59 protein-coding genes (2 of these 59 running past the window's edge) are annotated in these 55,071 nt (G+C 64.9%); 32 read left to right on the forward strand and 27 right to left on the reverse strand.

The window, feature by feature from the left end:
- A protein-coding gene (locus GGD65_RS20475; protein ID WP_183236444.1) for a primosomal protein N' crosses the window boundary here: on the reverse strand, positions 1-482 show its beginning. It extends 1,729 nt beyond the left edge of the window; only the first 482 of its 2,211 coding nucleotides appear in the window; it begins with the start codon at positions 480-482; its stop codon lies off the left edge, out of view.
- Positions 483-592: 110 nt separating this feature from the next.
- On the opposite strand from GGD65_RS20475, the gene GGD65_RS20480 reads away from it, so the two are divergent.
- Together GGD65_RS20480 and GGD65_RS20485 are read left to right on the forward strand one after the other, a co-directional pair.
- A complete protein-coding gene (locus GGD65_RS20480) occupies positions 593-1,558 on the forward strand; it encodes a tyrosine recombinase XerC (RefSeq protein WP_097669016.1) in 966 nt (321 codons plus the stop codon).
- 97 nt (positions 1,559-1,655) lie between these two features.
- A complete protein-coding gene (locus tag GGD65_RS20485) occupies positions 1,656-2,243 on the forward strand; it encodes a DUF4337 domain-containing protein (RefSeq protein ID WP_018318863.1) in 588 nt (195 codons plus the stop codon).
- Positions 2,244-2,423: 180 nt separating this feature from the next.
- Here the strand turns inward: GGD65_RS20485 and GGD65_RS20490 are convergent, their stop codons facing one another.
- From GGD65_RS20490 to zapE, 10 genes are all read right to left on the reverse strand, one after another.
- Positions 2,424-2,954 (reverse strand): hypothetical protein, encoded by a 531-nt coding sequence (locus tag GGD65_RS20490; RefSeq protein ID WP_179732294.1) that lies wholly within the window; start codon positions 2,952-2,954, stop codon positions 2,424-2,426.
- A gap of 34 nt (positions 2,955-2,988) precedes the next feature.
- Complete coding sequence (gene lpdA / locus GGD65_RS20495) at positions 2,989-4,389, reverse strand: dihydrolipoyl dehydrogenase (RefSeq protein ID WP_183236445.1); 1,401 nt, start codon at positions 4,387-4,389, stop codon at positions 2,989-2,991.
- Positions 4,390-4,446: 57 nt separating this feature from the next.
- The gene (locus GGD65_RS20500) at positions 4,447-5,196 is read right to left on the reverse strand and encodes an SDR family oxidoreductase (RefSeq protein ID WP_183236446.1); all 750 of its coding nucleotides are present in this window, start codon (positions 5,194-5,196) and stop codon (positions 4,447-4,449) included.
- Between the two features lie 64 nt (positions 5,197-5,260).
- Positions 5,261-6,508: a 2-oxoglutarate dehydrogenase complex dihydrolipoyllysine-residue succinyltransferase gene (gene odhB, locus GGD65_RS20505; RefSeq protein ID WP_183236447.1), complete on the reverse strand. Its 1,248-nt coding sequence runs from the start codon at positions 6,506-6,508 to the stop codon at positions 5,261-5,263.
- Between the two features lie 177 nt (positions 6,509-6,685).
- Positions 6,686-9,655 carry a 2-oxoglutarate dehydrogenase E1 component gene (locus tag GGD65_RS20510; protein WP_018318869.1) on the reverse strand — a complete coding sequence of 990 codons (2,970 nt, stop codon included), beginning with the start codon at positions 9,653-9,655 and terminating at the stop codon, positions 6,686-6,688.
- 137 nt (positions 9,656-9,792) lie between these two features.
- Positions 9,793-10,677 carry a succinate--CoA ligase subunit alpha gene (gene sucD, locus GGD65_RS20515; RefSeq protein ID WP_018318870.1) on the reverse strand — a complete coding sequence of 295 codons (885 nt, stop codon included), beginning with the start codon at positions 10,675-10,677 and terminating at the stop codon, positions 9,793-9,795.
- A 36-nt stretch (positions 10,678-10,713) separates the two neighbouring features.
- Entirely contained in the window at positions 10,714-11,193 is a 480-nt protein-coding gene (locus GGD65_RS20520; protein WP_018318871.1) for a DUF1579 family protein, read from the reverse strand.
- A 4-nt stretch (positions 11,194-11,197) separates the two neighbouring features.
- Positions 11,198-12,394, reverse strand: a complete 1,197-nt coding sequence (sucC, locus tag GGD65_RS20525; protein WP_183236448.1) for an ADP-forming succinate--CoA ligase subunit beta — start codon at positions 12,392-12,394, stop codon at positions 11,198-11,200.
- A 208-nt stretch (positions 12,395-12,602) separates the two neighbouring features.
- A complete protein-coding gene (gene mdh / locus GGD65_RS20530; protein WP_008145224.1) occupies positions 12,603-13,571 on the reverse strand; it encodes a malate dehydrogenase in 969 nt (322 codons plus the stop codon).
- Positions 13,572-13,820: 249 nt separating this feature from the next.
- Positions 13,821-15,005 carry a cell division protein ZapE gene (gene zapE / locus GGD65_RS20535; protein WP_018318873.1) on the reverse strand — a complete coding sequence of 395 codons (1,185 nt, stop codon included), beginning with the start codon at positions 15,003-15,005 and terminating at the stop codon, positions 13,821-13,823.
- Between the two features lie 159 nt (positions 15,006-15,164).
- On the opposite strand from zapE, the gene GGD65_RS20540 reads away from it, so the two are divergent.
- Positions 15,165-15,419 carry a type II toxin-antitoxin system VapB family antitoxin gene (locus GGD65_RS20540; RefSeq protein ID WP_018318874.1) on the forward strand — a complete coding sequence of 85 codons (255 nt, stop codon included), beginning with the start codon at positions 15,165-15,167 and terminating at the stop codon, positions 15,417-15,419.
- Complete coding sequence (locus tag GGD65_RS20545) at positions 15,419-15,823, forward strand: type II toxin-antitoxin system VapC family toxin (RefSeq protein ID WP_183232752.1); 405 nt, start codon at positions 15,419-15,421, stop codon at positions 15,821-15,823. The genes GGD65_RS20540 and GGD65_RS20545 overlap by 1 nt, the downstream gene beginning before the upstream one ends.
- A 19-nt stretch (positions 15,824-15,842) precedes the next feature.
- On the opposite strand, the gene thpR is transcribed toward GGD65_RS20545, so the two are convergent.
- Positions 15,843-16,379, reverse strand: coding sequence for an RNA 2',3'-cyclic phosphodiesterase (gene thpR / locus GGD65_RS20550; protein ID WP_026202086.1), 537 nt, complete (start codon positions 16,377-16,379; stop codon positions 15,843-15,845).
- A gap of 174 nt (positions 16,380-16,553) precedes the next feature.
- Positions 16,554-17,198, reverse strand: coding sequence for an arylesterase (locus GGD65_RS20555; protein ID WP_026202087.1), 645 nt, complete (start codon positions 17,196-17,198; stop codon positions 16,554-16,556).
- 55 nt (positions 17,199-17,253) lie between these two features.
- Here GGD65_RS20555 and GGD65_RS20560 point away from each other — a divergent pair, with 55 nt between their 5' ends.
- From GGD65_RS20560 to GGD65_RS20575, 4 genes are all read left to right on the forward strand, one after another.
- The gene (locus tag GGD65_RS20560; protein ID WP_018318878.1) at positions 17,254-17,973 is read left to right on the forward strand and encodes an ABC transporter ATP-binding protein; all 720 of its coding nucleotides are present in this window, start codon (positions 17,254-17,256) and stop codon (positions 17,971-17,973) included.
- Entirely contained in the window at positions 17,970-20,540 is a 2,571-nt protein-coding gene (locus GGD65_RS20565) for an ABC transporter permease (protein WP_183236449.1), read from the forward strand. Before GGD65_RS20560 ends, GGD65_RS20565 begins: the two co-directional genes overlap by 4 nt.
- Positions 20,541-20,821: 281 nt before the next feature.
- Positions 20,822-21,613: a Bax inhibitor-1/YccA family protein gene (locus tag GGD65_RS20570; RefSeq protein WP_018318880.1), complete on the forward strand. Its 792-nt coding sequence runs from the start codon at positions 20,822-20,824 to the stop codon at positions 21,611-21,613.
- Between the two features lie 328 nt (positions 21,614-21,941).
- Positions 21,942-22,472: a GNAT family N-acetyltransferase gene (locus GGD65_RS20575; RefSeq protein WP_018318881.1), complete on the forward strand. Its 531-nt coding sequence runs from the start codon at positions 21,942-21,944 to the stop codon at positions 22,470-22,472.
- 209 nt (positions 22,473-22,681) lie between these two features.
- Here the strand turns inward: GGD65_RS20575 and GGD65_RS20580 are convergent, their stop codons facing one another.
- The 3 genes from GGD65_RS20580 to acnA all read right to left on the reverse strand — a co-directional run bounded on the left by GGD65_RS20580 (position 22,682) and on the right by acnA (position 27,396).
- Positions 22,682-23,050: a DUF2794 domain-containing protein gene (locus GGD65_RS20580; RefSeq protein ID WP_018318882.1), complete on the reverse strand. Its 369-nt coding sequence runs from the start codon at positions 23,048-23,050 to the stop codon at positions 22,682-22,684.
- Between the two features lie 614 nt (positions 23,051-23,664).
- The gene (locus GGD65_RS20585) at positions 23,665-24,441 is read right to left on the reverse strand and encodes a thioredoxin family protein (RefSeq protein WP_179732308.1); all 777 of its coding nucleotides are present in this window, start codon (positions 24,439-24,441) and stop codon (positions 23,665-23,667) included.
- A gap of 234 nt (positions 24,442-24,675) precedes the next feature.
- Complete coding sequence (acnA, locus tag GGD65_RS20590) at positions 24,676-27,396, reverse strand: aconitate hydratase AcnA (RefSeq protein ID WP_183236450.1); 2,721 nt, start codon at positions 27,394-27,396, stop codon at positions 24,676-24,678.
- 238 nt (positions 27,397-27,634) lie between these two features.
- Between acnA and ccmA the strand changes: the two genes are divergently transcribed.
- The 5 genes from ccmA (at position 27,635) to GGD65_RS20615 (ending at position 30,874) form a co-directional block, all read left to right on the forward strand.
- On the forward strand, positions 27,635-28,237 hold the full coding sequence (gene ccmA / locus GGD65_RS20595; protein ID WP_026202088.1) for a heme ABC exporter ATP-binding protein CcmA: 603 nt from the start codon (positions 27,635-27,637) through the stop codon (positions 28,235-28,237).
- A 310-nt stretch (positions 28,238-28,547) separates the two neighbouring features.
- A complete protein-coding gene (gene ccmB / locus GGD65_RS20600) occupies positions 28,548-29,216 on the forward strand; it encodes a heme exporter protein CcmB (protein ID WP_179732312.1) in 669 nt (222 codons plus the stop codon).
- 91 nt (positions 29,217-29,307) lie between these two features.
- Complete coding sequence (locus tag GGD65_RS20605; protein ID WP_183236451.1) at positions 29,308-30,102, forward strand: heme ABC transporter permease; 795 nt, start codon at positions 29,308-29,310, stop codon at positions 30,100-30,102.
- On the forward strand, positions 30,099-30,281 hold the full coding sequence (ccmD, locus tag GGD65_RS20610; protein WP_018318888.1) for a heme exporter protein CcmD: 183 nt from the start codon (positions 30,099-30,101) through the stop codon (positions 30,279-30,281). The genes GGD65_RS20605 and ccmD overlap by 4 nt, the downstream gene beginning before the upstream one ends.
- Positions 30,278-30,874 carry a DsbE family thiol:disulfide interchange protein gene (locus tag GGD65_RS20615; protein ID WP_018318889.1) on the forward strand — a complete coding sequence of 199 codons (597 nt, stop codon included), beginning with the start codon at positions 30,278-30,280 and terminating at the stop codon, positions 30,872-30,874. The genes ccmD and GGD65_RS20615 overlap by 4 nt, the downstream gene beginning before the upstream one ends.
- Positions 30,875-31,030: 156 nt before the next feature.
- Here the strand turns inward: GGD65_RS20615 and GGD65_RS20620 are convergent, their stop codons facing one another.
- The gene (locus GGD65_RS20620) at positions 31,031-31,633 is read right to left on the reverse strand and encodes a septation protein A (protein ID WP_018318890.1); all 603 of its coding nucleotides are present in this window, start codon (positions 31,631-31,633) and stop codon (positions 31,031-31,033) included.
- A 3-nt stretch (positions 31,634-31,636) separates the two neighbouring features.
- Positions 31,637-32,584: a signal recognition particle-docking protein FtsY gene (gene ftsY, locus GGD65_RS20625; protein WP_018318891.1), complete on the reverse strand. Its 948-nt coding sequence runs from the start codon at positions 32,582-32,584 to the stop codon at positions 31,637-31,639.
- Positions 32,585-32,644: 60 nt separating this feature from the next.
- Here ftsY and GGD65_RS20630 point away from each other — a divergent pair, with 60 nt between their 5' ends.
- Entirely contained in the window at positions 32,645-33,346 is a 702-nt protein-coding gene (locus tag GGD65_RS20630; RefSeq protein WP_183236452.1) for an RluA family pseudouridine synthase, read from the forward strand.
- A 273-nt stretch (positions 33,347-33,619) separates the two neighbouring features.
- Positions 33,620-34,729 carry a DUF2336 domain-containing protein gene (locus GGD65_RS20635; RefSeq protein ID WP_183236453.1) on the forward strand — a complete coding sequence of 370 codons (1,110 nt, stop codon included), beginning with the start codon at positions 33,620-33,622 and terminating at the stop codon, positions 34,727-34,729.
- A 205-nt stretch (positions 34,730-34,934) separates the two neighbouring features.
- On the opposite strand, the gene mtaB is transcribed toward GGD65_RS20635, so the two are convergent.
- Together mtaB and dapF are read right to left on the reverse strand one after the other, a co-directional pair.
- Positions 34,935-36,188: a tRNA (N(6)-L-threonylcarbamoyladenosine(37)-C(2))-methylthiotransferase MtaB gene (gene mtaB / locus GGD65_RS20640; protein WP_183236454.1), complete on the reverse strand. Its 1,254-nt coding sequence runs from the start codon at positions 36,186-36,188 to the stop codon at positions 34,935-34,937.
- Positions 36,188-37,063 (reverse strand): diaminopimelate epimerase, encoded by an 876-nt coding sequence (gene dapF / locus GGD65_RS20645; protein ID WP_179732320.1) that lies wholly within the window; start codon positions 37,061-37,063, stop codon positions 36,188-36,190. The genes mtaB and dapF overlap by 1 nt, the downstream gene beginning before the upstream one ends.
- On the opposite strand from dapF, the gene GGD65_RS20650 reads away from it, so the two are divergent.
- From GGD65_RS20650 to GGD65_RS20660, 3 genes are read left to right on the forward strand one after another with little or no spacing between them, the layout of a single operon-like run.
- Positions 37,062-37,304, forward strand: coding sequence for a hypothetical protein (locus tag GGD65_RS20650; protein ID WP_179732322.1), 243 nt, complete (start codon positions 37,062-37,064; stop codon positions 37,302-37,304). The genes dapF and GGD65_RS20650 overlap by 2 nt on opposite strands.
- A gap of 2 nt (positions 37,305-37,306) precedes the next feature.
- Entirely contained in the window at positions 37,307-38,086 is a 780-nt protein-coding gene (locus GGD65_RS20655) for a GyrI-like domain-containing protein (protein WP_183236455.1), read from the forward strand.
- Between the two features lie 5 nt (positions 38,087-38,091).
- Positions 38,092-38,808: an SIMPL domain-containing protein gene (locus tag GGD65_RS20660; RefSeq protein ID WP_183236456.1), complete on the forward strand. Its 717-nt coding sequence runs from the start codon at positions 38,092-38,094 to the stop codon at positions 38,806-38,808.
- 213 nt (positions 38,809-39,021) lie between these two features.
- Here GGD65_RS20660 and GGD65_RS20665 read toward each other — a convergent pair whose 3' ends face one another.
- The gene (locus tag GGD65_RS20665) at positions 39,022-39,432 is read right to left on the reverse strand and encodes a hypothetical protein (protein WP_312017727.1); all 411 of its coding nucleotides are present in this window, start codon (positions 39,430-39,432) and stop codon (positions 39,022-39,024) included.
- A gap of 176 nt (positions 39,433-39,608) precedes the next feature.
- The gene (locus tag GGD65_RS20670) at positions 39,609-40,673 is read right to left on the reverse strand and encodes an MBL fold metallo-hydrolase (RefSeq protein WP_183236457.1); all 1,065 of its coding nucleotides are present in this window, start codon (positions 40,671-40,673) and stop codon (positions 39,609-39,611) included.
- Between the two features lie 456 nt (positions 40,674-41,129).
- Between GGD65_RS20670 and ffh the strand changes: the two genes are divergently transcribed.
- From ffh to GGD65_RS20705, 7 genes are all read left to right on the forward strand, one after another.
- On the forward strand, positions 41,130-42,677 hold the full coding sequence (gene ffh / locus GGD65_RS20675; protein ID WP_183236458.1) for a signal recognition particle protein: 1,548 nt from the start codon (positions 41,130-41,132) through the stop codon (positions 42,675-42,677).
- Between the two features lie 86 nt (positions 42,678-42,763).
- Positions 42,764-43,096, forward strand: coding sequence for a 30S ribosomal protein S16 (gene rpsP, locus GGD65_RS20680; RefSeq protein WP_008133080.1), 333 nt, complete (start codon positions 42,764-42,766; stop codon positions 43,094-43,096).
- Between the two features lie 9 nt (positions 43,097-43,105).
- A complete protein-coding gene (rimM, locus tag GGD65_RS20685) occupies positions 43,106-43,651 on the forward strand; it encodes a ribosome maturation factor RimM (protein WP_183236459.1) in 546 nt (181 codons plus the stop codon).
- Between the two features lie 33 nt (positions 43,652-43,684).
- Positions 43,685-44,440, forward strand: a complete 756-nt coding sequence (trmD, locus tag GGD65_RS20690) for a tRNA (guanosine(37)-N1)-methyltransferase TrmD (protein WP_183236582.1) — start codon at positions 43,685-43,687, stop codon at positions 44,438-44,440.
- Between the two features lie 110 nt (positions 44,441-44,550).
- Positions 44,551-44,931 carry a 50S ribosomal protein L19 gene (rplS, locus tag GGD65_RS20695; protein ID WP_018318903.1) on the forward strand — a complete coding sequence of 127 codons (381 nt, stop codon included), beginning with the start codon at positions 44,551-44,553 and terminating at the stop codon, positions 44,929-44,931.
- Between the two features lie 445 nt (positions 44,932-45,376).
- Positions 45,377-46,783, forward strand: a complete 1,407-nt coding sequence (gene leuC / locus GGD65_RS20700) for a 3-isopropylmalate dehydratase large subunit (RefSeq protein ID WP_183236460.1) — start codon at positions 45,377-45,379, stop codon at positions 46,781-46,783.
- Between the two features lie 94 nt (positions 46,784-46,877).
- The gene (locus GGD65_RS20705) at positions 46,878-47,087 is read left to right on the forward strand and encodes a hypothetical protein (protein ID WP_018318906.1); all 210 of its coding nucleotides are present in this window, start codon (positions 46,878-46,880) and stop codon (positions 47,085-47,087) included.
- 53 nt (positions 47,088-47,140) lie between these two features.
- On the opposite strand, the gene GGD65_RS20710 is transcribed toward GGD65_RS20705, so the two are convergent.
- A complete protein-coding gene (locus GGD65_RS20710; RefSeq protein WP_183236461.1) occupies positions 47,141-47,680 on the reverse strand; it encodes a hypothetical protein in 540 nt (179 codons plus the stop codon).
- A 178-nt stretch (positions 47,681-47,858) separates the two neighbouring features.
- Here GGD65_RS20710 and GGD65_RS20715 point away from each other — a divergent pair, with 178 nt between their 5' ends.
- A complete protein-coding gene (locus GGD65_RS20715) occupies positions 47,859-48,158 on the forward strand; it encodes a DUF1330 domain-containing protein (protein ID WP_018318908.1) in 300 nt (99 codons plus the stop codon).
- A gap of 4 nt (positions 48,159-48,162) precedes the next feature.
- Here the strand turns inward: GGD65_RS20715 and GGD65_RS20720 are convergent, their stop codons facing one another.
- Together GGD65_RS20720 and GGD65_RS20725 are read right to left on the reverse strand one after the other, a co-directional pair.
- The gene (locus GGD65_RS20720) at positions 48,163-48,423 is read right to left on the reverse strand and encodes a hypothetical protein (RefSeq protein WP_026202094.1); all 261 of its coding nucleotides are present in this window, start codon (positions 48,421-48,423) and stop codon (positions 48,163-48,165) included.
- Positions 48,424-48,440: 17 nt separating this feature from the next.
- The gene (locus tag GGD65_RS20725; protein ID WP_177237400.1) at positions 48,441-48,716 is read right to left on the reverse strand and encodes a hypothetical protein; all 276 of its coding nucleotides are present in this window, start codon (positions 48,714-48,716) and stop codon (positions 48,441-48,443) included.
- 252 nt (positions 48,717-48,968) lie between these two features.
- On the opposite strand from GGD65_RS20725, the gene GGD65_RS20730 reads away from it, so the two are divergent.
- The 5 genes from GGD65_RS20730 to GGD65_RS20750 all read left to right on the forward strand — a co-directional run bounded on the left by GGD65_RS20730 (position 48,969) and on the right by GGD65_RS20750 (position 52,868).
- Positions 48,969-49,367 (forward strand): metallopeptidase family protein, encoded by a 399-nt coding sequence (locus GGD65_RS20730; RefSeq protein ID WP_018318911.1) that lies wholly within the window; start codon positions 48,969-48,971, stop codon positions 49,365-49,367.
- A gap of 202 nt (positions 49,368-49,569) precedes the next feature.
- Entirely contained in the window at positions 49,570-50,175 is a 606-nt protein-coding gene (gene leuD, locus GGD65_RS20735; protein WP_018318912.1) for a 3-isopropylmalate dehydratase small subunit, read from the forward strand.
- A gap of 78 nt (positions 50,176-50,253) precedes the next feature.
- Positions 50,254-51,039, forward strand: coding sequence for a hypothetical protein (locus GGD65_RS20740; protein ID WP_183236462.1), 786 nt, complete (start codon positions 50,254-50,256; stop codon positions 51,037-51,039).
- Between the two features lie 223 nt (positions 51,040-51,262).
- Positions 51,263-51,682, forward strand: a complete 420-nt coding sequence (locus tag GGD65_RS20745; protein ID WP_091965007.1) for a hypothetical protein — start codon at positions 51,263-51,265, stop codon at positions 51,680-51,682.
- A 397-nt stretch (positions 51,683-52,079) separates the two neighbouring features.
- On the forward strand, positions 52,080-52,868 hold the full coding sequence (locus tag GGD65_RS20750; protein WP_183236463.1) for a Crp/Fnr family transcriptional regulator: 789 nt from the start codon (positions 52,080-52,082) through the stop codon (positions 52,866-52,868).
- Between the two features lie 4 nt (positions 52,869-52,872).
- Here GGD65_RS20750 and GGD65_RS20755 read toward each other — a convergent pair whose 3' ends face one another.
- Positions 52,873-53,754, reverse strand: coding sequence for a CoA ester lyase (locus GGD65_RS20755; RefSeq protein WP_183236464.1), 882 nt, complete (start codon positions 53,752-53,754; stop codon positions 52,873-52,875).
- A gap of 111 nt (positions 53,755-53,865) precedes the next feature.
- Here GGD65_RS20755 and GGD65_RS20760 point away from each other — a divergent pair, with 111 nt between their 5' ends.
- Complete coding sequence (locus GGD65_RS20760) at positions 53,866-54,510, forward strand: carbonic anhydrase (RefSeq protein WP_018318917.1); 645 nt, start codon at positions 53,866-53,868, stop codon at positions 54,508-54,510.
- Between the two features lie 117 nt (positions 54,511-54,627).
- On the opposite strand, the gene GGD65_RS20765 is transcribed toward GGD65_RS20760, so the two are convergent.
- Positions 54,628-55,071: the 3' end of an aspartate-semialdehyde dehydrogenase gene (locus GGD65_RS20765; RefSeq protein ID WP_183236465.1), read on the reverse strand. 591 nt of this gene lie beyond the right edge of the window; only the last 444 of its 1,035 coding nucleotides appear in the window; its start codon lies off the right edge, out of view; it ends in the stop codon at positions 54,628-54,630.

A 55,071-nucleotide genomic window follows, 5' to 3' on the forward strand; every position in this document is an offset into this window, starting at 1 on the left:
GCCGCTTCCGACTTGCCGTGCAGCAGCCGGTCCGACAGCACCTCGATCACGCGCTGTCGGGCCGGCGTCAGCCGTCGCGGCGGATCGCCGACCAGCCGCACGCCGGGACGCACCCGCTCGGGGCCGAGATTCTCGCCCATCCGCAAGCACATGCGCAGCACCATGCCGCGCGGGCTCAGCGTGTAATTGGCGACCCAGTCGACCACCTGCCGCAGCTCGGGCTTGAGCGGCGGGATGTCGAGCTTCTCGCTGACCTCCTTGAGACGGTTGTGCAGGCGCGGATCCGGATTGGCGTTCTCCCCCCAGACCACGGCCAGCACCTCGCGCGGCCCGAGCGGCACGGCGACGAGATCGCCCGCCTTCAGCTCCATGCCACGCGGCACCTTGTAGGAATAGGTCTGGTCGAGCGCGACCGGCACCAGCACGTCGACCATGCCGGTCGCGTTGGTCGGGGCGGTGGTGCTGCGCGAGGTGTGATCCATGAACGAAGAATCGGAACCGGGGCCTCAAGGCTAGCGCCCTGCGGCGGCCTTAGCGAACGATAAACGGATGTGATGCGATATACTGGGTGGAATCACCACGTCCAGTGCGCATGAGCAAAGCCGTCGCCCCACAAATCGAGCTGGCCAGCGCCGATCCCTCGATCGCGCAGGAGATGACGCGCTGGCTGTCGCATCTCGGCGCCGAGCGGCGGTTGTCGCCGAAGACGCTGGAAGCCTATGGCCGCGACTTGCGGCAGTGCCTGGATTTCCTTTGCAGCCATTGGGGCGAACGCGTGACGCTGAAGCGCTTCGCGGCGCTGGAGGCCACCGACGTCCGCGCCTTCATGGCGATGCGCCGCGCCGACGACATTGCCGGCCGCAGCCTGATGCGCGCGCTCGCCGGGCTGCGCTCCTTCGGCCGCTTCCTCGAGCGCGAAGGCAAGGGCAAGGTCGGCGCACTCTCGGCGATCCGTGCGCCGAAGGTGGCCAAGACCTTGCCGAAGCCGTTGCCGATGGCATCGGCCAAACGCCTTGCCGATGCCGACGAGCGGGCCGGCGAGGATCGCGAGACCTGGATCCTGGCGCGCGACGCCGCGGTGATGGCGCTCTTGTACGGCTCGGGCCTACGCATCTCCGAGGCGCTCGGCCTGAAGCGCCGCGAGGTGCCGCGTCCCGGCGAGGGCGACGTGCTGATCGTGACCGGCAAAGGCAACAAGACCCGCATGGTGCCGGTGCTGCAGAACGTGCTCGAGCTCGTTCAGGAATACGTCGCGATGTGCCCGTATCCGTTGCCGGCGGAAGGCCCGATCTTCGTCGGCGCGCGCGGCGGTCCGCTCAGTCCGCGCATCATCCAGCTCGCGATGGAGCGGCTGCGCGGCGCGCTCGGCCTGCCCGACAGCGCCACGCCGCACGCGCTGCGGCATTCCTTCGCCACGCATTTGCTGTCACGCGGCGGGGACCTGCGCGCCATCCAAGAATTGCTCGGCCATTCCTCGCTCTCGACCACGCAGATCTACACCGGCATCGATTCCGAGCGCCTGCTGGAAGTCTATGCCAGCGCGCATCCAAGACGCTGACGAATTGGCGCTGACACACTGACGTCATAACTGCCTTGCCTCTTGCGCAGGCCGCGCGGTTCGGTCAATCGTTGCGGAACCGAGGCAGGAGAGACTGATGAGCGCACATGAAAGCATGGAGCACGCCGAGCACGCCGAACACGCGTCCGGCTCGAACAAGAAGATCGCGCTCCTGATCGCCGTGCTGGCGCTCTTCCTGGCGATCTCGGAGACGCTCGGCAAGGGCGCCCAGACCGAATCGATCAGCAAGAACGTCGAGGCCGCCAATCTCTGGGCGTTCTTCCAGGCCAAGAGCATCCGCCGCACCGTGGTGATCACCGCCGCCGAGCAGGGCAAGCTCGCGCTCGCCGGCGCGGACGAGGCGCAGAAGCCCGCGGTGCAGAAGCAGGTCGACGACTGGACCAAGACCGCGCAGCGCTACCGCTCCGAGCCGGAGACCGGCGAAGGCACCGAGCAGCTCGCCGAGAAGGCCAAGCATGCCGAGCACGAGCGCGACGAGGCGACCGCGAAATACCATCACTTCGAGCTGGCGTCGGCCGCCTTCCAGATCGGCATCGTGCTGGCCTCGGCCACCATCATCACCGGCATGTTCGCGCTGGCCTATGTCGCCGGCATCCTGACGCTCGCCGGCCTGCTCATGACCAGCCTCGGCCTGTGGTGGCCGCATCTGGTGCATTTGCATTGATTGGTGCAACAGCGTTGCACCAGCTCCGTCATCTTGAGGTGCGAGGAGCGCAGTACATCAGCGCTGCGCCCGGAGCCTAGAAGGAAGAACGGCCGAGATGCAGACGGGCCGTCGCCCTTCGAGGGCCGCTGAAGAAGCGGCCACCTCAGGGTGACGGTGAGAGACTGAATGTGCGGGCAGCTACCGCGCCTGGTGCACGCTCTTCCTGAAACGCTGGATCACACGCAGCGTACGTGACGACCAGCCCTCGCCGTTGCCGGCGATCAGCTCGCGGATACGGCGCTTGATCGGGTCGACCAGCAGGTGCGCCTTGGCGCGGACCTTCATCACCAGATCGTAGATCCGCTCGAACCAGTGCATCTCCAAAAGCTTGTCGCGCGTCACGTCGAACACGAAGGCGGTGACGCCGACGCCCAGCAGCTTCGCGAAAACGATCGTGAAGACCGCGCTGGTCCAGTATTCATGCGTGAGCAGCCACAGGCCGACCAGCTTGAGCGGAAACAGCGGGACGATGGGGACCGCGAACACGATCAGCGTCATGGCCGGCGACAGCGCATCGACGCGCTCCGTCAGCCATTGCTTGAAACGTGCGAGCGGGACGGCTGCGACAACCCGCGCAACGATCGGCTCGAGATGGTCCCACAGCCAGGCTTCGATCAGGAAGATGATCGCAAGCAGGACCCAGACCGGTTGAAGAAGGCGGCGCAGCATGTGTTCCCCGCCCGATTTGGCGCTGGGCGCGTTGCTACATATGGATGGCTCGCTTGCCGACTGCAAGCGCGGCTTCCTTGATCGCCTCCGAGCGGGTCGGATGCGCGTGGCAGGTGCGCGCGAGATCTTCCGCACTGCCGCCGAATTCCATGAGAACGCAGGCCTCATGGATCATTTCGCCGGCCTCGCGGCCGATAATGTGTACGCCAAGCACGCGATCGGTCTTCGCATCTGCGAGAATCTTCACAAAGCCGTCAGTGGTCTGGTTGACCTTGGAGCGGCCATTGGCGGTAAAGGGAAACTTCCCGACCGTGTAAGCTGTGCCCGCCTGCTTCAGCTCCTCCTCGGTCTTGCCGACGCAGGACACTTCCGGCGTGGTATACACGACGCCTGGGATCACATCGTAATTCACGTGCCCGGCCTGGCCGGCGATGATCTCGGCCACCGCCACGCCTTCATCCTCGGCCTTGTGCGCAAGCATCGGCCCAGCGACGACGTCGCCGATGGCATAGACGCCCTTCAGGCTGGTGGCGAAATGCGGATCGATCTGGACGCGGCCGCGATTGTCCAGCGCGACGCCGGCCTCCTTCAGGCCAAGCGCGTCGGTGTAGGGCACGCGGCCGATGCAGACCAGAACGACGTCGGCTTCCAGCGTCTCGGCGGCACCGCCGGCGGCGGGCTCGATCGTCGCCTTCAGCGTCTTGCCTGAATTGTCGACGGCGGTGACCTTGGCGCCAAGCTTGAACGCAAAGCCTTGCTTTTCCAGGATGCGCTGGAATTGCTTGGCGATCTCGCCGTCCATGCCGGGCAGGATGCGATCCAGGAATTCGACGACGACGACTTCGGCACCGAGACGATGCCAGACCGAGCCGAGCTCGAGGCCGATCACGCCGGCGCCGACGATCAAGAGCTTGCCGGGCACCTTGTCGAGCGACAGCGCGCCGGTCGAGGAAACGATGCGCTTCTCGTCGATCTCGATGCCCTTGAGACGCGCGATGTCCGAGCCGGTCGCGATCACGATGTTCTTCGTTTCGATCGTCTGCGACTTGCCGTCGGCGGAGACCGCGACCTTGCCGGTCCCCAGGATCTTGCCGGTGCCCTTGAGCACGTCGATCTTGTTCTTCTTCATCAGGAACTCGACGCCCTTGACGTTGCCGTCGATGCCCTGCTGCTTGAAGTTCATCATCGCGGGAAGATCGAGCTTCGGCGCGGAGACCGACACGCCCATCTTGGCGAAGGAGTGCCCGGCTTCCTCGAACATCTCGGACGCGTGCAACAGCGCCTTCGACGGCATGCAGCCGACATTGAGGCAGGTGCCGCCGAGGGTTGTGTTCTTTTCGACCACGGCGACTTTCATGCCGAGCTGGGCTGCGCGCACCGCGCAGACATAACCGCCCGGTCCGGTGCCGATGACGACGAGATCGTAGGTAGCCATGAGAGAAAGTCCCGTAGGTTTAGCGTGATGGGGATGTGTCAGCGTCCGCGCGGCGCGTCAGCGTCCGCCGGACACATCGAGAGTTGCTGCGGTGATGTAGGAAGCCTCGTCCGACATCAGCCAGACGATGGCATTGGCGATTTCATCGGCGGTGCCGACGCGCTTCATCGGCACCATATGGGCCAGACGATGGGCGCGGTCGGGCTCGCCGCCGGCGGCGTGAATTTCCGTATCGATCAGGCCCGGCCGGATGCCCGCGACACGAATGCCTTCGCCCGCGACCTCATAGCCGAGGCCGGTGGTGAAGGAATCGATCGCGCCCTTGGACGCGGCATAGTCGACATAGGTGTTGGGCGCGCCGAGACGCGCCGCGACCGAAGACAGGTTGACGATGACGCCACCCTTGCCGCCGTGCTTAGTGGACATCCGCTTCACGGCCTCGCGCGCGCAGAGAATGGAGCCGGTGACGTTGACCGCGAGCACGCGCTGGATGCGCTCGGCCGACATCTCGTCGACCCGCACGCCGCTGGTGCCGACGATACCGCCATTGTTGACGAGCGCGGCCAACGTGCCGAACTTGTCGGCTGCCTTGAACAGCTCGAGGATGTCGCTTTCCTCGGCGACATCGCATTTCACCGCGATGGCCTTGCCGTTGCTGGCCTCGATCAGCGCGACCACCTCGTCGGCGGCCTTCTTGTTGCTGGCATAGCCGACCACGACGCGGAAGCCGCGCGCGGCCGCCGCGATCGCGGTCGCCCGCCCGATGCCGCGGCTGCCGCCGGTGATGACAACGACTTTATCGGTCATGCGCGCCTCCATGGTTCGACATGCGCCGCCGCCAATGGCGACGGCGCTCGCAGAGCATCAGGGATCAGAGATCGAGCACCAGGCGCGCCGGATCTTCCAGGCTCTCCTTGACGCGAACCAGGAAGGTGACGGCTTCCTTGCCGTCGATGACGCGGTGATCGTACGACAGCGCCAGATACATCATCGGGCGGACCTCGATCTTGCCGCCGACGACCATCGGCCGCTCCTGGATCTTGTGCATGCCGAGGATGCCGGACTGCGGCGCGTTCAGGATCGGGGTCGACATCAGCGAGCCGTAGATGCCGCCATTGGTGATGGTGAAGGTGCCGCCCTGCATCTCGTCGATCTTGAGCTGGCCGTCGCGGGCGCGGCGGCCGAAATCGGCGATGCCCTTCTCGATGTCGGCGATCGACTTGTGGTCGCAGTCGCGCACCACGGGCACGACGAGACCCTTGTCGGTGCCGACGGCGACGCCGATGTGGTAGTAGTTCTTGTAGATCAAATCGGTGCCGTCGATTTCGGCGTTGACCGCCGGGATATCCTTCAGCGCCTGCACGACGGCCTTGGTGAAGAAGCCCATGAAGCCGAGCTTGGAGCCGTGCTTCTTCTCGAACGCATCCTTGTAGTGGGCACGCAGCGCCATCACGTTGGTCATGTCGACCTCGTTGAAGGTCGTCAGCATCGCCGCGGTGTTCTGCACGTCCTTGAGGCGGCGCGCGATGGTCTGGCGCAGGCGGGTCATCTTGACGCGCTCTTCGCGGGCAGCATCGTCTGCCGGTGACGGCGCACGCACCTGCACGGCGGCGGCGGGCTGGTTCACCGGGGTGGGCGCCGAGGCCGCACGCTCGATCGCGGCGAGCATGTCGCCCTTGGTGACGCGGCCGTCCTTGCCGGAGCCCGGAACGGTAGAGGCATCGACGCCGGTCTCGGCCGAGAGCTTGCGCACGGAGGGGGCGAGCGGCGCGTCGGCCGGCGGCGCCTTCGGCGCGCTAGGCGCCGGCGCGGAAGCAGCGGCGGCGGCAGGAGCGGCAGCGGCGGGCTTGGCGGGTGCGGCGGCGGGCTTGGCGGCGCCTGCGGCGCCTTCCGTGATCTGTCCGAGCAGCGCGCCGACCGCGACGGTCGCGCCATCGGCGGCGATGATCTCGCTCAGCGTGCCGGCGGAGGGCGCCGGGACCTCGATGGTGACCTTGTCGGTCTCGAGCTCCACCAAGGGCTCGTCGACGGCGACAGGGTCGCCGGCCTTCTTGAACCAGCGGCCGATGGTGGCCTCGGTGACGGATTCGCCGAGCGTCGGCACACGAATTTCAGTCATGGTCTTTTCCTTAAGGGATCGCCGGTGCGGTCATAAGTCGGTCGTCAATGGCCCGCGAAAAGCAAGCCATCCGGCAAGCCGGACGTTCGTACACTGCACGGACATCGCGACGTACCGGATGCCCCGCTCCAGTGCGCTGGTTGCGCACGAGGCGGGGCATGACGCAGTTTAGAAAGTTCAGCTCAGTGCTTCGTCCAGGAACGCCTTCAGCTGTGCCTGATGCTTGGACATCAGACCAGTGGCGGTCGCAGCGGAAGCGGCGCGGCCGACATAACGCGGACGCCGGCTCGCGCCGTTCACCTGGTTCAGCACCCATTCCAGATAGGGCTCGATGAAGTGCCAGGCACCCATGTTGCGGGGCTCTTCCTGGCACCACACCACTTCGGCCTTCTTGAAGCGCGACAGCTCGGCCACCAGCGCCTTCAGCGGCACCGGATAGAGCTGCTCGACGCGCATCAGATAGATGTCGTCGATGCCGCGCTTCTCGCGCTCCTCGTAGAGGTCGTAATAGACCTTGCCGGAGCACAGCACGATGCGGCGGACCTTCTCGTCCGGCACGAGCTTGATGGCTTCGTTCGGCAGCATCTGGGCGTCATCATAGAGGATGCGGTGGAAGGTCGTGTCCTTCGCCAGTTCCTCGATGCGCGACACCGCCCGCTTGTGACGCAGCAGCGACTTGGGCGTCATCACGATCAGCGGCTTGCGGATCTCGCGATGAAGCTGGCGACGCAGCACGTGGAAGTAGTTCGCCGGCGTGGTCGGATAGACCACCTGCATGTTGTCTTCGGCGCACATCTGCAGGTAACGCTCGAGGCGCGCCGAGGAGTGCTCCGGTCCCTGACCCTCATAGCCGTGCGGCAGCAGGCAGACGAGGCCGGACATGCGCAGCCATTTGCGCTCCCCCGAGGAGATGAACTGGTCGAACACGACCTGCGCGCCGTTGGCGAAGTCGCCGAACTGGGCTTCCCAGAGGGTCAGCGTGTTCGGCTCGGCGAGCGAGTAGCCGTATTCGAAGCCGAGCACGGCTTCTTCCGACAGCAGCGAGTTGATGACCTCGTAATGGCCCTGCTCGTGGCCGAGATGGTTGAACGGCGTGTAGCGGCTCTCATCCTCCTGGTCGATCAGGACCGAGTGGCGCTGCGAGAAGGTGCCGCGCTCCGAATCCTGTCCGGACAGGCGGACGTGGTGGTTTTCCTGGAGCAGCGTACAGAACGCCAGCGCCTCGCCGGTCGCCCAGTCGATGCCCGCGTTGCCGTCGATCGCCTTGGCGCGGTTTTCCAGGAAGCGCTGGATGGTGCGGTGGACGCGGAAACCATCCGGCACCTTGGTGATCTTGCGGCCGATGTCCTTGAGAACAGGCAGATCAACGCCGGTGACGCCGCGCCGCGCATCCTCTTCCTGATCGGCGATCTTGAAGCCGGACCACTTGCCGTCAAGCCAGTCGGCCTTGTTCGGCTTGTAGGAGGTGCCGGCCTCGAACTCGGCGTCGAGCCGCGCGCGCCAGTCGGCCTTCAGCTTGTCGACTTCACCCTCGGTGACCACGCCTTCGGCAATCAGGCGCTTTGAGTAGAGGGTGAGGGTCGAGGCATGGGCCGCGATCCGCTTGTACATCACCGGCTGAGTGAATGCCGGCTCGTCACCCTCATTGTGGCCGTAGCGGCGATAGCACCACATGTCGATGACGACGGGCTTGTGGAATTTCTGCCGGAATTCGATCGCGACCTTGGCCGCGAACACCACGGCTTCCGGATCGTCGCCGTTCACGTGGAAGATCGGCGCGTCGATCATCTTCGCCACATCCGACGGATAGGGCGAGGAGCGCGAGTAACGCGGATAGGTGGTGAAGCCGATCTGGTTGTTGACGATGAAGTGCACGGAACCGCCGGTGCGGTAGCCCTTCAGGTCGGACAAACCGAAGCACTCGGCGACCACGCCCTGGCCGGCGAACGCGGCGTCGCCGTGCATCAAGAGCGGCATCACCGAGATGCGCATGTCGGGCGGATCGCCGTGCTGGTCCTGCTTGGCGCGGACCTTGCCGAGCACGACGGGATCGACGATCTCGAGATGCGAGGGGTTGGCGGTCAGCGACAGATGGATGCGGTTGCCGTCGAACTCGCGGTCCGAGGACGCGCCGAGGTGATATTTGACGTCGCCGGAGCCTTCGACCGCGTCGGGGTTGGCCGAGCCGCCCTTGAACTCGTGGAACAGGGCGCGGTGCGCCTTGCCCATCACCTGCGTCAGCACGTTGAGGCGGCCGCGATGCGGCATGCCCAGCACGATCTCCTTCACGCCGAGATTGCCACCGCGCTTGATGATCTGCTCGAGCGCCGGGATCAGCGATTCGGCGCCGTCGAGACCGAAGCGCTTGGTGCCGGTAAACTTGGTGTCGCAGAATTTTTCGAAGCCCTCGGCCTCGACCAGCTTCATCAGGATGGCGCGGCGACCTTCGCGGGTGAACGAGATCTCCTTGTCCGGACCCTCGATGCGCTCCTGGATCCAGGCCTTCTGCGCGGCATTGCTGATGTGCATGAACTCGACGCCGAGCGTCTGGCAATAGGTGCGCTCGCAGATCGCGGTGATTTCGCGCAAGCTGCCGTATTCGAGGCCGAGCACGTGATCGAGGAAGATCTTGCGGTCGAAATCGGCTTCGCTGAAGCCGTAGGTACGCGGATCGAGCTCTTCGCGGTTGCGCTGGGCTTCGATGCCGAGCGGATCGAGCTTGGCATGGAAGTGACCGCGCATGCGGTAGGAGCGGATCAGCATCAGGGCGCGGACGGAGTCGCGCGTCGCCTGGAGCAGATCGGCGGAGGAGAGACCGGCGCCCTTGTCACCCCCCTTGGCCTGCGCCTTGGCGGCGATCTTGGCACCGACCGCCTTCTCGACCTCGGCCCAGTTGCCGTCGAGGGCGGAGGTGAGGTCATCCTGCGGGGTCAGCGGCCAGTTGTCGCGCTCCCAGGACGGCCCTTCCGCATTCTTCCGGACGTCGGAAGGCTGGTCGTTCAGGCTCTTGAAGAACTCCTGCCACTCGGCGTCGACCGAGGACGGGTCCTTCTCGTAGCGGGCGTAGATTTCGTCGATGTAGGTGGCGTTGGTGCCCTGCAAAAAGGATGACAGGGCAAAGGCTGCGTTCGCGTCCTGGCGAGACATACTGGAGTTCCTGGCGATTTCGGTTCGCGCATAATAAACGGCGCTGGCACCGAGCTCCCCGGCAGAGGCTCGGCGCGACAGGCACCCTTTACCCTATTTGCTGCGAAACTTCGCCCGGAAAAGTACGAAGAAGTGAATTAGCCCTTCAACTTTTCGGCAAGCGTATGGCCGAGGCGGGCGGGCGACGGGGACACTGTAATCCCTGCCGATTTCATCGCCTCGGTCTTGGAACCGGCGTCGCCCTTGCCGCCCGAGATGATCGCGCCGGCATGGCCCATGCGGCGGCCGGGAGGGGCGGTGACGCCGGCGATGAAGCCGACCATCGGCTTCTTGCGGCCGCGCTTGGCCTCGTCCTTGAGGAACTGGGCGGCATCCTCCTCGGCGGAACCGCCGATCTCGCCGATCATGATGATCGACTCGGTCTTGGGGTCGGCCAGGAGCATTTCGAGGACGTCGATGAACTCGGTTCCCTTGACCGGGTCGCCGCCGATGCCGACCGCGGTGGTCTGGCCGAGGCCTTCCTGGGAGGTCTGGAACACGGCTTCATAGGTCAGCGTGCCCGAGCGGGAGACGATGCCGACCGAGCCGGTCTTGAAGATGTTGGCGGGCATGATGCCGATCTTGCACTCGCCGGCGGTCATGACGCCCGGGCAGTTCGGCCCGATCAGGCGCGACTTGGAGCCGGCCAGCGAACGCTTCACGCGGACCATGTCGACAACCGGAATGCCCTCGGTGATGCAGACGATCAGCGGGATCTCGGCGTCGATGGCTTCGCAGATCGCATCGGCCGCGCCCGGCGGCGGCACGTAGATCACCGATGCATCGGCGCCGGTCTTCTCACGCGCATCGCGCACGGTGTCGAACACCGGCAGGCCCAGATGCGTCGCGCCGCCTTTGCCCGGCGAGGTGCCGCCGACCATCTTGGTGCCGTAGGCAATCGCGGCCTCCGAGTGGAAGGTGCCGTTCTTGCCGGTGAAGCCCTGGCAGATGACCTTGGTGTTCTTGTCGATCAGGATGGACATGAGGTCTGCTTTCGCGAAACTAACAGAGTGAGAGGGTCAGTGGATGCGGCGGTAGACGCCAGTGAGCACGTCGGCCCAGCCTTCCGCGTCCGGCGAGAACTGGATCTTCAACGAGTAGGAATCCTCGTTGATAATTTCGTAGACGTGGCGCGCATTGCCGCGGAGCGAGCCGCGCACCAGCGTCAGGGTATTGCCGACCCACCCGCCGGAAGCGGGCGAAGGCGGCGTATAGCCGAGCGAGTCGTACCAGAACAGTTTGTAGGTCCGGTCGTCGCGGTCGTAGGTGAAGATGCCGTGGGTGGCGAAGATCTGCTTGCCGTCGCGCATCTGCACCGCGTCCTGGATCAGATAGAATCCATTGAGGTCCATGCGCGCGACGACGTGCGAAGTTGCCGGGCCGCCCGCCGTCCAGCGCGACGGGAAGACCACCTCTTCGCCATTCCATTCGCCGGCGAACGCGGCAAGACGCGCGTGCTCGGGAAGCGGAGATGATGCGGCGAGATGGTCCTGGGCCATGGCCTTAGCCTCCCTTGACGGCCTTCACGATCTTCTGCGCGGCGTCGTCGAGATTGTCGGCCGGCACCACGTTCAGGCCGGACTCTCGGATGATCTTCTTGCCGAGCTCGACATTGGTGCCTTCGAGGCGGACCACCAGCGGCACGCTGAGGCCGACTTCACGAACCGCAGCCGTAACGCCCTCGGCGATCACGTCGCACTTCATGATGCCGCCGAAGATGTTGACCAGGATGCCCTTCACGTTGGGATCGGCGGTGATGATCTTGAAGGCGGCCGCGACCTTCTCCTTGCTGGCGCTGCCGCCGACGTCGAGGAAGTTGGCCGGCGACATGCCGTAGAGCTTGATGATGTCCATCGTCGCCATGGCGAGACCGGCGCCGTTGACCATGCAGCCGATGTTGCCGTCGAGCGTGACGTAGTTGAGGTCGTACTTGGACGCCTCGATTTCCTTGGCGTCTTCCTCGGTCTCGTCGCGCAGCGCGAGCACCTCGGGATGACGGAACAGCGCGTTGTCGTCGAACGACACCTTGGCGTCGAGCACGCGGAGCTGGCCCTGCTTGGTCACGACCAGCGGGTTGATCTCCAGCATGGCCATGTCCTTGGCGACGAAGGCCGCGTAGAGCTGCGCGGTGAGCTTCTCGGCCTGCTTGGCGAGATCGCCGGAGAGCTTCAGCGCGTTCGCAACCGTGCGGCCGTGATGGCCCATGATGCCGGTGGCGGGATCGACCGAGAAGGTCACGATCTTCTCAGGATTGTTGTGCGCGACGTCCTCGATGTTGACGCCACCCTCGGTCGAGACCACGAAGGAGACGCGCGAGGTTTCGCGGTCGACCAGGATCGAGAGGTAGAATTCCTTGTCGATATCGGAGCCGTCCTCGATGTAGAGGCGGTTGACCTGCTTGCCGGCGGGACCGGTCTGGATCGTCACCAGCGTGGCGCCGAGCATCTGCTTGGCGAACTCGGCGACCTCGGCGGCCGACTTGGCGATGCGGACGCCGCCCTTGTCGCCGGCCGAGGCTTCCTTGAACTTGCCCTTGCCGCGGCCGCCAGCGTGGATCTGGCTCTTCACCACATAGACCGGACCGGGCAGCGCCTTGGCGGCGGCTTCCGCGTCAGTGGCCTTGAGGACCGGCACGCCCTTGGAGATCGGAACGCCGAACTCACCCAGCAGCGCTTTGGCCTGATATTCATGGATATTCATATGGTCGCTCCCTGAACCCGCGGGCGGTGACCTCTAGGGCCCACCTCAGTCTTGTGGCTGGCATACCATATACCACAGGAACTGCAACCCGGATTCTTTGACTTCGAGATCTCTGGACTGCTGACCCGGAACCTGTCCCGACAACCGGGCCCCGGAAATGAAACCGCCGAAGACCGGTTTTCGGACTTCGGCGGGAAGTGTTTGGCTCTTAGCGGCCGAGAAGATCGGGGGCGATCTTCTTGCAGGCGTCGACCAGGCCCTGCACCGCGCCGACCGACTTGTCGAAGGCCTCGCGGTCCTTGCCGGCGAGCTCGATCTCGACGACGCGCTCGACGCCCTTGGAGCCGATCACGACGGGCACGCCGACATACATGTCCTTCACGCCGTATTCGCCGTTCAGGTACGCGGCCGAGGGCAGCACGCGCTTCTTGTCACGCAGATAGCTCTCGGCCATCGCGATCGCGGACGCGGCAGGCGCATAGAAGGCCGAGCCGGTCTTGAGCAGGTTGACGATCTCGGCGCCGCCGTTGCGGGTGCGGTCGACGATCTCGTCGAGGCGCGCCTGCGAGGTCCAGCCCATCTTGACGAGGTCGGGCAGCGGAATGCCGGCGACGGTGGAGTACTTCACCAGCGGCACCATGGTGTCGCCATGGCCACCGAGCACGAAGGCGGTGACGTCCTCGACCGAGACGTTGAACTCGTCGGCCAGGAAGTAGCGGAAGCGGGCCGAATCCAGCACGCCGGCCATGCCGACGACCTTCTTGTGCGGCAGGCCCGAAGCCTTCTGCAGCGCCCAGACCATCGCGTCGAGCGGGTTGGTGATGCAGATGACGAAGGCGTCGGGGGCGTACTTCTTGATGCCGGCGCCGACCTGCTCCATGACCTTGAGGTTGATGGAGAGAAGATCGTCGCGGCTCATGCCGGGCTTGCGCGGCACGCCGGCGGTGACGATGCAGACCTTGGCGTTGTCGAGCGCCTCGTAGGAGTTCGCGCCGGTGTAGTGCGCGTCAAAGCCGTCGACCGGCGAGGACTGCGCGATGTCGAGCGCCTTGCCCTGCGGCACGCCTTCGGCGATGTCGAACATCACCACGTCGCCCAGCTCCTTCAGGCCGATGAGATGAGCCAGCGTTCCGCCGATCTGACCGGAGCCAATCAAAGCAATCTTGTCGCGCGCCATGTGAGCCTGTCCTTTAGACACGTAAGGTGGGGAAAACTGAGAGGGTGGTTATCCCTTTCGCCTCCCCCGTTCAAGTCGCCGGATGCCCAATTGTCGGGCTTGGCGCGATTCCAACCCGCAGACCTAAAGCCTTCATTCCGGGGCACCCGCGCCATTGCGCGGGCGAACCCGGAATTTCGAAATGGTAGCGCGAGATTCCGGGTGCGCGCTGGTGCGCGCCCCGGAATGACAGCGCTAGCGAAATAGGACTTAAGTCTCCACCAGCCCCTTGGTGGAGCCGCTTGCGGTGGAATCCTTGCGGCCGTGAGCCAGCGCCAGATAGGATTCCGAGCTCATCTCGATCAGGCGCGACGCCGTCCGCTTGAACTCCATGGCCTCAACGCCCTCATGGGCCAGGTAGAGCGAAATCGGGTTGGCATCGGCCGAGGCCATCAGCTTCACGGCATTGTCATAGAGCGCGTCGATCAGCGTGATGAAGCGCTTGGCGGCGTTGCGCTGGGACTGGTCCATCACTGGAATATGGTCGACCAGGATGGTGTGATAGTCGTGCGCCAGCCTGAGGTAGTCGGATGCGCCCAGCGGCTTCTCGCAGAGATCGGCAAACGAGAACCGCGCCACGCCATGGGCCGAGCACGGCACGTGCAGGATGCGGCCCTTGATCGAAATATCGCGCGACTTGCATTTGGCGCTGCCCGACATCCGCGACCAGGCGCGGTCGAGCGCCGCGTCCGCATCAGCGTCCGCCGGCGTCAGCCACATCGGCACGCCCTGAAGTTTTTCCAACCGGAAGTCGGTGCGCGCATCGAGCCGCGCGACGTCCATGTGGTCGGTGATCTGCTTGATGAAGGGCAGGAACAGCGACCGGTTCAAGCCGCCCTTGTAGAGATCATCAGGCGCGACGTTGGAGGTCGCGACCACGACGGTGCCGAGCTCGAACAATTTGGCGAACAGGCGTCCGAGGATCATCGCATCCGCGATGTCGGTGACGTGGAATTCGTCGAAGCAGAGCAGCCAGCTCTCCTCGAAGATCGCATTCGCGGTCAGCGCGATGACGTCGCTGTCGGCGATCTCGCCGCGCGCGATGCTCTGGCGATAATCGTAGATGCGCTCATGCACGTCGGCCATGAATTCGTGGAAATGCGCCCGCCGCTTGTGCTCGACCGAGGCGTGCTGGAAGAACAGATCCATCAGCATGGTCTTGCCGCGGCCGACCTCGCCATGGATGTAGAGCCCGCGCGGCGCCTCATCCTTGTCACTGCTGAACAGGCGGGCGAGCAGGCCCTGCTTGCGCTGCGGCTTGTAGTCCGCGAGCCGCAGGTCGAGCGCCGCATAGGCTTCGGCAACCTCGGCCTGCGCAGCATCGGGCTCGATCGCGCCGGAGGCGATCTGGGCCTGATAGGCTTCGCTGAAGGGGGAACTGGGGGTCGAGAGCATGGCCCTTTACCGCCAGAGACCGGCGGAAATTGCAACCGCGTATTGGCGCAACGGCTTATGCGCTTGATTTTCAGAGGAGATCGCCGACCTTGACGCCCTCCTAGCCTATTACACCCCATTTAGGTAGAATATACCTATTTAGGAACTAAGGATCCTCATATGGCCCTGAGCATCAAGGACCCCGAAACCGAGCGGTTGGCACGGAGTCTCGCGCAACTGACTGGCGAGAACATCACGACCGCGACCAAGCGCGCCATAGAGGAGCGGCTGCGTCGGCTCGGGGGTCAAACGCGCAAAGACGCGCTACTGGAAGACATGGCCGAGATCAGGCGTCGCTGGAGCGAAATGCGCGTCGTGGACGACCGCACGCCTGAGGAAATTCTCGGATACGACGAGCATGGATTGCCACGCTGATGGTGATCGACACATCGGCGATCGTGGCAATCGCGCTCAACGAAGACGATGCAGCCGATATTGAGCGACTGATTGTGGATGATCCGATCCGCCTGATCTCTGCAGCCACGGTGCTTGAAGCAACGATGGTGATCGAAACCCGGCTGGGCGATTCAGGCGGGCGTGAGTTCGATCTCTGGCTCGTCAAGCTCGGTGCAGAGATCGTCGCGGTCGATGCCGTGCAAGTCGATGCCGCACGGCGCGCCTGGCGGCGCTACGGCAAGGGGCGTCACGCCGCGTCGCTCAACTACGGCGATTGCCTCTCTTACGCGCTGGCTATGACTCGCGGCGAACCTTTGCTTTTCAAAGGCGAAGACTTCGCAAAGACCGACATCAGTCGAGCAGGCGCTGCGCCGCTGCGGTAACGCCGCCGAGTTTGGGAGCCTACTCACACAGCTCGTAGGCGTCCTCGACCACATACGGCCCGCCGCCAGTGGAGGCGCGCGACGAGAACAGCACAAACCGCTCCGCCATGAACGCCTTGCTCGGGAAGTAGCCACGCAGCGAGAGATAGTCGGCGACGTCGCGATCGGAGGCATCGTGCAGCCGGGCGAGCGTGACATGCGGGATGAACTTGCGGCCTTCAGGGTTGAGACCGATCCGCTGCATCATGCGCTCGAGCTCGGCCTGCAATTCCATCAGCGGCCTGCTCGGCGCGATCGTCGCAACGACTGCTCTCGGCTTGCGGCCGCCGAAGCTCGTCAGCCCCTGCACCTTCACCTCGAAGGGCTTGCGATCGACGCGAAACAGCATCGATGCGATCTCGTTGGCGGACAGGCCGTCGATATCGCCGATGAAGCGCAGGGTGACGTGATAATTTTCGGGATCGATCCAGCGGGCGCCGGGAAGGCCACCCCGCAAATTGGAAAGCGTCTGGCTGACTTCGGCCGGGATTTCCAGACCAGTGAACAAACGCGGCATCGTTTCGCACTCCCGATGCTTGGGCATGATCCGAGGGACAGACCATATCCAAATTTTAGAGCCGGTGACGAATCACCGGTACCCTGATTCCTATCGCAGTTGTGTGACTCTGCGAAGCATCGCGCGCCTCACCCCGGTAAAACCCTGGGTATGACGGTTGGCGCTGCCCGCTTTTCAACGCCGTTGCTCAGCGATGGTGCCAAGGAATGCCTCCACGGTGGGCATGATGTTGCCGACGATGATGTCGACGCCGGCCGCAGTCGGATGAATGCCGTCGGCCTGGTTGAGCTTCGCGTCGGCCGCAACGCCCTCGAGAAAGAACGGATAGAGCGGCACGTCGAATTTCTTCGCCAGATCCGGATAAATCGAATTGAAGCGCGCGGCATAGTCGGCGCCGTAATTCGGCGGCGCCAGCATGCCGCACAGCATCACCGCAATCTTGCGCGCCTTCAGCCGCTGGACGATGTCGGTGAGCGCGGCGCGCGTCAAATCGGGATCGACGCCGCGCAGGGCGTCGTTGGCGCCGAGCTCGACGATGACGCCGTCGGTTCCGTCGGGGACCGACCAGTCGAGCCGGTCACGGCCGCCCGAAGAGGTGTCGCCGGAAACGCCGGCGTTGGTCATGTCGACCTCTATACCTTTGTCCTGCAAGGATTTTTTGAGCTTGGCCGGGAACGAATCCTGGGCCGAGAGGCCGAGGCCCGCACTCAGGGAATCGCCGAGGACGACCAGCTTGATCGGTTTGGCCGCCGGCTGGGCCTGCAACGACGGCGTTGTCGCGATCGTCATCAAACCGAGCATCAACACGGCTATGTGCATGAACAATCCGTAACGCCTCTCGACCGCGCCATCGGAGTTGCCATATGACCGGACCATGGACACTCGCATCGAACCCTCGTCGCTCACCGCTGCCGCGGACACCATCGCCATCTCCAACGTCAATCTCTCATTGGGCACGGGCGCGGCACGCGTTCACATCCTCAAGGATATCAGCCTGCGGGTCGCCTCGGGCGAGACGATCGGCCTGATCGGCCCGTCAGGCTCGGGCAAATCCACGCTGCTGATGGTGATGGCGGGGCTGGAGCGTCCTGATAGTGGAGAGGTGGTGGTATCGGGCACGCCTTTCAATGCCCTCGACGAGGACGCGCTGGCCCGCTTCCGCGGCCGCCAGGTCGGCATCGTCTTCCAGTCCTTTCATCTGATCCCGACCATGACGGCGCTGGAGAACGTCGCGGTGCCGCTGGAGCTCGCCGGCAATCCCGATGCCGCAACGCGCGCGGCGCAGGAGCTGCAATCGGTCGGGCTCGGCGACCGCCTGCATCATTATCCGACCCAGCTCTCCGGCGGCGAGCAGCAGCGCGTCGCACTCGCCCGCGCGCTGGCGCCCGATCCCGCCATCCTGGTCGCGGACGAGCCGACCGGCAATCTCGACGAGGCCACCGGAAAGCAGATCGTCGATCTCCTGTTCAGCAAGCACGCCGAGCGCGGCATGACCCTGGTACTGGTCACGCACGATTCCTCGCTCGCGCATCGCTGCGACCGCGTGATCCGGCTGCGCTCGGGCCGCATCGACACGCAGTCTGCGCCGGCATGAGCGCCTCGGCCCAACCGTTCGCGAAGCCAAACGGCATCGCGCTGTCCCTGCGTTACGCGCTGCGCGAATTGCGCGGCGGCCTGCGCGGTTTCTATGTCTTCATCGCCTGCATCGCGCTCGGCGTGATGGCGATCGCCGGCGTCGGCTCGGTGTCGGCGAGCCTCTCCGACGGCTTGGCCCGCGAGGGCCGCACGCTGCTCGGCGGCGACGTCTCCTTCGTGCTGTTCCAGCGCGAAGCCAAACCTGAAGAGGTCGCCTTCCTGCGCTCACGCGGCACGGTCTCGACCGCCGCGACCTTGCGCGGCATGGCGCGCGCGGCCGATGGCCAGCTCGCACTGGTCGAGATGAAGGCGGTCGACGACACCTATCCGATGCTGGGACAGCTGACGCTGGCGCCACAGCTGCCGATGTCCGAGGTCCTTGCGATGCGCGACGGCGCGTTCGGCGCCGCCGCCGATCCGACGCTGCTGGCGCGGCTCTCGCTCAAGACCGGCGACCGCGTCACCATTGGCTCTGCGACCTTCCAGATCCGCTCGACCGTCGAGGCCGAGCCCGACAAGCTCGCCGGCGGCATCGGCTTCGGCCCGCGCTTCCTGATCAGCGAGGCGGGCCTGCGCGCCACCGGCCTGATCCAGCCCGGCAGCCTGGTGCGCTGGGTCTACCGGGTGAAGCTGCCCGATACGGCGAACAACGAGCGCGCCACCGAAGCCTTTATCGCGGACGCGCGGAGCGCCGCGCCGCAGGCCGGCTGGGAAATCCGCAGCCGCTCCAACGCCTCGCCGCAGCTCGAACGCAACATCAACCGATTCACGCAATTCCTGACGCTGGTCGGCCTCGCCGCGCTGCTGGTCGGCGGGGTCGGCGTCGCCAATGCCGTGAAGAGCCATATCGACCGCCGGCTCGAAGTGATCGCGGCCCTCAAGGCCGTCGGCGCCACCGGTCGCGACGTGTTCGGGATCTATCTGGCGCAGGTTCTCCTGCTCGCAGGCATCGGCTCGATCATCGGCCTTGCGCTCGGTGCCGCCATGCCATTCGCGATCGTCGGCCTGTTCGGCAAGCTGCTGCCGCTGCCGGTGGTGCCGGCCGTGCATGCCGACGAGCTCGCGCTGTCCTTCGTCTACGGCCTCCTGACCGCGCTCGCCTTCGGCCTGTGGCCGCTCGGGCGCGTCCATGACGTGCCAGTGGCCGCGCTGTTCCGCGACACCATCAGCTCGGAATGGCATCGGCCGCGCGCGAGCTATCTCGTGTTCATGGGCGTGGTGATCGCGCTGCTGATCGCGGTCGTGATCGGACTGTCGTTCGACAAGCGCATCGCGGCGGTGTTCGTGGCCTCCTCGGTCGTCGTGTTCGCCCTGCTGCGCGGCATCGCCGCCCTGCTGATGGCCATCGCGCGGCGGCTGCCGCGGACGCGGCTGCCGATGCTGCGGCTGGCGATCGCCAACATCCACCGGCCGGGCGCGCTGACGCCCTCGGTGGTGCTGTCGCTGGGGCTCGGGCTCGCCGTGCTCGTCACCATCACCCAGATCGACGGCAATCTGCGCCGGCAGTTCCTCGCAGCCCTGCCCGACCGCGCGCCGTCCTTCTTCTTCATCGACATCCCGAGCACGCAGGCCGAGCAGTTCGACGGTTATCTGCGCCGGATTGCGCCGGGCGCGACGGTCGAAGACGTGCCGATGCTGCGCGGGCGCATCGTCGCCGCGCGCGGCGTGCGCGCCGAGGAGCTCAAGCCAACCACCGATTCGGAGTGGGTGCTGCAGAGCGACCGCGGCCTGACCTATACCGGCGAGCTGCCGAAAGGCTCCAAGGTGGTCGAGGGCGAATGGTGGAGCGCCGATTATTCCGGCCCGCCGCTGGTCTCGATGGAGAAGAAGATCGCCGACGGGCTCGGCCTCAAGCTCGGCGACCAGGTCGTGGTCAACGTGCTCGGCCGCGACATCCCGGCCAAAATCGGCAATCTGCGCACCATCGACTGGCAGGGGATGGGCATCAACTTCGTTCTCGTATTCTCGCCGAACGCCTTCAAGGGCGCCCCTCACACCCACATCGCGACGCTGACGGAAACGGCCGGAACCGCGGCAGGCGACGGCAAGATCATCAAGCAGGTCGCCGACGCCTATCCGATGGTGACGAGCGTGCGCGTGCGCGAGGTGATGGAGACGGTCGGCTCTGTCGTGACCAATCTGGCGCTGGCGATCAGCGGCGCCAGCGCCGTAACCCTGATCTCGGCGATCCTGGTGCTCGGCGGCGCACTCGCCGCCGGCCATCGCCACCGGGTCTACGATGCGGTGATCCTGAAGACGCTGGGCGCGACGCGGCTGCGGCTGCTCGGGGCCTATGCGCTGGAATACCTCCTGATCGGGCTCGCGACCGCGGTGTTCGGGGTGATCTCCGGCAGCATCGCGGCCTGGATGATCGTGACGCGGCTGATGACGCTGAGCTTCGTCTGGCAGGCCGGCAGCGCGGCCGGCGTGGTCGCGGCCGCGCTCGTCGTCACGGTCGGACTCGGGCTCGCGGGCACGCTGCTGGCGTTGAACAAAAAGCCCGCCACGGTGTTGCGGAATTTGTGACAAAATGTAGCGGATGGCTGCACGAGAGCAGAATCGCACGATTTCTGCGATTAACCACGACTGCCCGTCAGGTTCGCGTCAGGATTGCCGCCAAGGGCGACATTCAGCCGCGCGTGGAAGGTTGCAGCTAATGTGTTAGTTTCCCACATATCGAATGGGTTCGGAGCCCCGATTGTTAGCCAAAATTTAGTCGGTTGGCGTCGGTATCCGAGATAGAGTTTGACGAACCGGCGGCATGGCGACCCTCGTGCCGGACCGGACCAACCAACGGGAATTCGACCATGTCGGACCTAGACCGTAACTACGCTTCTCCTTTCGGCAGGGCCGCCGGGCGTGTTGACGCCGCGACGGTCGATGCCGGCCTGCGCGCCTATATGCTGCGCATCTACAACTACATGAGCATTGGCCTCGCCATCACCGGCCTTGCCGCGCTCGGCGTCTACATGGCTGCCGTGACCGACGTTCCGACGGCGGAATCCGTCCGCGTCGGCAAGCTGTTCCTGACCCCGTTCGGCTACGCGATGTTCGTCAGCCCGCTGAAATGGCTGTTCATGCTCGCGCCGCTCGCCATGGTGTTCGTGATCTCGGCGGGCATCAACCGTCTCGCTCCCTCGACCGCCCAGATCCTGTTCTGGGTGTTCGCGGCGCTGATGGGCATCTCGCTGTCGTCGATCTTCCTGGTGTTCACGCACACCTCGATCGTGCGGGTGTTCTTCATCACTGCGGCCACCTTCGGTGCGCTGAGCCTCTACGGCTACACCACCAAGCGTGACCTGACCGGCATGGGCTCGTTCCTGTTCATGGGCCTGATCGGCATCATCATCGCGAGCCTGGTGAATCTGTTCCTGGCGAGCTCGATGCTGCAGTTCATCGTGTCGGTGGTCGGCGTGCTGGTGTTCGCGGGCCTCACCGCCTGGGATACCCAGCGGCTGAAGAACGACTACATCTACGGCTACGCTTCGGCCGGCGGTGACATCGCAGAGCGTGCGGCCATCACCGGCGCGCTGTCGCTGTACCTGAACTTCATCAACCTGTTCACGCTGCTGCTGCAGCTCCTCGGTCAGCGCGACTAAGCGCAACGACGAGGAACGGATAGGAACCCCGGCCGAAAGGCCGGGGTTTTTGTTTGGGGGGTGGGTGGCGCTTGTAGCCCGGATGGAGCGCAGCGCAATCCGGGACAGTCCTTTCCGCGGATAAGGCGGCCCCGGATTACGCTTCCCTCCATCCGGGCTACAAGGCCACGAGTGCCGCCTCTTCCTCCTCGTCATTGCTCGCGCAGCGAAGCAATCCAGAGTCCCTCCGCAGATGCATTTCTGGATTGCTTCGATGCGTTCGCAATGACGGGTGGGGCAACATCGTTGCCCCTTTCAGCGGAAGCGGGAAGGCTCTAATCTTGCCGCCATGTCCGCACCTGAAATCAGGCCTACAACGGAGGCCGACCTTCCCGCCATCACCGCCATCTACCAGCAGGCCGTCCGCGAGGGCACCGCGACGTTCGAGCTGGAGCCGCCCGACCTCGTGGAGATGACGCGCCGTTATCGCGCGCTGGTCGACGGCGGCTATCCCTATTTCGTCGCTATCCTCGACGGCCGCGTGGCCGGCTATGCCTATGCCGGCGCCTACCGCCCGCGCCCGGCTTACCGCTTCACGGTCGAGAACTCGATCTATCTCGATCCCTCCTTCCACCGCCGCGGTGTCGGATCAAAGCTGCTGGAGCGGCTGGTCGCCGAATGCGAGGCGCGCGGCTTCCGCCAGATGATCGCGGTGATCGGCGATTCCGCCAATGCCGGCTCGATCGGCGTGCACACCAAGGGCGGCTTCAAGATGATCGGCACGCATCCCAATGTCGGGCTGAAATTCGGCCGCTGGCTGGATACGGTGATGATGCAGCGCGACCTCGGCGAGGGCGCGAAGACGGTGCCGACAAAGTAGGTCTCGTAGGGTGGGCAAAGCGACACCCGGGACCACCGCGAGACAAAACCCGGATGTCGCTGCGCTCATCTGGGCTACGAAGAATTCGCCACATCACTGCTGTCGTAGGGTGGGCAAAGCGAAGCGTGCCCACGATTCGTGGCGATAGAGAAAGGACGTGGGCACGGCGCTATCGCGCCTTTGCCCACCCTACGGCACCGTCTATGTGGCTACACCACCGCCAGCTTCCGATCGATCACCAGCAGCACGCGCTCCAGCTCGTGGCCGCGGCGCAGGATCAGGCCGGTCGCCGAGATCACGCTGTACATGCCCTGCTTGCGCGCCAGCCGCGGATCCTTCTCGATGCGATAGATCGGCACTTCCGAGGCACGGCGATAGACCGAGAACACGGCGCGATCCCTCAGGAAGTCGATGGCATAATCGCGCCATTCGCCGTCGGCGACCATGCGGCCGTAGAGATTGAGAATACGATGCAGCTCGAGCCGGTTGAACGTCACCCGGCTCAGTTGCGTCGCCGCCGCGGCGGGGCGGGCCGCCGCGCGCTGCTCGCTCGGATCGGCATCCTCCGACAGACTCATGGAGCGCTTCCTCATCGCACGGCATGACCCGAATCCGCGAAGACCGTCCCCGGAACCTGGATCATGACAGCTGCATGATTGCGCCAACCGGCCACCGCCGCAAGGGGCTCCTGATTCAACCGGTCGAATCGGTTACGAATCGGGGCACACGCTATGGTGGAACTCCCTCGCGGCAAACCGTCACGGGATCGTTAGCAGGAATCATACTCTCGCCGCTTTTCCGCCTAGCGACTGCCGCCCTGCATTGCGAAAAGACTCACGTGCGTTGACCCGGTCCTTTCGGTTCCGGATTCCTCAGCCCCCAGCCCCCCGGGGTCGAACAGGATCGGGTCTGTACGCGCGACAAGGAGGGCCAACGCAAGTTGGTCCTTTTTTGTTTGTGTCGGGATGTTTCTGCCCCGGCGAAATTCTCCTTTCATCAGCGCCAACAGTCTCTCCCCTCATCCTGAGGAGCCGCGCGCCCTTCGCGCGTCGTCTCGAAGGATCGAGGCCGAGCTGCGTGAGCGGGGCCTGCATGGTTCTCACGGCGATGCGAAGCATCGTCCGGTAGACGCGCGCAAGATCGCGCTCCTCACCATGAGGGTGGCAGTGAGTACGACGCTAGAGAATTGAAATCAGTGCAGCGACGTGTAGGCCGCACCCAGCATCGTGCCGGGCTTCTCGCGGCTGCCGTCCTGGACATAGACCACCGCGCCGTCGACGCCGTCGCGCGTGAGGTTCTCGATCGGCACCGTCCAGCTTTCCGAACGCCCGGTCCAGTCACCGACCTTGAGCAGGTTGCGCACCACGTTGTGATAGGTGACCTGCTGTCCGCGATTCTCGCCTCGGGTGATTGCGATCGGGACTGACTTGGCGATCGAACAGATCCAGACCTCGCCATGCGAGACGGCCGGCTCGTTGCTCGCCGCCACCGATACGTTGATCTGCTTGCCCGCGAGCGACATCGTCACCGGCACGCTCATCACGCCCGTGCCCTTGTCGGTCTTGCCGATCGCGCTCTCGATGCCGGCACGATCGCTGCCGATGACATGGGTGGAGCCGTTGACCACAACCTGCGGCGTGTAGACCTCGCGATCACCGCGCATGCGCGAATAAGCACGCTGCCGTGCAGAGAAGCGCGAATCCGCCAGCGTGTCCTTCCAACCCAGATAGTCCCAATAGTCGATCGGCATGCTCAGCGCGATGATCGACGGGTCTTTGGAGAGATCGCCGATGATCTGGTCGGCGGGCGGGCAGGAGGAGCAGCCCTGCGAGGTAAACAATTCGACAACGGCGCGGGGATCGGCTTCGGCAGGACGGATGACGGCGACGATCGCACAGATGCCGAGAGCTCCCGACCAGAGAGCACCGGACCAACGTGAAACCAGATGAGAAGCCGTCATTGTTGTCATGTCGAACGCCGCACACCATTGCTCGTGGGAAGGAGAACTTATCGCCGGATGGTCACCGTAGTCTTACGGGGCGCGACACACCCGACCGCCCAGGCCAACCGTCCGAAAGGAGGTTTTCCGCCGGGCGGGCCCATCTGGAGCATGCCGCAAACGCACGAAGGCGGCCTTGTGATAGGCCGCCTTCGTTTAACCTTCTACTCACGTCGCGGTGAGCCACCGTTCACAAATTCGCGCTTAGGCCGCGAGCTTGCGCAGCACGTAGTGCAGGATACCGCCGTTCCGGTAGTAGTCGAGCTCGTCCAGCGTATCGATGCGGCAGAGCAGCGAAACGCGCTGCAGCGAACCGTCGCCGGAGACGATCTCCGCGGTCAGCTTCTGGCGCGGCTTGAGATCGCCGACGAGGCCACGCAGCGTGACCTTCTCGTCGCCCTTCAGGCCGAGCGACGACCAGGAGGTGCCCTCCTCGAAGGTCAGCGGCAGCACGCCCATGCCGACCAGGTTGGAGCGATGGATGCGCTCGAAGCTCTGGCAGATCACGGCGCGCACGCCGAGCAGGCGCGTGCCCTTGGCGGCCCAGTCGCGCGAGGAGCCGTTGCCGTATTCGGCGCCGGCGAACACCACCAGCGGCACCTGCTCCTGCTGGTACTTCATCGCGGCGTCGTAGATCGACATCTGCTCACCGTCGGGCCAGTGCTTGGTCAGGCCGCCCTCAGGGATATTTCCATCCGCGCCCTTCAACATGAAGTTCTTGATGCGGATGTTGGCGAAGGTGCCGCGCATCATCACTTCATGATTGCCGCGGCGCGTGCCGTACTGGTTGAAGTCGGCGGGACGCACCTGGTGCTCGCTGAGATATTTTCCAGCCGGAGAGGTAAGCTTGATCGAACCGGCCGGCGAGATGTGGTCGGTGGTGATCTTGTCGCCGAACATGGCGAGGATGCGGGCCTCGACGATGTCGGTGACCGGCTCCGGCTCCTTCTTCATGCCGTCGAAATAAGGCGGGTTCTGCACATAGGTCGAAGACATGTTCCAGCGATAGGTCTCGCTCTCGACGGTCTTGATCTTGCGCCAGTTGGTGTCGCCCTTGAACACGTCGGCATACTTCTTCTTGAAGATCGACGCGGTCACGAACTTCTTCATGAAGGCGTTGATCTCCTTGGTCGTCGGCCAGATGTCCTTGAGGTACACCGGCTTGCCGTCCTTGCCCTCGCCGAGCGGCTCGACGGCGAGGTTCTTGGTGACGCTGCCCGCGAGCGCGTGCGCGACCACCAGCGGCGGCGAGGCCAGATAGTTCGCCTGCACGTCGGGCGAGACGCGGCCTTCGAAGTTGCGGTTACCTGAGAGCACGGCCGCGGCGACGATGCCGTTGTCGTTGATCGACTTCGAGATCTCCTCGGGCAGCGGACCCGAATTGCCGATGCAGGTGGTGCAGCCGAAGCCGACCAGGTTGAAGCCGACCTTGTCGAGATCCTTCTGCAGACCGGAATCGGCGAGATAGCCGGCGACGACCTGGCTGCCCGGCGCGAGCGAGGTCTTCACCCACGGTTTTGCTTTCAGGCCCTTCGCGGCGGCGTTACGGGCCAGCAGGCCGGCGCCGATCAGCACGCTCGGGTTCGAGGTGTTGGTGCAGGAGGTGATGGCGGCGATCACGACGTCGCCATGGCCGATCTCGAAGTCCTTGCCTTCGACGGCGAAGCGCTTGCTGGGCTCCTCTGCCTTCTTGTACTCGGTGCCGAGAGCGAGCGAGAAGCCTTCGGCGACCGACGGCAGCGCGATGCGGCCTTCGGGACGCTTCGGACCGGCCATCGACGGCACGACGTCGGCGAGATCGAGCGTCAGCGTCTCCGTGAACACCGGATCGGCCGACTTGGCGGTGCGGAACAGCCCCTGCGCCTTGGCATAGGTCTGCACCAGCGCGACGCGCGGCGCCGCACGGCCGGAGGTCTTGAGATAGTCGATCGCGGCGGCGTCAACCGGGAAGAAGCCGCAGGTCGCGCCATATTCGGGCGCCATGTTGGCGATGGTCGCCTTGTCGGCAACCGAGAGATTGTCGAGGCCGGGGCCGAAGAACTCGACGAACTTGCCGACAACGCCGAGCTTGCGCAGCATCTGCGTCACGGTGAGCACGAGGTCGGTCGCGGTGACGCCTTCCTTCATCGCGCCCTTCAGCTTGAAGCCGACGACGTTGGGCAGCAGCATCGACAGCGGCTGGCCGAGCATGCAGGCTTCCGCCTCGATGCCGCCGACGCCCCAGCCGAGCACGGCGAGCCCGTTGACCATGGTGGTGTGGGAGTCGGTGCCGACCAGCGAATCGGGATAGGCGACCTCGAAGGTGCCGGTCTTCTTGCCGACCGTCATCTTCTCCTTCTTGGTCCAAACCGTCTGGGAGAGATATTCGAGATTGACCTGGTGGCAGATGCCGGTGCCGGGCGGCACGACCGAGAAGTTCGAGAACGCCTTCTGGCCCCATTTCAGGAACTCGTAGCGCTCCTGGTTCTGCTTGTATTCCTCGGTGACGTTCTTGCCGAAGGCCTTGTTGTCGCCGAAGAAGTTCACGATCACGGAATGGTCGATGACGAGATCGACCGGCACCAGCGGATTGATCTTCTCGGCGTCACCGCCAAGCTTCTGCATCGCGTTGCGCATCGCGGCGAGGTCGACCACCGCGGGCACGCCGGTGAAGTCCTGCATCAGCACGCGCGCCGGGCGGAAGGCGATCTCATGCTCCAGCGACTTCTTGCGCAGCCATTTCGAGACCGCGACGATGTCCTCTTTCTTGACCGAGCGGCCGTCCTCGTTGCGCAGGAGGTTCTCGAGCAGGACCTTCATCGAATAGGGAAGTTTCGAGATTCCCTTCAGACCATTCTTCTCGGCCGTGGGCAGGCTGTAATAGACATAGGTCTTGGCGCCGACCTTGAGGGTCTTTTTGCATTTGAAGCTGTCGAGCGAGGTCATGTAGGAATCCCAATTGTTAGTTATACCCGGCAGGGTATTTTAACACCGTTAGCGTATCAGGCTGGGCCGCTTGCAGGGGCAGGTTGAGTTGCTGCATCAAGTAGTTCCGGGCTTATAGAAGCTTTCTAACCGCGCCGCCACAGCCACAATCGTACCGCAGCATTCGCGAGCCAAAAATTCCCATGCGCTACCCCAAGTTTTCCTGAGGCCCGGCTTGAGCGGGGTGGACCAAGGCAAGATGCAGCTGTCCGGGCGCGGGGTCGTTTGCGTGCGCGGCGGCCGCGAGGTGTTTGCCGGGCTCGATTTCGAGGCTGTCGCCGGCGAAGCGGTCGCGGTCGTCGGCCGCAACGGGTCGGGCAAGACCTCGCTGCTGCGGCTGATCGCGGGTCTGCTCGTTCCGGCAGGCGGTAAGATCGCGCTGGAGGGCGGCGATGCCGAGCTGACGCTGCCCGAGCAGTGCCACTATCTCGGCCATCGCGATGCCCTGAAGCCGGCGCTCAGCGTGGCGGAAAACCTGACTTTCTGGGCCGATTTCCTTGGGGGAGAGCGTTCTGACTTCGCCGAGAGCCTCGCCACGGTGGGGCTCGAGCATGCCACCCACCTGCCCGCCGGCTTTTTGTCCGCCGGCCAGCGCCGCCGGCTGTCGCTGGCGCGCCTTTTGACCGTGCGGCGCCCGATCTGGCTGCTGGATGAGCCGACCAATGCGCTGGACGTGACGGGACAGGACATGTTCGGCGGCCTGATGCGCGAGCATCTTTCGCGCGGCGGCCTGATCGTCGCGGCAACCCATGCACCATTGGGGATCGAATCGCGGCAGCTGCGGATCGGGGGTGTGGCGTGAGGCGACACGACCCTCAGCTTTCCGAGCGGCTGGGCCCCGCTCTCTCCGTTCCCTCCTCACTCGCCCATCTCGGACCCGGGAAGCAGGCGTCGCCGCGGGCTCCCTCGCCTCTCCCGCTTGCGGGAGAGGTCGGCATAGGCGGCCCTTGGCCGCCATTCCTTAAAAAGGCCGATGCTTTGCATCGGCTATGGCGCCGGGTGAGGGTTCTTTCCTCTGGGGGAATCTTCGTTGCCGAGACACCCTCTCCCCGACCCTCCCCCGCAAGCGGGGGAGGGAGCGCACCGTCCTCGGGGCATGAAAGGGCCACCCCATGACCGCCCTCTCAGCCCTCGTCCGCCGGGACGTCAGGATCGCGCTCCGCGTTGGCGGCGGGGCGCTGATTGGCGTGCTGTTCTTCCTGACCGTGGTGGTGCTGATGCCGTTCGCGGTCGGGCCGGATTTGGCGCTGCTGTCGCGGCTGGGGCCGGCCATCCTCTGGCTCGGCGCGCTGCTGGCGAGCCTGCTCACCCTCGACCGGCTGTTCATGGCCGACCACGAGGACGGCTCGCTCGACCTGATCACGATGAGCCGGACGCCGCTGGAACTCGCCTGCGCCGCCAAGGCGCTGGCGCATTGGCTGGCTGCCGGCCTGCCGCTGATTGTCGCAACCCCCGTGCTCGGCCTCTTGCTCAACCTCGACATGGTCGCGACCGGCGCGGTGGCGCTGACGCTGCTGGCCGGCACCCCGGCGCTGACGTTTACCGGCATGATCGGTGCGGCGCTGGCGGTGACGCTGCACCGCGGCGGGCTGCTGATGGCGGTGCTGGTGCTGCCGCTGTCGATTCCCGTGCTGATCTTCGGGGTGGCGGCCTCGCAGGCCGTGATCGTTGGCCCGATGACGTTCGGCGCACCATTCTCGATCCTGTGCGCGCTGTCCCTGGTCAGCCTCGTGATCGGCCCCTTCGCAGCCGCAGCGAGCCTGCGGCACGGGCTCGATTGAGATGCGCGCGATTGACCTTGACCCCGATCAACTTTCGTCCCTCGCTTTCGTGCTGATTGCCTGAGCGGCCACCGATGATTATCAGGGTACCATGACGCTGATCGACCTCGCCAACCCCACGCGGTTCCTCACGCTGACAGCGCGGGTCTTGCCGTGGCTTGCGGCCGCGACCGTCCTGCTGCTTGCAATCGGTCTCTATCAAGCCGCGTTTGCGCCCGACGACTATCAGCAGGGCGCGACCGTGAAGATCATGTTCATCCACGTCCCCAATGCCTGGCTGTCGATGTTCGTCTGGGGCGTGATGAGCATCGCCTCGCTGGGCACGCTGGTATGGCGGCATCCGCTCGCCGACGTCGCCGCCAAGGCCGCAGCGCCGATCGGCGCCGCCTTCACCTTCCTCGCACTGCTGACGGGCTCGCTGTGGGGCCGGCCGATGTGGGGCACCTATTGGGAATGGGATGCGCGGCTGACTTCGGTGCTGATCCTGTTCCTGATGTATCTCGGCCTGATGGCGCTGTGGCGCGCGGTCGACGATCCCTCGCGCGCCGCACGCGCCGCCGCGGTGCTGACCCTCGTCGGCGCGCTCAACCTGCCGATCATCAAGTTCTCGGTCGACTGGTGGAACACGCTGCACCAGCCGGCCTCGGTGATGCGCATGGGCGGCTCCGCGCTCGACAAGTCGTTCCTGATTCCGCTGCTGGTGATGGCGATCGCCTTCACGCTGCTGTTCGTCACGCTGCATCTGGCGGCGATGCGCAACGAGATCCTGCGCCGCCGTGTCCGCTCCCTGCAAATGATGCAGGCAAGCCGTGTCGCGTTCTCCGGCGAAATGGGCGCCGGTGCGCGCGGACAAAACGCGTCGAAAGAAATTGGGGCCGCAGGATGATGTCGCTCGGCCCTTATGCATCCTTCATCGTGACATCCTATGCCGCAGCGGCCCTCGTGGTCGCGATCCTGATCGGCTGGATCGTGCTCGATTATCGCAACCAGACGCAGCGCCTGCGCGAACTCGACCGCAGCGGCATCACCCGCCGCTCCGGCCGTAGCGCCATGGACGCATCATGAGCGAACGATCGACCTCCGCACCGCCGCAGCGCCGCACTTTCCTGATGGTGCTGCCGCTGATCGCGTTCATCGGCCTTGCGCTGCTGTTCTGGTTCCGGCTCGGCAGCGGCGATCCCTCGCGAATTCCCTCCGCGCTGATCGGCCGTCCGGCGCCGCAGACGGCGCTGCCACCGCTCGAGGGATTGCAGATCGACAACGCGCAGGTGCCGGGCCTCGACCCCGCCGCGTTCAGGGGCAAGGTCAGCCTGGTCAATGTCTGGGCGTCCTGGTGCGTGCCGTGCCACGACGAGGCGCCGCTTTTGACCGAGTTCGCCAAGGACAAGCGCTTCCAGCTCGTCGGCATCAACTACAAGGACGCGGCCGACAACGCGCGCCGCTTCCTCGGGCGCTACGGCAACCCGTTCAGCCGGGTCGGCGTCGACGCCAACGGCCGTGCCTCGATCGAATGGGGCGTCTATGGCGTGCCCGAAACCTTCGTCGTCGGTCGCGAAGGCACCATCGTCTACAAGCTGGTCGGCCCGATCACGCCGGACAATCTGCGGACGGTGCTGTTGCCCCAGATGGAGAAGGCGCTGAAGGCAGCGGGAAGCTGAGCGCCGCGCTCGTGCCACACGCTCAACTGTCATCGCCCGACTTGATCGGGCGATCCAGTATTCCAGAGACGTCAGTCGTATACGGAAAAGCTGTGGCGTACTGGATGCCCCGGTCAAGCCGGGGCATGACAGCGGTATGTGGAGCGACGCTTCGGCCTATCCCTTCCGCACATCCCCCGCTTCCGCCTCGCTCGCCTCGAGCGACGCGGGCTCGATCCCGTAGCGCTTGGTCAGCGGCATCTGGGCGATGGCGAAGATCATCGTGATCGGGGTGACGCCGAACACCTTGAAGTTCACCCAGAAGTCCGTGCTCTGGGTGCGCCAGACGATCTCGTTCAGCACCGCCATGCCGGCAAAGAACAGCGCCCAGCGCAGCGTGAGGATACGCCAGCCCTGCGGCGTCAGATTGAACATCTGGTCGAACATCACGGCGATGAAGGAGCGGCCGAACAACAGACCGCCGCCGAGGATCGCAGCGAACAGGCCGTAGATGATGGTCGGCTTGAGCTTGATGAAGGTCTCGTCGTGCAGCACCAGCGTCAGCGTGCCGAACACCAGCACGATCACGCCTGTGACGATCGCCATGATCGGGATGTGGCGCGTCACGACGTAGGAGGCGACCATTGCCGCCACGATCGCGACCATGAAGGCGCCGGTCGCGGCGAACAGATTGAACTTCGCGTTCACGAAGAAGAACACGAGCAGCGGCCCGAGTTCGGTCGCGAGCTTGAACAGCGGATGCGGCTGGGTCTTGTCCATTCTTCAGCTTTCGATTCCGGCGATGGCGCGGGCGAAATCGCGCGCGGTGAACGGCGCGAGATCGTCGACGCCTTCGCCGACGCCGATGAAATGCACCGGCAGTTTGAACTTTTCCGCGAGCGCCACCAGAATGCCGCCGCGGGCGGTGCCGTCGAGCTTGGTCATCACGAGGCCGGTGACCCCGGCGGTGCGATGGAAAGCCTCGACCTGCGACAGCGCGTTCTGGCCGACGGTGGCATCGAGCACAAGCAGCACGGCATGCGGCGCAGTGTCATCCACCTTGCGGATCACACGCACCACCTTTTCGAGCTCGTTCATCAGCTCGGCCTTGTTCTGCAACCGGCCGGCGGTGTCGATCAGGAGCACGTCGATATTCTGCTCCTTGGCCGCCGTCAGCGCGTTGAAGGCGAGGCTTGCCGAATCCGAGCCCTGCGCGCCCGCAATTACGGGCGTCTTCGTCCGCTCGCCCCACACCTTCAGTTGCTCGATCGCCGCAGCGCGAAACGTGTCGCCGGCAGCCAGCATCACCTTGCGGCCTTCGGAGGCGAATTTCTGCGAGAGCTTTCCGATCGTGGTGGTCTTGCCGGAGCCGTTGACGCCGACCACGAGGATCACGAACGGCTTTTTGGCCGCATCGATCACGAGCGGTTTTGCCACGGGCGACAGCACCTTCTCGACCTCGGTGGCGACGACGTCCTTGACCTCGTCCGCCGAGATCGCCTTGTCGTAACGGCCGGTGCCGACGGCGTCCGCGATCCGCACCGCGACTGACGTGCCGAGGTCGGCGCGCAGCAGCACGTCCTCGATGTCGTCGAGCATGGCGCGGTCGAGCTTGCGCTTGGTGACGAGGTCGGCGACCGCGGTCCCGAGCGAGGACGAGGTGCGCTTCAGCCCGTTGGACAGGCGGCGCCACCAGCTCAGCTTGGGGGGATCTGACGTGGTATCGTTCATGGCGGGGGTGTGTTAGCCGTTCCGGCTGCCAAACGAAAGTCTTGACCGAAAGCCTTGCAATTGCTCGATGTTCCCCAATTGACGGCCGATGAAATTCTGGCCCGCGTGCTCCATCGCGACGGGCTGATGCTGGTCATCGACAAGCCGGCCGGCCTTCCCGTGCATCGCGGTCCCAAGGGCGGCGCCAATCTGGAGGCCTCGTTCGACGCGCTCTGTTTCGGCCTGCCGCGGCCGCCGGTGCTGGCTCACCGGCTGGACAAGGACACCTCCGGCTGCCTCGTGCTCGGCCGCCACCGCAAGGCGACGGCCTCGCTCGGCCTCCTGTTCAAGCACGGCAAGATCGGCAAGACCTACTGGACCGTGGTCGAGGGCGGGCCAACCGAGGACGAGGGCACCGTCGACATGCCGCTCGGCCGGCTCAATGCCGAACGCGGCTGGTGGCAGAAGCCTGATCCGGAGGGACAGAAGGCGATCACCAACTGGAAAGTGATGGGCCGGGGCGACGGCTTTACCTGGCTGGCCATGGAACCGGTGACCGGGCGGACCCATCAATTGCGGGTGCATTCGGCCGCGACCGGCTGGCCGATCTTCGGCGATAACATTTACGGCAACGGCCCGCGTTTCGGCGAGCCGAAGCTGCACCTGCATTCCCGCGAGATCGTGGTGCCGATCTCCCGGAACAAGGAGCCCGTCCGCGTCGTGGCGCCGGCCCCGCCCCACATGCACGAAAAGCTCCGCGCCTGCGGCTGGAACGGGGAATAGCCGCGGTGTCGCTCAACCTCTCCCGCTTGCGGGAGGGGTCGCGCCGAAGGCGCGGGTGAGGGTTCTCTCCTCTTGGGGACTGTCCCATTGCGGAGACAACCCTCTCCCCAGCCCTCCCCCGCAAGCGGGGGAGGGAGCGCACCGCATTCGCGGCGGAAGCTCGCCAAGCTAGCTGCCTTCCGCCCATGGTTTACGAAACGTTCAGTGCTCGCCGCTAATGATGACGGTTGCTTAGAACAAGCTTCTGTAACCGCTCAGGATGAGCAGGGCGTGATGTCCAAGGCCGAGCTATCGATCATCGAAGAGGTCGAATCCGCGATTCGCGCAGGCTCGGCGGAAAAGGGCCTGGAAACGGCCCGGCGCGTCACCGATCTGTTCCTCTCCTCTGCCGGCAAATTCGATGACGAGCAGATCGCGCTGTTCGACGAGGTGCTCGAGCGCCTGATCGGCACCATCGAGCTGCGGGCGCTTGCCGACATGGGCGCACGCATCGCGCTCGCCGAGATCAGCGCGCAGCTGGCGCCGATCGCGCAGGCGCCGCCCTCGGTAATCCGCCGCCTCGCCAGCAATGACGAGATCCGCATCGCCGGTCCCGTGCTGCAGGAATCGGCCCGCCTCGACGACGGCGAGCTGGTGAAGATCGCCTCGAGCAAGGGCGAGCCGCATCTGCTGGCGGTCGCCGGCCGCTGGTGGCTGAAGGAGATCGTCACCGACGCACTTCTGGCGCGGCGCTATCCCAGCGTCAGCCGGCGGCTCGCCGCCAATCCCGGCGCGCGCGTCTCCGGAAACGGATTCGCCGTCATGATCGGGCAGGCCGAAGCCGATCCCGAACTTGCCGTCAGCGTCGGCGTCCGCGTCGACCTGCCGTCGGAGCTGCGCCGCCGATTGCTGCGCTCGGCGAGCGACGCCGTGCGCGCCCGCCTGCTGTCGCGCGCGCCGCCGCATCTGTTCGAGGAAATCCAGAGTGCGATCGCCGCCGTCACCGTCGGTGTCGATCGCCAGATGTCTGGCGTCCGCGATTTCGAAGGCGCCAAGCGGGCGATTGCAATGCTCAAGGCGACCAGCCAGCTCAGCGAAGCGACACTGCTCGGTTTCGCCACGCAGCGGCGCTATGAAGAGACCGCCGCGGCGCTGGCCGCATTGTCCGGATCGACCGTCGAGGTGATCCGCCCGCTGATGCAGAGCCTGCGCGACGACGGCTTGCTGGTGCCGTGCAAGGCGGCGCAGCTCAGCTGGGAAACCGCGGTGGCCGTGCTCGAAAGCCGTTTTGCCACAGGCGCCATGAAGCCGGCCGATCTTGCACGGGCGCAAGGGCACTACGCGCGGATGACGCCCGAGAATGCGAAGCGGACGCTGCGGTTCTGGCAGGTCAGGGCGTCGTAGGGGGCGCGCGTTCCGCGGACGAAGTATCCACACTCTCGGTGTCGTCCCTGCGAACGCAGGGACCCATAACCACAGGGAGAAGTTTGGCGAAGATTCGCAATTCGGTACTGCGACCATCCACAGCCGATAAATCACGCGGTATCGGTCCCTGCGTCCGCAGGGACGACGCTGGGGATATAGCGCGTCGCAACTCGCCGTAGCCCGACTAAGCAGTCAGCCGCTCGCCATCGCTGCTAACAATCCTGCGCGGCACCACGCTTCCCACGCGCCCGCCCGCGATCGCCACCGGCAGATAGTGCTCCGTGCGGCCCTGCGTCTCGCCCTCGATCAGCACCTCGCGCGTGGCACCGATCTCGGCTTGCAGCCGCCGCCGTAGTGCCGTTTCGCCCGCCGCACGCAGCCGCTTCGCGCGCTCCTTGATCGCCGGCCCCGCCACCTGCGGCATCCGCGCGGCCGGCGTGCCCGGGCGGGGCGAATAGGGGAAGACGTGCAGGAATGTCAGGCCGCATTCCTCGACCAGATCGAGCGAGCGCGAGAACATCTCCTCCGTCTCGGTCGGGAAACCCGCGATGATGTCGGCGCCGAAGGCGATGTCCGGGCGCAGGCGGCGGACCTGCTCGCAGAACGCGATCGCGTCCTGCCGCGAATGGCGCCGCTTCATGCGCTTCAAGATCATGTCGTCGCCGGACTGCAACGACAGATGCAGATGCGGCATCAGCCGCGCATCGCCGGCGATGGCGTCAAGCAGATCGGCATCCGCCTCGATCGAATCGATCGAGGAAATGCGCAGGCGCTTCAACTCCGGCACGTGCCGCAAGATCTGCTTCGTCAGCATGCCGAGCTTCGGCGCGCCCGGAAGGTCAGCACCGTAGCTGGTGAGATCGACACCGGTCAGCACGATCTCGGCATGGCCGCGTTCGGCCAGCGTCCGCACCTGCTCGACCACCGCACCCATCGGTACCGAGCGCGAATTGCCGCGGCCATAGGGGATGATGCAGAAGGTGCAGCGATGGTCACAGCCGTTCTGCACCTGCACGAACACGCGCGGCAGGCCGCTCGCATAGCCGTCGATCAGATGCGGCGCCATCTCCCTCACGGCCATGATGTCGCTGACGGCGATCTTCTCGCCGGCGCCGAGATCGAAGGCATCGCGGGCATCGCGCCACACGGATGACCGCATCTTGTCGTCATTGCCGACGACGCGATCGACCTCGGTCATGTCGGCGAACATCGCAGCTTGCGTCTGCGCCGCGCAACCGGTGACGACGATGCGCGCGTCGGGCCGTTCGCGCTTCAGCTTGCGGATCGATTGCCGCGCCTGCGCCACCGCCTCATTGGTGACGGCGCAACTGTTGATGACGATAGTGTCGGAGAGTCCAGCGCCCTCGGCCTCGCGGCGGATCACCTCGGCCTCGAAGGCGTTGAGGCGGCAGCCAAAGGTGACGACGTCGACGGCCATCAGGCGACCGGCGCAAACAGCGCCGGATCGAACCTGCCCTCATATTCGAAGGTCGCAGTGCCCGTCATCAGCACGTGGTCGTCGCGCTCGCGCCATTCGATGCCGAGCTTGCCGCCGGGCAGCGTAATCTCGACATTGCGCTCGACACGCTTCAGGCGGGCCGCGGCCACTGCCGTTGCGCAGGCCGCCGAGCCGCAGGCCCTGGTCAGGCCGGCACCGCGTTCCCAGGTGCGGATCGTGATGTGCTTGTCATCGACGATATGGGCGAGCGTGATGTTGGCGCGCTCCGGGAAGATCGGATGGTTTTCGAGCAGCGGACCGAAACGCTCGAGATCATAGGCGTTGACGTCGTCGACCCAGAAGATCGCATGCGGATTGCCCATGCTCACCACGGAGGGCGAATGCAGGATGGGATTGTCGATCGGCCCGATCTGCAATTCGATGTAGCGGGTATCGCGGAACTCTTCCGCCAGCGGAATGTCCTGCCAGCCGAACTTCGGCGCACCCATATCGACGGTGTAGAGATCGGGCGCCGGGCCTTGCCAGGCATTGAGCAAGCCGGCCGCCGTCTCGAACGTCGCGGCGGTCTGCCCGTTCTTCTCGAAGATGCGCCGCACCACACAGCGCATGCCGTTGCCGCAGGCGCCTGCCTCCGAGCCGTCATTGTTGTAGATGCGGATGAAGGCTTCGGTGCCGTCGAGCCGCGGCTTCTGCAGCACCATGAGCTGGTCATAGGCCACACCGCCGTTCGCAGACGCCACCGCGCGGGCGTCGTCCGGCGTCACCGGGCCCGCAGAATCGCGCATGTCGACAACGACGATCTCGTTGCCGATGCCGTTCATCTTGGCAAATGCGTGATTGGCGAGCGCGCTCATGAAAATTCCCGAATTTCGCCTGTCTTATATGGCGATCCTTGCCGGCTTGGCCAGTGATTTGCGGTCGGCGGCCGAGCGGTCTGCCATGACGCATCTGTCATGGGACGAATTCCGCGCCCGCGTGTTAGAACGGCGCAGCTCGCCGCGAACCGGGATGCGCGGCCGGGCTCAAGCCGGATTAGGCCTTGGTGGGCAAGGTCTTGCTGATGAAGGGCCTTGGTTAAGGCCTTGGGGAGAATAAAAATGATCAGGTTTCGTCGTCTTGCTCTGGCCGCGCTGATCCCGGCAGCGGCCTTGTCGCTTGGCCTGCCTGAGGTTCTGGCGCAAACCCCGAGCCCGGCACCGGCGGCCTCGGCAAGTCCCTCGCCGGCCCCATCGGCTTCTCCCGCCCCGGCCGCGAGCGCCTCGCCGGCCCCTGCGGCGACGGCCTCACCCGCGCCGTTGCCTGCCGCCAGCGCGTCGCCGGCCCCGACAACGTCGCCCTCGCCCGCAGCCAGCGCCTCACCCAGCCCAACGGCCCCGCCACCGGCGGCGGCCGCAACACCTGCCCCGGTGCAAACCGCCGATCCGTTCGGCCTGGAGACCACGCTCGAGGCCAAGAAGGTCGTGATGGTCAAGGGCACTGCCAATTGGGACTCGGCCTTCGACACGCTGATCGATGCCTTCAAGGCACTGAACACGCTCCTGGACAAGCAGGGCATCAAGCCATCAGGCAATGCGATGATCGTCTACACCTCGACGGACGATACCGGCTTCACCTTCCTTGCCGAGATCCCTGTCGAGCAGGATCCCAAGAACCTCGCCAAAGACATGAGCATCGGCAAGTCGCCGGAAGGCAAGGTGCTGAAATTCGTCCATCGCGGCTCCTACGACAACATGGACAACACCTATGAGGCGATTACCAACCACCTCGACGACAAGAGGCTGGAAGCCAAGGACACGTTCATCGAGGAATACCTCACCGATCCGCTGAGGACGGCAGAGGACAAGCTCGTGATCAACGTTTTCGTGCCGCTGAAGTGAGACCAATGAAAAAGACTGCCATACTTGCTACGTCCCTTGCCGCCGTTTTCGCCGCCACGCTGCTGACAACGCCCGCGCTTGCCGATGATTTTCCATCCGCCATTACGGTGAGCGGCGAAGCCAACATTTCCGCGGCGCCCGATCTCGCACAGATCGACGCCGGCGTCGCCAACGACGCCAAGACGGCGAAGGAAGCGTCCGACGCCAACAACGCCGCGATGGGCAAGGTGCTGCTGGCGCTGAAGGGCGCCGGCATCGCCGAGAAGGATTACCAGACCTCGCGCCTGTCGCTTCAGCCGCAATACGGCCAGAACAAATCCACCGGCGCCTCGCCCGTGGTCGGCTTCCGCGCTTCGAACCGCGTCACCGTGAAAATTCGCGACGTGACCAAGGTCGCCGGCGTCATCGACACGCTGGTCAGCGCCGGCGCCAACGACATCGGCAACATCTCCTTCGAGGTGACGCAGGCGTCAAAACTGCTGGACGACGCGCGCGAGCAGGCGATCGTGGACGCCCGCCGCAAGGCCGAGATCTACGCCAAGGCCACCGGCGTGACGCTGGGCGCGCCGCTCAGCGTCACCGAGGGCGGCGGCCCGGTGCCGCTGTTCAAGGGGCGGATGGCTGCCGAACCGATGGCCAGAGCATCCACTGCCGTCGCGCCGGGCGAAGAAACGCTGTCGGTGACGGTGAATGTGAGCTGGGCGATCAAGCAGGGGCAGTAGTCCCGTTCATAAGAGGAACGTCGCCGCAACACCATTGGTGCAGTCCCTGCGAACGCGTTCGCAGGGACTGATCATGCATGCCCGTTAATGGAGGCTCGCGGCGAGTCTTTCCGTTGATGAATCGGCCCATCGCCCAAGTTGCTGTATCCAGTATGTCGCTGAGCGAGGCGACCGATCAAACGTCCGGCGGCAGTGGATAGCATTGTTGCCTGATCAATCATTCGCGCTGATATCAGTAAAAAGGAAACCCGCCGGCGTCTTGGTAAAGACGAAGATGAGCTCGCCGCAGAAGACGAAGTAACTGTCGTTCTTATAATCGTCGCGATCGTAGACGGCCTTGCCGCGCTGGATACACGCGCGATTTTTCGCCGTGAACGAGGTCCGATAGGTCTTGGCGCCAAATTGCGCGGCGTCGCGAATTGCGTTGTCGTTCATGAACGGCAATCGTGTCATACCGGCGACGGCGACGGAATCGTTTGCCTTCAGCGCCGCGCGAAACTTCTCGATGAAGCCATCGAATTCCTTCTGCAAGGCAGGAGAAGCGACGGCGTTCTTCGCCCGGGCGACGGCTGGAGCAAGGTTCACAAGAGCGGTTGCGAGCACAATTCTCAGCAAAAATCCCACAGGCCGGCTCCATCCATCGATCAATCAAGGTCTTCCGACCGAAAGAAATCCATGGTGTTTTGTTGCGTCATGAGCTTTCTGGTTCAACGGCGCAGAGCCGTACGCACTTGTCGCTATAGGAGCAAAGCGGACATTGCTTTCGTCGCATCACGCCGCCGGGTTTATGGGTACACGACCTAAATCTCCACCACCTGCCCCGGCTGCATCGCCACAAACCGCTCCTGCGGAAGCTTCGCGGCGTCGAGCGCTTCGACCAGCGCCTTGGCCGGCGCGTCGATTGCCTCATCCGTGAGCTGGAACGTGCCGTGATGATGCCCGAGCGCGGCCTCGGCGCCGCAATCGCGTAGCGCCTTCACCGCGTCCTCTGGATTCATATGCTGGTCGCGCATGAACCAGCGCGGCTCGTAGGCGCCGATGGGAAGGATGGCGAGGCGCAGCTTCCCGTGCTTCTCGGCGACGCGGCGGAAATGCCGGCCATCGCCATAGCCGGAATCGCAGACCACGTAGATTTTCCCGGCCGGCGTCTCCAAGACAAAACTCGCCCACAGCGCCTTGTTGCGATCGAACATGCCGCGCGCCGTCCAATGCCGGGTCGGCACCAAATGCACGGCGATGCCGCCGCCGAGCTCGACGCGGTCGTGCCAGTCGAAGGCTTCCACCTTGATCGTGGAATCCCAGCTGCGCATCGTCACGTCGTTGCCGAGCGGGGTGACCACGCGCGGAGCAAAATTCTTGGTGAGCCGCGACAGCGTCGCGATGTCGAGATGATCGTAATGGCCGTGCGAGACCAGCACGACATCGATCTTCGGCAACTTCTCGAAGGCGATGCCGGGATCGTTGTGCCGCTTCGGCCCGGCCCAGGCGACCGGCGAGACCCGCGTCGACCAGACGGGGTCGACCAGGATGTTGAGGCCGCCGGTCTGGATCAGCCAGCTGGCATGCCCGACGAAGGAGAGCCGCACCTTGTCGCCGTCTACGCGGGCCGGCGGCGTGTCGGCATGGGGGCTGGGCGCCCAGTCGGGCCAGGTGGCGCGCTGCCGCTTGCCGCCGAGCTGCCAGCGCAGCACCTCCCGAAGCGATTTCGGCGGCGCGCCGTCCGGATCGAAGAAGTTCAGACCGTCGAAATGGTCGGAGGCGGGACCGTCGTAGGTTTTCATGCGGGACACCCAGAGGGACGGGACACCGACCAGGCCGCCGGCCCCGGCAAGCAGTCCGAACAGGCGGCGGCGGGTGATCGGCACGGCGGGCTTCAGGAATGGTGGCGGAGGTAAGTCATCACCTTCTATATGGGCGGGGCAAAAGGAAAAAGGAACCGCCAGTCGAAAGCGCCATATTTTCAGGATGTTACCTTGATAGAGACATTTCGGCGCCCCAACTTTCCTTGACTTTTGGGCGGGAGCGGCGTTTAACCCCGCCACTTTCTCGGAAAGGCTTTCTTTTCGACCCGCCGACTGGTCCTCGAGGCCAGAGGTCAACGCCCGACAGCGCTGTGCGCCCTCGGGCGTAAAGGTGTTTGGAAGATCGCTTGCCCAAGGAGGTGGTCATCGCCCGACTTGATCGGGCGATCCAGTATTCCAGAGGCGACTCGGCTGGAACCGAGGTCTCGGCGTACTGGATGCCCCGGTCAAGCCGGGGCATGACAGCAGTGAATAACGGAGCGCTCCTCCCGTCGGGAGGACAGCAACAGGACAACGGCATTGTTCGACAATCTGTCGGAACGGCTTAGCGGAATTCTCGATCGTCTGACGGGGCGCGGTGCGCTGACCGAAAAGGACGTCGATGCCGCGATGCGCGAGGTGCGCCGCGCGCTGCTGGAGGCCGACGTCGCGCTGGAAGTGGTGCGCAGCTTCACCGAACGCGTGCGCGAGCAGGCGATCGGCGCCACCGTCGTCAAGTCGGTCACGCCCGGCCAGATGGTGGTCAAGATCGTCCATGACGAGCTGATCAACACGCTCGGCGCCGAAAGCCAGACCATCGACGTCAACTCCGTGCCGCCGGTGCCGATCATGATGGTCGGTCTGCAGGGCTCGGGTAAGACGACCACCACCGCAAAGCTCGCCCGCCGCCTGGTCCAGCGCGACAAGCGCAAGGTGCTGATGGCCTCGCTCGACGTCTATCGTCCGGCGGCGATGGAGCAGCTGGCCGTGCTCGGCCGCGACCTCGACATTCCGACCCTGCCGATCGTGGCGGGACAGCAGCCGCCGCAGATTGCCAAGCGCGCGCTGGAAGCCGGCAAGCTCGGCGGCTACGACATCGTGCTGCTCGACACCGCCGGCCGCACCACGCTCGACGAAGACATGATGGCGGAAGCCGCCGCGATCAAAGCCGCGGCCAATCCGCACGAAGTGCTGCTGGTCGCCGATAGCCTCACCGGTCAGGACGCCGTGAATCTCGCGCGCGCGTTCGATCAGCGCGTCGGCCTCACCGGCATCGTGCTGACCCGTGTCGACGGCGACGGCCGCGGCGGTGCTGCGCTGTCGATGCGCGCGGTCACCGGCAAGCCGATCAAGCTGATCGGCACCGGTGAAAAGACCGACGCGCTGGAAGACTTCCATCCCGACCGTATCGCCGGCCGCATCCTCGGCATGGGCGACGTGGTGTCGCTGGTCGAGCGCGCTGCCGCCAATATCGACGCCGAGAAGGCCGCGCGCACCGCCGAGCGCATGCGCAAGGGTCAGTTCGACCTCAACGACATGCGCGAGCAACTGCTGCAGATGGCCAATATGGGCGGCATCAGCGGCCTGATGGGCATGATGCCCGGTATCGCCAAGATGAAGAACCAGATCGCGGCCGCGGGGATCGACGACAAGATCCTGAAGCGCCAGGTCGCGGTGATCGATTCCATGACGCGCGACGAGCGCCGTCATCCCGATTTGCTCAAGGCCAGCCGCAAGAAGCGTATCGCTGCAGGGTCCGGCCAGAGCGTCGAGCAGGTCAACAAGCTGCTCAAGATGCACCGGAACATGGCCGACGTGATGAAGGCGATGGGTTCGGGCAAGCGCGGCCCGCTCGCCGGCATCGCGCAGGCCATGGGCTTTGGCGGCGGCATGAAGCCGCCCTCGCCGGAAGAGATGAAGGCGCTGCAGGAGAAGATGCAGAGCGGCGGCGGAAAGGGTTTGCCCAGTTTGCCGAAGGATCTGCCGGCCGGCTTGCGTCAGGGCCTGCCGAATGTGCCGGGCCTCACGGGCCTCAGCGGCAAGCCGATGCTGCCGGGCCTCGGCGGTTTCCCCGGCAAGAAGAAATGAGGAATTCGTCGCACGGGATCGATAAGCGTCCCGCGCAACGCGGAATACCAATCAACCGAACAAACCGTACTTTGAAGGAGAACTGAATGTCCGTCGTTATCCGCCTCGCTCGCGCAGGCACCAAGAAGCGTCCCGTCTATCACGTCGTCGTCGCCGACTCGCGCTTCCCGCGCGATGGCCGCTTCATCGAGCGTCTCGGCTATTTCAACCCGCTGCTGCCGAAGGACAACGAGACCCGTCTGAAGCTCGACATGGACAAGGTGAAGGCCTGGCTCGCCAAGGGCGCGCAGCCGTCCGACCGCGTGGCGCGTTTCCTCGACGCTGCCGGCGTCAAGAAGCGCGAAGCGCGCAACAACCCCGAGAAGGCCGTGCCGCGCAAGGAGCGCAAGGCGCAGGCCGAAGCCGCCGCGAAGGGCTAAGGCTAGATCATGTCGGCGCTGGTCTGCGTCGCGCGGATCGGCGCCGCGCATGGTGTGCGCGGTGCGGTCAAACTGTGGACCTTCACCGAGGATCCCTTTGCCGTCAGGCGCTATGGTCCGCTTGTGTCCAAGGACGGCAAGCGTCAGTTCGAGGTCGCAACGGCGCGCGAGGCCAAGGATCATCTGGTCGCGACGTTCAAGGGCGTCACGACCCGCGATGAGGCCGAGCGCCTCAACGGCATCGAGCTCTACGTCGCGCGCGAAAAACTGCCCGCGACCGATGCGGACGAATATTACCACGCCGATCTGATCGGGCTCGTCGCCGTCACCACGGACGGCGACGCGCTCGGCCGCGTGCTCGCGATCCACAATTTCGGCGCCGGCGACATCATCGAAATCGCGCCCCCAAAAAACACGACGATGCTGCTGCCGTTCACGAACGCCGTGGTGCCGGAGGTCGATCTCGAAGGCGGCCGCGTCGTGATCGCGCTGCCGCAGGAGATCGAGGGCGAGGACGCTCCCTCGGCGGCTCCCCGCGAACGCGGGGACCCATAACCACGGGCCGTGGTTTTGGCTAAGCTGATTGCGATGGCAAACCCCTCACCCTGGCGCGCGACGGTGCTGACGCTGTTTCCGGAGATGTTTCCGGGGCCGCTGGGCGTGAGCCTTGCTGGCCGGGCGCTGGCCTCGGGGCTCTGGGAGATTGAGGCGCGGGACATAAGGGCGTCCGCCACCGACCGCCATCGCAGCGTCGACGACACCCCGGCCGGTGGCGGGCCGGGCATGGTGCTGCGGGCGGATGTTCTGGCCGCCGCGATCGATGCCGCCGGGATCGCCCCCGAGCGGCCGCGGCTGCTGATGAGCCCGCGCGGTCGGCCATTGACCCAGGCCCGGGTTGCCGAGCTCGCCGGGGGCCCCGGTCCCCTGATCGTCTGCGGGCGATTCGAGGGGATCGACCAGCGGGTGATCGACGGGCGGGGCCTGGAGGAGGTCTCGATCGGGGATTACGTGCTGTCCGGGGGCGAAATCGCAGCTTTAGCCCTGATCGATGCCTGCGTTCGGCTGCTGCCGGGCGTGATGGGCAAGGAGGCCTCGGGAACCGAGGAAAGCTTCTCCGATGGCCTTTTAGAGTACCCCCAATACACCCGTCCGCAGCTGTTCGAGGGGACCCCGATCCCGGAGGTCCTGACCTCCGGCGACCATGCCAAGGTGGCCAGCTGGCGGCGGGCGCAATCGGAAGCCCTCACGGCGGCCCGGCGGCCCGATTTATGGGCCCAGATCCCACCCAAGCCGGCGAATCGGGCCGGTCGCCAAAAAACGCCAAAAAACAAGACAGACGGGTGACAAACGCTCCGGCTTGCCTTATAGGAGCGGCCAAATCCGCAATGGCTGGATAGACGAATTTTGCGCAGCCCCCCGTTTCCAGGGCTGGGCGCGCCGATGGAGATTTACCCATGAACCTGATCAAGCAGCTCGAGCAAGAGCAATTCGACAAGCTGTCCGCCGGCAAGGACATCCCGGAATTCGGTCCCGGCGACACCGTGATCGTCAACGTGAAGGTGGTCGAAGGCGACCGCACCCGCGTGCAGGCCTATGAAGGCGTCTGCATCGGCCGTTCCGGCGGTGGCCTCAACGAGAGCTTCACCGTCCGCAAGATCTCCTATGGCGAGGGCGTGGAGCGCGTGTTCCCGGTGATGTCGCCGATGATCGACTCGATCAAGGTGGTGCGTCGCGGCAAGGTGCGTCGCGCCAAGCTGTATTACCTCCGCAACCTTCGCGGCAAGTCGGCCCGCATCGTCGAGAAGCAGGACCGCCAGACCGCGGTCGGCGAGTAAGCTCCGCCCCACCAGGCAAGTTTTCGAAAGCGCGGGGCTCGGCTCCGCGCTTTTTTGTTTTGCCCGCTGTCAATGCGAGGAGCCCTTGCGACGAAGCAATCCAGATTGTCTCCGCGGGCGCATTCCTGGATTGCTTCGCGGAGCCTGTCATCGGGCCGCGCTACGCGCGGACCCCGGTGGCTCGCAATGACGAGCCGAAACTCTCGCGCTTTTACCGCTGCATGCTATATAGCTTCTAGAATGTTTCCAGATCTGACCAGCTTCGCCCCCGTCCAGCGCATCGTCATCGACGATCGCTCGCGGCTGCCTGGCCGGTTCTTCGGACGCTTCGCGACCTCGGCAACGTCAGAGCTTACGCGCGCAGCCTAAAAGCTGCGCTGACGATTTTGTTGCCCGCGCGCAAGCCGCGCTCATCGCCTTCACACATTCTCCGGAGCTTAAGCTCATGTCCAAGCCGACCACATTGTACGACAAGATCTGGAACGACCACCTGGTGCACGAAGCCGAGGACGGCACCTGCCTGCTCTATATCGACCGTCATCTGGTGCACGAGGTGACCTCGCCGCAGGCGTTCGAAGGCCTGCGCGCCACGGGCCGCAAGGTCCACGCGCCCGAGAAGACGCTCGCCGTCGTCGACCACAACGTGCCGACCACCGACCGCACCAAGCCGAATCCCGACCCCGAGAGCATCGAGCAGATCAAGGCGCTGGCCGAGAACGCCAAGGAATTCGGCATCGAATATTACAACGAGTTCGACAAGCGCCAGGGCATCGTCCACGTCATCGGCCCCGAGCAGGGTTTTACCCTGCCCGGCACCACCATCGTCTGCGGTGACAGCCACACCTCGACGCATGGCGCGTTCGGCGCGCTCGCGCACGGCATCGGCACGAGCGAGGTCGAGCACGTTCTGGCGACGCAGACGCTGATCCAGAAGAAGGCCAAGAACATGCGCGTCACCGTCGACGGCAAATTGCCCGACGGCGTGACGGGCAAGGACATCATCCTCGCCATCATCGGTGAGATCGGCACCGCGGGCGGCACCGGCTACGTGCTGGAATACGCCGGCGACGCCATCAGCGCGCTCAGCATGGAAGGCCGCATGACGGTCTGCAACATGTCGATCGAAGGCGGCGCGCGCGCCGGCCTCGTTGCACCCGACCAGAAGGCGTTCGACTTCCTGCGCGGCCGCCCCAAAGCCCCGAAGGGCGCCGACTGGGACGCGGCGATGCGCTACTGGGAAAAACTGCGCTCCGACGAGGGCGCGCATTTCGACAACGAGCTGCGCCTCGATGCGGCCAAGCTGCCGCCGATCGTGACCTGGGGCACTTCGCCTGAAGACGTCATCTCGGTGACCGGCATCGTGCCCGATCCCGACCAGATTGCGGACGAGGCCAAGCGCCTCTCCAAGCATCGTGCGCTCAAGTACATGGGCCTGACCGCGGGCACGAAGATCACCGACATCAAGGTCGACCGCATCTTCATCGGCTCCTGCACCAACGGCCGCATCGAAGATCTGCGCGCTGCTGCGAAGATCGCCGAAGGCAAGACCGTTTCGGCGCATGTCAACGCCATGGTCGTGCCGGGCTCCGGCATCGTCAAGGAGCAGGCGGAAGCCGAGGGTCTCGACAAGATCTTCATCAAGGCCGGCTTCGAATGGCGCGAGCCGGGTTGCTCGATGTGCCTTGCGATGAACCCGGACAAGCTGGCTCCGGAAGAGCGTTGCGCCTCGACCTCGAACCGCAATTTCGAGGGCCGCCAGGGCTTCAAGGGCCGCACCCATCTGGTGTCGCCGGCGATGGCGGCAGCGGCGGCGATCGCGGGTCACTTCGTCGACGTCAGGGACTGGCGCTAAGCCACTGCCTGCAATTGTAGCGATCGCGGCAAACAGCCGTTAAACGATCGCCTGACACTCTCGTCCTCGCGAGGTTTTCGCGAGGACGCGCGCCATGGCCAACAAGCCCGAATATGTCGACCTGATCAGCGAGGCCACGCGCCAGCACCGCCGGCGCGCGCCGCGCCTGCACATCGTCGCCAAGCCCGAGGTCGAGGAGACCTCGAAGCTCAGCCGCTGGCCGCCTGCGATGTTCAAGCAGTGGAAGCTCGATAATCTGATGCGGTGGAAAGCTTCGTCGTGGAAGCTGAAAGATTGGCTGTAGCCGCCGGACGAGCAAAGGGCGCCACTGAGGCGCCCTTTTCACGTCGATCGTGCTTACCAATAGTACCTGTACGGATGGTGCCAGCGATGCCAGCGGCAGATGCGGCGCGGGCCGTAATAGGTCCAGATGACCCGGCAGCGGCGCGGATAATGGTAATAGGGATAATAGCCGCCGACATAATAGCGCCGGTGGAAGTGGCGATGGCCGAAATGGGGACGATAGCCCCAGTGGCGGTGATAGCCGCCATAATGACGGAATCCGCCGTAGCGAATGCCGCCGCCGTGGAAGGCCGGCCCGGCGCGGAAGCCGCCGCCATGAAAGCCGCCGCTGCGGAAGCCGCCGAAATGTCCGCCGCCACCGCGGAAGCCACCGCCGCCGTGAAAATGTCCGCCACCACCATGCCCACCGCCGCCGTGCCGGACCTGCGTGACGAGGTCGTCGGCCGCAGCTTTCGTCGCAGGTGACGTCGCCGGATTGATCAAGGTGAGCGCTTCAGCGCGATGCTCGCTCCCGGCCGACAGCATCAGCGTCGCCGCAGCCGCAATCCCGAGCAGGCGCACCGGGCCTGCCCGGAGACCCAAACTCCTCAGCATGGACTTCTCCCTGAATCTGGACAGCGGAGCAGCGATGCTCGTTCCCGGCCCGCGTCATCCCTGTTCAATTGCAGTCGCTCGCGGGGTTAAATTGCTAACAGCGATGTGAACGCGCCATGAATGAACGAGGCGGGCGCCTCGCTGCGGCGCTGTGCCGCTACGGGAAGGAAGTCTTGAGATGACCGTCTACGCGATTGCACAATTGAAGATGACCGACCGCGCGGCCTACGATCGCTATCAGGCGCGGTTCTTCGACGTGTTCAAGAAGTACAATGGGCGCCTGCTCGCTGCCGATGAGCGACCGCGCGTGCTCGAAGGGGCGTGGCCGCACGACAAGCTGGTCATGATGTCGTTTCCGGACGAGGCCGCCTTCCTCGCCTTCTCGAACTCACCCGACTACGAGGAAATTTCGCGCGACCGCAAGGCGGGCGCGCAGGCGACCGTGTTACTGGTCAAGGGATTTGCGCCCGCCGGCTAGGACGTCACCAGAACGGCCCGTAGCCGAACACGAAGGGCGCGGGCACGCCGTAGGGATAGGGACGATAGTGGACCGGCCGCGCGTAATAGCGGGGATCATGGCGCACGACGGGCCGCGCAATATGTTGGGGCGGCGCGGGTCGCCGCACATCGAAAACTGCGATCCCCGCCGAGGCCTCCGGCACCGTCGTCCTTGGCGCCGCGGCCGCGCAGGGCAGGCCGGCGGCAAGCGCGACGACAACGGCCCATGCAAACCATCTCGCCATGACGATCCCTTGCGGCATCAGCCGGGGCGCCAGTAGCAGCTCATCCGCGGCACGATCACCGTGCCGCTGGGCCGGAATTCCTGCACATAGGTCGCGTTGCATTCGCGGACCGCATTGGGACCCGGATTGTAGCGCGGATAGACGCCGTCAGGGCTGTAATAGGGCGTGACTCGCAAACGCGGCGGTCGCTTGCGTGGCGGCGGGGCATCAGGCGGGGCTGCCTGGGCGAGGCGAATCTCGGAGCCGGCGGTCTGGGCCTCGGCGCCAACGCAAAATGGCGAAAACAACCCCATGCACAGTAGCGTCAGCGCTGTTTTCGCTCGCATTTTTCCGCCCACCTGAAACGTCCCGTTCGAGGCCCACGCTCCCCGTTTTGGCGGCGCCCGTCAACCTCGCCGCGCTTTATAAAGCGGGATGCATCAGCGGGAAACCCGCGCTGGAGCCCGTTTCAATGGAATTGAAACCGGCTCCAGATTCTTACTTTGACGCGTTTTCTTCGCGCGAAGCAGTATCCACTTCGCTCGAAAACGCTTTAGAACAACCCCATGTGGACGGAATTGAAAGCGCCCTCGCTGGCCGAGATGGAAGCGACGGCACACGAGATCTTCGAGCGCCTGCCGGCGGAATTTCGTAGCCTGTGCGAGGGCGTGATCCTCCGCGTCGACGACTTCCCGACCGAGGAGGTCCTGGACGAGATGGAATGCGAGAGCGAGTTCGACCTGCTCGGCCTGTTCCAGGGCGTCGGCCTGCCGCAGCAGAGCCTTGGTGACGTGGCGCGGCTGCCCAACATGGTCTGGCTCTACCGCCGGCCGATCCTGGATTACTGGGCCGAGCACGACGAGAGCCTTGGCCATATCGTCCGCCACGTCCTGATCCACGAGATCGGCCACCATTTTGGCCTGTCGGACGACGATATGGCGGCGATTGAGGCAAAGGCGGAGTAGGAAGCGCCGGCGTGAGATGAGCCCCCACCCGCCGCGCTTCGCGCGTCGACCTCCCCCGCAAGCGGGAGAGGTGAAGTCCCGACGCCGCACCAGCTCTGCCTCAAACCAGCCAAGCAGACGAGACCTGCCGAATTCGGCCTAGGATTCAGGCCCCGGACACGATAAACACGCCTTCCCTGAACCACCCCGGAAAAGCGCAACCATGGACAAGTTCACCACGCTGGAAGGCGTCGCGGCGCCGCTGAAGATCATCAATGTCGACACCGACATGATCATTCCGAAGCAGTACCTCAAGACCATCAAGCGCACCGGCCTTGGCAAGGGGCTCTTCTCCGAGCAGCGCTACAAGGACGACGGCAGCGAGAATCCGGACTTCGTTCTCAACCAGCCCGCCTATCGCAATGCGAAGGTGCTGGTCGCCGGCGACAATTTCGGCTGCGGCTCGAGCCGCGAGCATGCGCCCTGGGCGCTGCTCGACTTCGGCATCCGCTGCGTGATCTCGACCTCGTTCGGCGACATCTTCTACAACAACTGCTTCAAGAACGGCATTCTGCCGATCCGCGTCAGCCAGGAAGACCTCGACAAGCTGTTCGACGATGCCGAGCGCGGCGCCAATGCGACGCTGACGATCGACCTGCCGAACCAGGAGATCCGCGGCCCCGACGGCGGCAAGGTCAAGTTCGAGATCGATCCGTTCCGCAAGCACTGCCTGATCAACGGCCTCGACGACATCGGCCTGACGATGGAGAAGAAGTCCTCGATCGACACCTATGAGGACAAGCTCAAGCGCGAACGCGCCTGGGCCTGATACCTGTTTTTCGTTCGAGCCCCGGTGCCGCAAGCGCCGGGGCTTTTTCTTTGCCCTGCTTGTCCTTATAGCTCGCTGATGCTGCCCGACATCGTCACCTTCTGGCATGGCCCGATGGACGCCCTGCGCCAGACCTGTCTGCGCTCGCAGCTCGCGGCCGGCCACAAGGTCACGGTCTACAGCTTCGACACCATTCCCGGCCTGCCCGCCGGCGTCGCCAACGCGGATGCCGAAGCGATCCTGCCGCATGCGTTCTCGGAACGCTTGCGGCCCCCGCAACCGGATGGAAGCTGGCGCGACTGGACCACGCTGCAGTTCAGCGATTTCTTCCGCATGAAGCTGATGGCGAAGAATCTCGGCCTCTGGCTCGACGCCGACGTGCTGCTCTTGAAGGCGGTCGAGATTGATCCGGCAAAGCCTTACTTTGCCTGGGAGCGGCCACGCCAGCTCGGCAATTCCGTGATCTACCTGCCGCCCGGGCACGGCATCGTTACCGCCTTCGAGGAGCTGATGGAGCAGGAGGAGCTGACGCCGAACTGGCTGTCGGTCCGCCATCGCATCACCTTCATGATGCGCCGCCTGCGCGGCGGCTCAAGCCGCCTCTCCGATATCCGCGTCGCGATCTTCGGACCTGCCGCGCTCACCGCGCTCGCGCGCCGTACCGGCGAGCTGCAGAACGCGCTGCCCAAGCAATCGTTCTATGCCGTGCATGCCGAGCCAAAACTGTTCTTCGATCCCTCGAGCTATCTCGGCCTCGTCACCAACCCCGAGATCATCGGCCTGCACATCTCGCCCAAGGGCCGCGGCGGCGAAAAGCCGATTCCGGGCAGCCTATATGCCTGGGCGACGGAGAGATTCGCTTAGCTCTCGTGCCCCGGACGCAGCGCAGCATCCCTTGGTGATGCGCTGCTGAGCCGGGGCCCAGTAACGTGGCGAGATGGGTCCCGGCTCTGCGGAGCGGCACTTCGCGCCGCACCGCGTCGGGACACGCGATCAACCTCGTCCCCTCCAGTTTGATCCAGCGCAACGCGCCTCTGCATCATTGTGCTTAATTCGCTCCAATTCCGCTGTCCGAAGGGAGCTTTCCATGAGCACCGCAAGCAGGCCATATCCCATCGTCCAGGACCTCATCGACTCCTTTGCGAGCTGGCTGAAGCATCGCCGCGAGCTGAACGAGATGCGGCAGCTCGATCGCGCCGATTTCGACCGGATCGCGAGCGACCTGCGGATCGCGCCTGACGATCTCGAGGAACTGGTCCGCCACGGCAAGCATTCTGCCGACGAGCTGCCAATGATGCTGCAGCAACTCGGCATCAGCGCCGAAGGCCTCGGCCGCGCGCAGCCGCTGCTGCTCCGCGACATGGAGCGGGTCTGCTCGCTCTGCAACAACAAGGGACAATGCGACCGAGATCTGGCCGACGGCACTGCCGCGGAGAACTATCACGGCTACTGCGGCAACGCCGCGACGCTCGAATCGCTCGATCGCGCCGATGTCGCGCCGCGGTGAGCGGCGCAGAAGATTCGCTCGCCGCACACTCATCAATCCCTACCTTGGATCGGCGCAAGGATGTCTGCTGTGCCGCTGATAGCGGGGTATGGCAGATCTCCCCCAGAGGTCCGCGCCGGGTCAGGGTTAAACTCGCGCGCTGCCGCAACCATCACTGGTCGATCAGCACGTGGTGCACCTCGCCGAGCGGCAAAAGATCGCGAATAGTATGATGTATGCAAGATTCCGTTTGCGCGGCGAGGATGCCGGCAAGGCCACCGCAATTATCCGTGCTTGATCTCGACGAATGGCTCTGTTTGGATAGTTTCGCTTCGGGCAATTCGTATTTCGGATAATCATGGCAAATGAAACAGATCGATCCCGTCGTTCATTGGGTGCTCGTTCACAAGAAAGCATCGTGACCGTCCACCGCGCGGGCATCGGGAATCGGCTGCTGGCGGCGTTGCCGCCGGCGGATCTCGGCTTGCTCACGCCCTACTTCCAGAAGGTCTCGTTCGAACCCGATGCCGTCCTGGTGCGGTCGGGCGATGAGCTCGACCCGGTTTATTTTCCCCATAGCGGCGCAATCGCCTTCATGCTCGATATGCCGGACGGGCAAACGGTCGCAACCACCTTGATGGGACGGGAAGGCGCTTTGGCCTCGTTCTCCGTGCTCGGCCCGTCGCTTTCATCCGTGACGGCGGTTACTCGCATAGCCGGCACAGCATCGCTGATTTCCGCCGCCAAATTTCGCGCCGCCTTTGCGCAAAGCACAGCCATCAGGAACGTCGTGCAGGTCCACGCCCGCGCGGTGTTATTGCAGCTCCAGCACGTAGCCGCTTGCAACGCGCTGCACCGGGTGGATGGCCGCATGGCGCGGTGGCTCCTGCAGCTTCACGACCGCGTGCCCGACGACCGCCTTCCGGTGACGCAGGAGGCGCTTGCGCAACTGCTTGGGGTGCGACGGACGACAGTAACCCTGACGATGAGCAAGCTACGCGAGGCCGGCGCGGTCCCGTCCGACGGGCGCGGGTTTGTAGAGATCGATCGGGCGCGGCTCGAGAAGGTCGCATGCGATTGTTATAGGCTCATGCAGCGCAACATCGATCGGATGTATTGCGAGGAATTGGCCGCGCCGTCCTCTGCTCTTGGCGAACAGAAGATGGCGGTTTGTCGCGGAAAAGCGGGTATCGCTTTTTCGAGTTGACGCTTCAACCCTTCCCCATCGCTGCAATGGCATCCGCGATTGCGATCGTGCGCCGGGCCATGTCGGCGTGCAGCCGCTCGACCATCGCACCATCCAACCGGATCGCGCCGCGCGAGACGTTCTCCGGCAGCTCGAACGCCGCGATGATTTTTCGCGCGCGCGCGACTTCCTCTTCGGGCGGCGTGAAGATCGCGTTGCAGGCGTCGATCTGCGAGGGGTGGATCAGCGTCTTGCCGTCGAAGCCGAGATCGCGGCCCTGCGCGCATTCGGTGGCGAAGCCGTCGGAATTGGCGATGTCGCTGTAGGGGCCGTCGAGGATTTCGAGGCCGTGGGCGCGCGTCGCCAGGATGCAGTGCGTGATCATCGGGATCATCGCGGCGCGGCCGGGCAGCATCCTGATGCGCGTTTCGCGTGAGATATCGTTCGGGCCGAACACGAAGCCTGACAGGCGCCGCGATTGATCGCGCCCGGCCTCGGCCAGCTCCTCCGCGTGCAGCACGGCGCGCGCGGTCTCGATCATGGCCCAGACCTTCACCGTCGGCGCCGCGCCAAGCTCGGTAAGACGGAGGCCGATCGTATCAAGATCTTCGACACTTGAAACTTTTGGAACCAGGATGCCGTCGGGCGAAGCCTTGGCGGCCATGGCGAGATCGTCGGCCCACCAGGGCGTGTCGAGACCGTTGGTCCGGATCAGGATCTCGCGCTTGCCAAAGCCCTTGGCTGCGATCGCGGCGGCGATCCCATCACGGGCCACCGCTTTGGCATCCGGCGCGACGGAATCTTCCAGATCCAGGATCAGGCCGTCGGCGGCGAGATTGCGCGCCTTTTCCAGCGCACGGGGGTTGGAGCCGGGCATGAACAGATGGCTGCGGCGCGGGCGGGTCATGCGAGCGTTCCTTCCGGTTTCCTCAAGCGGGCTCTTGATCGAAGCCGATAGCACCTGGCCTGCCTATTCGAAAGGCTTGTTCGCCCCTGCGGTCTATGATTAGGCATAGGTATGATGACATTCCCAGAGCATTTGCTGGAAGGCTACAGGGCCTTCGCCACCCAGCGGCTGCCGACCGAGCAGACCCGCTATCGCGACCTCTCGGTGAAGGGGCAATCGCCGGAAGTGATGGTGATCGGCTGCTGCGACAGCCGCGTCTCGCCGGAAGTGATCTTCGACGTCGGCCCGGGCGAATTGTTCGTGGTCCGCAACATCGCCAATCTGGTGCCCGTGTATCAGCCCGACGGCAACGCGCATGGCGTCTCGGCCGCGCTGGAATATGCGGTGACGGTGCTGAAGGTGAAGCACATCGTGGTGCTCGGCCACGCCCAATGCGGCGGCATCCGCGCCTTCGTCGACAAGATCGAGCCGCTCACGCCCGGCGACTTCATCGGCAAATGGATGCAGATGTTCATCAAGCCGGGTGAAGTGGTCGAGCAGCGCGACCATGAGAGCATGGCACAATTCGTCGAGCGCATCGAGAAGGCCGCGGTGTTCCGCAGCCTGGAAAACCTGATGACGTTCCCGTTCGTGCAGAAGGCAGTCGACAGCGGCCAGATGCAGACCCACGGCGCCTATTTCGGCGTCGCGGAGGGATCGCTGTTCGTGCTGGACAAGGTTGCGAAGGAATTCAAGAACGCGCGGGGCGTGGCGTAGGCCACCGCTCTCGTAGGGTGGGCAAAGCGAACCGTGCCCACCACCTGTCGCAATCGGAAAGAATGGTGGGCACGGCGCTTTGCGCCTTTGCCCACCCTACGGCAGCGGTGACGTGCCTTACGCCGCCTGCTTCTTCGCGCTGATCATCTTGCGGTTGATCAGCACTTCCGCGATCTGGATGGCGTTGAGCGCGGCGCCCTTGCGGAGGTTGTCGGACACGCACCACAGCACGAGACCGTTCTCAACCGTCGCGTCCTCGCGGATGCGGCTGATGTAAGTCGCGTCCTCGCCGGCCGCTTCGTAAGGCGTCGCGTAGCCGCCGGGCTCCTGCTTGTCGATGACGAGACAGCCGGGCGCCTTGCGCAGGATGTCGCGCGCCTCATCCGCCGTGATCGGATTCTCGAACTCGATGTTGACGGCCTCGGAGTGGCCGACGAACACCGGCACGCGCACGCAGGTGGCGGAGAGCTTGATCTTGGGATCAAGAATCTTCTTGGTCTCCGCCATCATCTTCCACTCTTCCTTGGTGTAGCCGTCCTCCATGAAGACGTCGATGTGGGG

Origin of the sequence: Bradyrhizobium sp. CIR18 (assembly GCF_014198295.1) — a bacterium.
Taxonomy (GTDB): domain Bacteria; phylum Pseudomonadota; class Alphaproteobacteria; order Rhizobiales; family Xanthobacteraceae; genus Bradyrhizobium.

Bases quoted from the DNA above. Each gene is read 5' to 3' on its own strand.
- GGD65_RS20480 (WP_097669016.1), top strand. From the start codon at position 593: ATGAGCAAAGCCGTCGCCCCACAAATCGAGCTGGCCAGCGCCGATCCC.
- GGD65_RS20485 (WP_018318863.1), top strand. From the start codon at position 1,656: ATGAGCGCACATGAAAGCATGGAGCACGCCGAGCACGCCGAACACGCG.
- GGD65_RS20490 (WP_179732294.1), bottom strand. From the start codon at position 2,954: ATGCTGCGCCGCCTTCTTCAACCGGTCTGGGTCCTGCTTGCGATCATC.
- lpdA (WP_183236445.1), bottom strand. From the start codon at position 4,389: ATGGCTACCTACGATCTCGTCGTCATCGGCACCGGACCGGGCGGTTAT.
- GGD65_RS20500 (WP_183236446.1), bottom strand. From the start codon at position 5,196: ATGACCGATAAAGTCGTTGTCATCACCGGCGGCAGCCGCGGCATCGGG.
- odhB (WP_183236447.1), bottom strand. From the start codon at position 6,508: ATGACTGAAATTCGTGTGCCGACGCTCGGCGAATCCGTCACCGAGGCC.
- GGD65_RS20510 (WP_018318869.1), bottom strand. From the start codon at position 9,655: ATGTCTCGCCAGGACGCGAACGCAGCCTTTGCCCTGTCATCCTTTTTG.
- sucD (WP_018318870.1), bottom strand. From the start codon at position 10,677: ATGTCCATCCTGATCGACAAGAACACCAAGGTCATCTGCCAGGGCTTC.
- GGD65_RS20520 (WP_018318871.1), bottom strand. From the start codon at position 11,193: ATGGCCCAGGACCATCTCGCCGCATCATCTCCGCTTCCCGAGCACGCG.
- sucC (WP_183236448.1), bottom strand. From the start codon at position 12,394: ATGAATATCCATGAATATCAGGCCAAAGCGCTGCTGGGTGAGTTCGGC.
- mdh (WP_008145224.1), bottom strand. From the start codon at position 13,571: ATGGCGCGCGACAAGATTGCTTTGATTGGCTCCGGTCAGATCGGCGGA.
- zapE (WP_018318873.1), bottom strand. From the start codon at position 15,005: ATGCTCTCGACCCCCAGTTCCCCCTTCAGCGAAGCCTATCAGGCCCAG.
- GGD65_RS20540 (WP_018318874.1), top strand. From the start codon at position 15,165: ATGGCCCTGAGCATCAAGGACCCCGAAACCGAGCGGTTGGCACGGAGT.
- GGD65_RS20545 (WP_183232752.1), top strand. From the start codon at position 15,419: ATGGTGATCGACACATCGGCGATCGTGGCAATCGCGCTCAACGAAGAC.
- thpR (WP_026202086.1), bottom strand. From the start codon at position 16,379: ATGCCGCGTTTGTTCACTGGTCTGGAAATCCCGGCCGAAGTCAGCCAG.
- GGD65_RS20555 (WP_026202087.1), bottom strand. From the start codon at position 17,198: ATGCACATAGCCGTGTTGATGCTCGGTTTGATGACGATCGCGACAACG.
- GGD65_RS20560 (WP_018318878.1), top strand. From the start codon at position 17,254: ATGGACACTCGCATCGAACCCTCGTCGCTCACCGCTGCCGCGGACACC.
- GGD65_RS20565 (WP_183236449.1), top strand. From the start codon at position 17,970: ATGAGCGCCTCGGCCCAACCGTTCGCGAAGCCAAACGGCATCGCGCTG.
- GGD65_RS20570 (WP_018318880.1), top strand. From the start codon at position 20,822: ATGTCGGACCTAGACCGTAACTACGCTTCTCCTTTCGGCAGGGCCGCC.
- GGD65_RS20575 (WP_018318881.1), top strand. From the start codon at position 21,942: ATGTCCGCACCTGAAATCAGGCCTACAACGGAGGCCGACCTTCCCGCC.
- GGD65_RS20580 (WP_018318882.1), bottom strand. From the start codon at position 23,050: ATGAGTCTGTCGGAGGATGCCGATCCGAGCGAGCAGCGCGCGGCGGCC.
- GGD65_RS20585 (WP_179732308.1), bottom strand. From the start codon at position 24,441: ATGACAACAATGACGGCTTCTCATCTGGTTTCACGTTGGTCCGGTGCT.
- acnA (WP_183236450.1), bottom strand. From the start codon at position 27,396: ATGACCTCGCTCGACAGCTTCAAATGCAAAAAGACCCTCAAGGTCGGC.
- ccmA (WP_026202088.1), top strand. From the start codon at position 27,635: ATGCAGCTGTCCGGGCGCGGGGTCGTTTGCGTGCGCGGCGGCCGCGAG.
- ccmB (WP_179732312.1), top strand. From the start codon at position 28,548: ATGACCGCCCTCTCAGCCCTCGTCCGCCGGGACGTCAGGATCGCGCTC.
- GGD65_RS20605 (WP_183236451.1), top strand. From the start codon at position 29,308: ATGACGCTGATCGACCTCGCCAACCCCACGCGGTTCCTCACGCTGACA.
- ccmD (WP_018318888.1), top strand. From the start codon at position 30,099: ATGATGTCGCTCGGCCCTTATGCATCCTTCATCGTGACATCCTATGCC.
- GGD65_RS20615 (WP_018318889.1), top strand. From the start codon at position 30,278: ATGAGCGAACGATCGACCTCCGCACCGCCGCAGCGCCGCACTTTCCTG.
- GGD65_RS20620 (WP_018318890.1), bottom strand. From the start codon at position 31,633: ATGGACAAGACCCAGCCGCATCCGCTGTTCAAGCTCGCGACCGAACTC.
- ftsY (WP_018318891.1), bottom strand. From the start codon at position 32,584: ATGAACGATACCACGTCAGATCCCCCCAAGCTGAGCTGGTGGCGCCGC.
- GGD65_RS20635 (WP_183236453.1), top strand. From the start codon at position 33,620: ATGTCCAAGGCCGAGCTATCGATCATCGAAGAGGTCGAATCCGCGATT.
- mtaB (WP_183236454.1), bottom strand. From the start codon at position 36,188: ATGGCCGTCGACGTCGTCACCTTTGGCTGCCGCCTCAACGCCTTCGAG.
- GGD65_RS20650 (WP_179732322.1), top strand. From the start codon at position 37,062: ATGAAAATTCCCGAATTTCGCCTGTCTTATATGGCGATCCTTGCCGGC.
- dapF (WP_179732320.1), bottom strand. From the start codon at position 37,063: ATGAGCGCGCTCGCCAATCACGCATTTGCCAAGATGAACGGCATCGGC.
- GGD65_RS20655 (WP_183236455.1), top strand. From the start codon at position 37,307: ATGATCAGGTTTCGTCGTCTTGCTCTGGCCGCGCTGATCCCGGCAGCG.
- GGD65_RS20660 (WP_183236456.1), top strand. From the start codon at position 38,092: ATGAAAAAGACTGCCATACTTGCTACGTCCCTTGCCGCCGTTTTCGCC.
- rpsP (WP_008133080.1), top strand. From the start codon at position 42,764: ATGTCCGTCGTTATCCGCCTCGCTCGCGCAGGCACCAAGAAGCGTCCC.
- rimM (WP_183236459.1), top strand. From the start codon at position 43,106: ATGTCGGCGCTGGTCTGCGTCGCGCGGATCGGCGCCGCGCATGGTGTG.
- trmD (WP_183236582.1), top strand. From the start codon at position 43,685: ATGGCAAACCCCTCACCCTGGCGCGCGACGGTGCTGACGCTGTTTCCG.
- rplS (WP_018318903.1), top strand. From the start codon at position 44,551: ATGAACCTGATCAAGCAGCTCGAGCAAGAGCAATTCGACAAGCTGTCC.
- leuC (WP_183236460.1), top strand. From the start codon at position 45,377: ATGTCCAAGCCGACCACATTGTACGACAAGATCTGGAACGACCACCTG.
- GGD65_RS20705 (WP_018318906.1), top strand. From the start codon at position 46,878: ATGGCCAACAAGCCCGAATATGTCGACCTGATCAGCGAGGCCACGCGC.
- GGD65_RS20710 (WP_183236461.1), bottom strand. From the start codon at position 47,680: ATGCTGAGGAGTTTGGGTCTCCGGGCAGGCCCGGTGCGCCTGCTCGGG.
- GGD65_RS20715 (WP_018318908.1), top strand. From the start codon at position 47,859: ATGACCGTCTACGCGATTGCACAATTGAAGATGACCGACCGCGCGGCC.
- GGD65_RS20720 (WP_026202094.1), bottom strand. From the start codon at position 48,423: ATGGCGAGATGGTTTGCATGGGCCGTTGTCGTCGCGCTTGCCGCCGGC.
- GGD65_RS20725 (WP_177237400.1), bottom strand. From the start codon at position 48,716: ATGGGGTTGTTTTCGCCATTTTGCGTTGGCGCCGAGGCCCAGACCGCC.
- GGD65_RS20730 (WP_018318911.1), top strand. From the start codon at position 48,969: ATGTGGACGGAATTGAAAGCGCCCTCGCTGGCCGAGATGGAAGCGACG.
- leuD (WP_018318912.1), top strand. From the start codon at position 49,570: ATGGACAAGTTCACCACGCTGGAAGGCGTCGCGGCGCCGCTGAAGATC.
- GGD65_RS20740 (WP_183236462.1), top strand. From the start codon at position 50,254: ATGCTGCCCGACATCGTCACCTTCTGGCATGGCCCGATGGACGCCCTG.
- GGD65_RS20745 (WP_091965007.1), top strand. From the start codon at position 51,263: ATGAGCACCGCAAGCAGGCCATATCCCATCGTCCAGGACCTCATCGAC.
- GGD65_RS20755 (WP_183236464.1), bottom strand. From the start codon at position 53,754: ATGACCCGCCCGCGCCGCAGCCATCTGTTCATGCCCGGCTCCAACCCC.
- GGD65_RS20760 (WP_018318917.1), top strand. From the start codon at position 53,866: ATGATGACATTCCCAGAGCATTTGCTGGAAGGCTACAGGGCCTTCGCC.